We start from the raw sequence: 56,210 nt of genomic DNA on the forward strand, positions 1-56,210 counted from the left end.
CGCCGCGGATCGAGGCGCGGATCGATTCGGTGCGATCGCTGAGGATGGCCACATCCACACCGGCCGGCAGCGAGGCCTGCAGCTGCGGCAGCAGCGCACGCACCTGGTCGACCACGGCGATCACGTTCGCGCCGGGCTGGCGCTGGATGTTGATCAGCACGGCCGGGGTGGTGCCCGACCACGCGGCCAGCTGGCGGTTCTCGGCGCCGTCCTCGATGGTGGCGACGTCGCCCAGGCGCAGCGGTGCGCCGTCCTTCCAGGCCAGGATCAGGGCACGGTACTCGCCCACCGAGCGCATCTGGTCGTTGGCATCGAGCATGATCGCGCGGGTCGGACCGTCGAAGCTGCCCTTGGGCATGTTGACGTTGGCCGTGCCGATCGCGGTGCGGATGCTGGCCATGCTCAGGCCGTTGGCGGCCAGCGCGGACGGATTGACCTGGATGCGGACCGCCGGACGCTGACCGCCGGCCAGGCTGACCAGGCCGACGCCGGGCAGCTGCGAGAGGCGCTGCGCCATGCGCGTATCGACCAGATCGTGCACCTGCGGCAGCGAGAGCCCCTGCGAGGTCACCGCCAGGGTCAGGATCGGGGTGTCGGCGGGATTGACCTTGCGATACACCGGTGGCACTGGCAGATCGTCAGGCAGGAAGCTGTCGGCGGCGTTGATCGCGGCCTGCACTTCCTGTTCGGCCACGCCGAGCGCGACCTCCAGCGAGAACTGCAGGGTAATCACCGACGCCCCGCCGGAGCTGGTCGAGGACATCTGTTTCAGGCCGGGAATCTGCCCGAGCTGGCGTTCCAGCGGCGCAGTGACCGCGCTGGTGGTGACCTCCGGGCTGGCGCCGGGATACAGCGTGGTGATCTGGATGATCGGGTAATCGACCTGCGGCAGCGCCGCGACCGGCAGCAGGCGGTAGGCCATCACGCCGGACAGCAGCAGCGCCACCATCAGCAGCGTGGTCGCGACCGGGCGCTCGATGAAGGGGCGCGAGAGGTTCATGCGCCGGTCCGCGGCGGGTCCTGCTCCACCACCTCGACCTTGGCGCCGTCGCGCAGGCCGTCGATGCCTTCCACCACCACACGCTCGCCGGCTTTGAGTCCTTCGCGCACCGAGACACGCTCGCCATCGGCCGGGCCGAGCACGACGTTGCGCAGGTGCGAGGTGGCATCGGCGGCGATCACGTAGACGTAGCTGCCCTTGCTGCCGAACTGCACGGCCGCGTTCGGAATGACCACCGCATCGCTGCTGCTGACCTGCAGGCGCACGTTGACGAACTGGTTGGGGAACAGCGACTCATCGGCATTGGCGAACTGCGCGCGCAGCTTCAGCGTGCCGGTGGCGGTGTCGATGCGGTTGTCCAGGCTGGAGAGCACGCCGTCGCCGAGCGCGGTGCGCTCTTCGCGGTCCCAGGCTTCCACGGTCAGCTGCGGATTCGCGCGTGCCGCGGCGACCACCGCCGGCAGGTCCGGCTCGGGCACGGTGAACAGCACGCTGATCGGGATGGTCTGGGTGATGGTGGCCAGCGGTTCGGTATCGCCACTGCGTACCAGGTTGCCGACGTCCACGTTGCGCAGGCCCATGCGCCCGGCCACCGGCGCGGTGATGCGGGTGTACTGCAGTTGCAGGCGCGCTTCATCCACGGCCGCCTGGTCGGTCTGGCGACGGCCCTGCAACTGGCGCACCTTGCTCTGCTGATCACTCAGGTCCTGCGCGGAGACGAAGTGCTTGCTCTGCAGTTCCGTGAAGCGCTTGAGCTGGCTCTCGGCATTGTCGAGCTCGGCCAGGTTCTGCTGCTGGGTGCCCAGCGCACGCGACAGCTGTACCTGGAACGGGCGCGGATCGATCTCGGCCAGCAGCTCGCCGGCCTTGACGTGCTGGCCCTCGGAGAACGCCAGCCGCAGCAGCTCGCCATCCACGCGGCTGCGGATGCCCACCGTATGCAGCGGCGTCACCGTCCCGAGCGCCTTCAGGCGCACCACCAGATCTTGCTGCGTTGCGGTGGCCACGCGTACCGGGGTGGCGGTGCTCGCAGGCGCGGCCTCGGCGGTCGGCGCGGGCGACAACACCCGCCAGGCGATCACGGCAGCGGCCAGTACGGCCACGAGCAACAGCGGTTTGAACAGACGACGGGAACGCGAGGGGAGCGGGGCAGACATGGGGCATCCTGCGCGTACGCCACACGGCGAACGCGTCCATGGTTTACCGGCCCGTGTGGGCAGGCGGGGCGAAGTGGGGTTGTCTGGCGGGGCCGCTGGTCGAATGCCGCAGCGTGGCTGGATACCGACCCGGGAGGGGCGGGGGCGTCATGGTACCGCGTGTGGGAGCCTGCACTCACATGCCCTTGGTCATGGGGCAGGCCCGGGTGGGTGGGTGCATTGCGTCATCCGACCAAGGTGGTCACGGGAAGGCGCATGCATGCCGTCGGTAGGTACCGACCGTTGGTCGGTACATGCCGCCACCCGACCAACGGTCGGGTGCTACCGGTGCATTGAACGTGTGTCAGGCCACCCGACCAACGGTCGGGTGCTACCGGTGCATTGAACGTGTGTCAGGCCACTCGACCAACGGTCGGGTGCTACCGGTGCATTGAACGTTCCGTTCAATGCACCTCGTCGCGGTACACGAACTTCGGCATTTCCCATTTGAAGTGGATCGCCAGCAGGCGGAACAGGAAACCGCCGCCCAGGCACCACAGCGTCGCCGCGTTGAGCGACACGCCGAGTTCCAGCAGCGCCAGGTACGCCGCACCGGTGAGCAGTGTGATCACCGCATACAGTTCTTTCTGGAAGATCAGCGGCACCTCGTTGCACAGCACATCGCGCAGCACGCCGCCGAACGCACCGGTGAGCATGCCGGCGATCAGGATGATCGGCACGGTGTGCCCGCCCTCGCGTGCGACCGCGCAGCCGATCAGGGTGAAGGCGATCAGTCCCAGCCCATCGAGCACCAGGAAGGTCCGGCGGAAATGATGCATCCAGCGGGCGACCCAGGTGGCGATCAGTGCCGCGCAGATGGTGAAGCCCAGGTACTCCGGGTGTTTCACCCAGCCCAGCGGGTAATGGCCGAGCACGATGTCGCGCAGCGAGCCGCCACCGAGCGCGGTGACGCAGGCGATGATGACCACGCCGAACAGGTCCATGCGGCGGCGGCCGGCCGACAGGGCGCCGGTCATGGCTTCGGCCGAGATGGCGATGAGGTAGATCAGGGAGAGCAGCATGGGGGTGGCTCCGGGGACACGGCAGGCGGGGACGGAAACGCGCACGCGTCACGCCAGCGCTGCTGCACTGTCGTGGGTGGGATTCCGTTGCCGCTCCCGCTGTCCTTTTGCCTGAGAGTTCGGTGGCCAAGGCCACGTGCCCCTTCGGCGGGTCATTGAAGACCTCTCTCCAGATCGGCGTGTCGGATGCATGGTTGGTGGCTGTGCAGCCACCGGCCTGAGCGATTATGGGAGCCTGCGCCTTCGGCGGGCGCCAGCGCGGCGCCTCTCTCCTGCATCCGGGGCGGATTCTAGCAGCCGCCGGGCCTGCACCGGGCGATAATCCCGGTATGCCCGCTGAACCCGCCCTCTGGTACCTGTACCTGCTTGAATGTCGCAACGGCAGCTATTACGCCGGCATCAGCAACGACGTGGACGCGCGCTTCCAGGCCCATCTGGCCGGAAAAGGGGCGAAGTACACGCGGGCCAACCCGCCGGTGAAGGTGCTGGCGATGCGTGCCTACCCGGACCGCGCAGCGGCCTCGAAGGCCGAGTGGCAGCTCAAGCGGCAACCGCGGGAGCGCAAGCTGGCATGGCTGGCGCTGCCTGATTCCACGTAGCTCCGCGCGCGGGTTGTTCGGGGCTCCGCTGGGGGCATACCATCGAGCATCGTTCGTTGATCCGCTTGCCCAAGCCCTGGAGTGCCATGTCCCGCGATCTGTCGTTGTACCCGGAAGATGAGAATGGCGATGTGCTCTGGAACATGCTGCAGGACGGCGACGATCTGACGATTCCGCGCGAGGTGGATTTCGCGCTGATCTTCCCGACCCAGGACGTGGCGATCGCCTTCGCCGTGCACCTGCTCAAGAACGACCAGAAGGTGTCCTTCGCCGCGTACGAGGGCAACGACGAGTTCCCGTGGCAGGTGGTGGTGCATCCGCTGATGCTGCCGACGCACCAGAACATCTCGGGCTTCGAAGGTCTGCTGGCCAGCGAGGCGGTCTCCTACAGCGGCCAGGTCGACGGCTGGGGATGCCTGTCCCAAGGGTGAGCCACCGCAACGCTGCGTGATCCATTCGAAGGTCCGCCTGCCGGAGAGAATCGATGTCGACGTTGTCCCTGATGCTCGCGGTTGCCACGGCCGCCACACCGGCGGTCCATGGTCCTGATCCGGCCACGGTGGCCGCCATCGAAGCGACCTGTTTCGATTATGTGGATGGGCAGCTGGAAGGAAATCCCGAGCGCGTGGCGCGCTCGCTGCACCCGGACCTGGCCAAGCGCGCGATCCTGGGCGATACGCCGGACGAGCGGCTTGGCCTGCGCCGGATGTCGAAAGAGGAACTGGTCGGGTTGACCAGGGCCGGCGCGCTGAAGACGCCGAAGGCCGCGTGGAACCGGCAGTGCAAGGTGCTCGATGTCGTTGGCAACGCCGCTTCGGTGCGGCTGGAAACCCCGTGGTTCGTGGATTATTTCCACATGGGGCGGTTCGGCGAGCGCTGGGTGATCGTCAACGCGCTGTGGTACAGCAAGCCGAAGTGAGCGATGGCAGCCAGGCACGGCCGGCTGCCACTGTTGCGGCACGGACGATCAGGGCGTCGGCGGCCGTTTCGGCCGACGATCATCCTGTGCATCGCCGAAGATGATCCGCGCGCTGCGCTGGTAGCTCCAGTACGCCACCGCCCAGTTCAACAGCACCACGACGCGGTTGCGGAAGCCGATCAGGAAGAACACGTGCGCGGCCAGCCAGAACCACCAGGCCAGCACGCCGGAGAGCTGCAGGCGTCCGAGGTGGACGATTGCGGCCATGCGGCCGATGGTCGCCAGGTTGCCGAAGTCCTGGTATTTGAACGGGCCCGGTGCAGGCTTGCCAGCCAGCCGTGCCTGGATCGTGGTCGCCACGTGCTTGCCCATCTGTTTGGCCGCCGGCGCGACGCCGGGTACCGGCTTGCCATCGGCCTGGGTCAGTGCGGCGAGGTCGCCGGCGACGAAGATCTCCGGGTGGCCGTCCAGCGTGAGATCGGGCTGCACCGGCACGCGGCCGGCGCGGTCCAGCGGAACGTCCAGCGTACGCGCCAGCGGTGAGGCGGCGACACCCGCGGCCCAGACCACGGTACGGGCCTCGACGAAGCGGTCGCCGAGCTGGAAGCCTTCGGCATTGATGTCGCTGACGGGGGTGCCGGTGAGCACTTCCACGCCCAGCTTCTCCAGCTGCCGGCGCGCCTTGAGCGAGAGCACCTCGGGGAACGTCGACAGCACGCGCGGGCCGGCCTCGACCAGGCGGACCTTGGCCGAGGCGGGATCGATATGGCGGAACTCATTGCGCAGCGTGTGCCGTGCGATCTCGGCCAAGGTACCGGCCAGTTCCACGCCGGTGGGGCCACCGCCGACCACGGCGAAACTGAGCCACGCCGCCTTGCGCGCGGGATCGGGTTCGGCCTCGGCGCGCTCGAAGGCGAGCAGCAGCTTGCGGCGTAGGGCGATGGCATCGTCCAGCGTCTTCAGGCCCGGCGCATCGGCGGCCCATTCGTCGTGGCCGAAATACGCGTGGGTGGCGCCGGTGCACAGCATCAGGGTGTCGTAGGCGATCTGCGTGCCATCGGCCAAGGTCGCGGTGCGCGCCGCCTTGTCGATGTCGGTCACTTCGCCCAGCCGCACTTCAACGTTGCGCTGGTCGCCGAGGATGTGGCGCAGCGGCGCGGCGATATCCGGGGCCGACAGTCCCGCCGTGGCCACCTGGTAAAGCAGGGGCTGGAACAGATGGTGGTTGCGACGGTCCACCAGGGTGATGCGCACGTGCGCCGAGGCGAGGGCACGGGTGGCCCAGAGGCCGGCAAAACCACCACCGATGATGAGCAGGTGGGGCGTGGGATCGCGGGTCATGCTTCACTCCTTGGCGGGCGCCGGAGGGGGGCGGCGCAGGTCGTCTCGTGATGCGGCCCATGGTCGCACATGAAGCGCGATGTTCACGTCGATGGCCGATACTGGGTTCAGGGGCCATCGCGCTTGCCCGATGGCCGATCCGATCCCCCGCTGGAGACCGAGATGTCCGAACCGGAAAAGCGCATCGCCCTGCTGATCGATGCCGACAACGGGCCCTCATCCAAGATCGATGCGGTGCTGGCCGAAGTCGCCCGCTACGGCGTGGCCAATGTCCGCCGCGCCTACGGCAACTGGAAGAGCCCGCGCCTGAAAGGGTGGGAATCGGTGCTGCACGAATACGCGATCCGCCCGATCCAGCAGTTCGCCTACAGCCGCGGCAAGAACGCCTCGGACATGGCGATGGTGATCGACGCGATGGACATGCTGTACGCCCGCAATCTGGACGGCTTCGCGATCGTCTCCAGCGATGCGGATTTCACCCCGCTGGTGATGCGCCTGCTGACCGACGGGGTCAAGGTATATGGCTTCGGCGAGAAGAAAACGCCGGAGCCGTTCGTCAACGCCTGCTCGAAGTTCACCTACATCGAGGCCCTGGGTCAGCCGCATGCAGCCGATCAGGAGGTGGAGCAGGACAACGAGGAAACCCGCCCGCGCAAGAGCGGCCCGGAGCTGCGCAACGACACCCGGCTGGTGCAGATGCTGCGGCGCGCGGTGACCTCGGCCGAAGCCGAGGATGGCTGGTCGCATCTGGGACCGGTCGGCAGCCAGATCGGCAACCAGGCCTCCTTCGATTCGCGCAATTACGGGTACGGAAAACTCAGTGATCTGCTGGCCGCGACCGGCCTGTTCGAGATGAAGAAGGACGGCAAATCGACCTATGTGCCCGCGCTGCCCAAGAAGAGTGCGGCGAAGACGGCGAAGTAACGGCGTGCGGTTGGGCGTATCGTAGCGGCACCGCGCGACCCCGGTGCCGCGCATCGCCCGATACGAGAGTCCGACCATGCTGAAAATCTGGGGCCGTCGCAATTCCAGCAACGTGCGCAAAGTGCTGTGGTGTGCCGAGGAGATCGGGGCGCCGTACGAGTCGATCGAGGTCGGCGGCGCATTCGGTGGCACGCAGTCGCCGGAATACCGTGCGATGAATCCCAACGGACTGGTGCCGGTGATCGAGGACCATGGCTTGCCGCTGTGGGAATCCAACACGATCGTGCGCTATCTCTCCGCGCGCTACGCGCTGGGCACCTTGTACCCGGAGGACGTGGTGGCGCGCGCACAGTCGGAGAAGTGGATGGACTGGACGACCTCGACCTTCGCCGGGGTGTTCCGCGATCTGTTCTGGGGCACGCTGCGGACGGCCCCGGCCGACCGTGACGAGGCCCGTATCGCGGCGGCGCTGGTGCGCTCCGGCGAGCTGCTGGCGATGGCCGATGACGCGCTGTCGCGGCAGCCGTATCTGTCCGGCGAGCAGTTCGCGATGGGGGATATCCCGCTGGGCGCCTTCATCTACGCCTGGTTCGAGATGCCGATCCAGCGCCCGGACCTGCCGCATCTGGCGGCCTGGTACGAGCGGTTGAAGCAGCGGCCGGCGTACCAGCGTGGGGTCATGACGGCGTTGACCTGATCGGGTTGCCGGCCTAATACAGATCCATCGGATCCACATCCAGCGACCAGCGCACCTTGCGTGCCTGGGGCAGCGCGGAAATCTGCGGCGTCACCTGATCCAGCACGCCATGCAGTGGACGCCGGGCGGGTGAGGACAGCAGCAGCTGGGTGCGCTGGTAGCCGGCGCGGCGGGGCATCGGTGCCGGCATCGGGCCATAGCGTTCCACGGCGGCATCGTCGGGAATCAACGCGCGCACGGCACTGAGCATCGCGTTGGCATGCTCCACCTGCTGCGCTTCGGCACGCAGCAGCGCCAGGTGCGCGAACGGCGGGAAACCGGCCGCTTCGCGCTGTTGCAGTTCGGCCTCGGCGAAGGCGTGGTAGCCGCCGTTGACCAGCGTCTCCAGCAGGGGATGCCCGGGGTGATGCGTCTGCAGCCAGACCTCACCGGCATCGACCGCGCGCCCGGCGCGGCCGGCGACCTGGATCAGCTGCTGCGCGAGTTTTTCGCTGGCGCGGAAGTCGGCCGAGAACAGGCCTTCATCGATCCCCACCACCACCACCAGGGTCAGCTTCGGCAGGTCGTGGCCCTTGGCCAGGATCTGCGTGCCGACCAGGATGCCCGCGCGATCGCCGAGCGAGGCCAGCTGGGTTTCCAGCGCATCGCGCTTGCCGGTGGTGCCCCGGTCGATGCGGATTACCGGGAAGTCCGGGAAGGCCTCGACCAGGTGTTCTTCCAGCCGCTCGGTGCCGATGCCCTGCGGCTGCAGCGCGAGGCTGCCGCAGTCGGGGCACGCCAGCGGCGCGGACTGGCGTGCGCCACAGTGGTGGCATTGCAGGCGGCGGCCGCCGGCGTGCACGGTCATCGGCGCATCGCAGCGCTGGCACGGTGCGGTCCAGCCGCAGTCGTGGCAGAGCAGCACGGGGGCGTACCCGCGGCGGTTCTTGAAGACGAGCACCTGGTGCCCGGCCTGCAGGTGCTGGGTGATGCCGGCCAGTACTTCCGGCGAGAGCCCATCGCGCAGCGGCCGTTTGCGCACGTCGAGCACGCGGACCACCGGCGGTCGTGCGGCGCCCGCGCGCTGCTTCAGGCGCAGGTGGGCGTACCGCCCGGCCTGCGCGTTGTGCAGTGATTCCAGTGACGGCGTGGCGCTGCCGAGCACCACCGCCACGTCCAGCGCCTTGGCGCGTACCAGCGCGAAATCACGCGCGTGGTAGCGGATGCCGTCCTGCTGTTTGTAGCTGCCGTCGTGCTCCTCGTCGATCACGATCAGGCCCGCATTCGGCAGCGGGGTGAACACCGCCGAACGCGTGCCGACGATGACCTGTGCTTCGCCCCGCGAGGCGGCCGCCCAGACGCGGGCACGCTCGTTGTCGTTCAGGCCCGAGTGCAGCACATGCACCGGAATGCCCAGGCGGTTGCGGAAGCGCGACAGCGTCTGCGGGGTCAGCCCGATCTCCGGCACCAGCACCAGCGCCTGCTTGCCCCGCGCCAGGCAGGCGACGATGGCCTGCAGGTAGACCTCGGTCTTGCCGCTGCCGGTCACGCCATCGAGCAGGTAGGCGGCAAAACCGTCGGCGGCGGTGATCGCGGCGATCGCGTCGGCCTGTTCGGCATTGGGGGCGGGGCCGCTGGCCGACGATGCCACGGCCGGCGCGTGCGCCAGTGCGACCCGTTCAACGAGATCGCGCTTGGCGAGCGACCGGGCAGCGCTGCGCCAGTCGTCCATCAACGTATCCAGCCGGTCTTCGTTCACCACGCCCTCGGCCAGGCATTCGGCCAGGCGCTGCGGGCGGGTACCGCTGCGCAGCCTGGGCTGTGGGTCGCGGCCAGCGTCCGTCAACTGCCAGCCCCACTGATGGGTATCCGGCACGGCCTCCCCGCGCCGCAGCGGGCCGGGCAGGGCGGTGCTGATCACTTCGCCCAAGGGGGCATGGGTGTAGCGCGCCAGCCACTGCAGCGAGCGCCACAGCTCGCCGGTGACCAGCGGGGTAGTGTCGATCCACTCGATCGCCGCGCGCAGGCTGCCCGGGTCCTCCACCTGGCCGATCCCTGCCACGACCCCGACCAGTTCCCGGGAGCCGAACGGCACCCGGACCCGCTGCCCGGTCATCGCCGGATCCGGGGCCGGGCCGGGCGGCGGGGCGTAGTCGAACAAGTGCGGCAGCGGCACCGGGAGGGCGACGCGCAGGGTCGAAGACGAGGAGGTCATCGGGTCAGTGTAGCGGGCGGCGGCGGACCCGATCACGCCCATTCACCGTCTCAGCGGGGTGCGCGCCGAATCATAAATCCCACCTAAATATCCGACTTGATTGGAGATTCAGGCTTATCCACATCTTCTGTGGATAAGTCTGTGTGCCATTGCGTATGTGACCGCCCTGCGTCAGGAACTTCCGACGTTCTTCTCAGGTTGGTCAAAAAATAGCCAAGCGACAATGATCAATGAAAACAACAAGATAGCTGTGAAACAAAGTTGAAACAGACTTGACGCGGGGCTCACGTGTGGTTCTATCCCGGTTTTCCGTGGTGCTGTGCACAACCTTTTGCGCCGGAAGGCTTTGCAGACCGTGGCCGCTCACAGGGAATGAACATCCGCGCGCCGCTGGAGTGACGCAATCGCTATCATTTCCACACAATGATGGAGTTGCTATGACGGCTGCGCCCGCCCCTGTTTCCTCTACCGCAGCCGGCGCGCTGTCGGCGTTTCTCCGTGGCGTTGAACGCCGCGCCCTGGTCGTGGCCGAGCTGCAGTGCGGCGACCCGACCGTCGCCGAGCAGGCCCTGGTCGCGGTCATGCGCGCCTTTGCCGGAATCGCCAGCGACCTGCCCATGGCCCAGTGGCCGGAGCGCTTCTGGTCGCTGCTGGTGCACCGCGCGCCGCTGCGCGAACCGGCCGCGGGCCGTTGGCCGGCGCCGATGGAGCACCTGGCTGGCCTGACCCCGTCGGCGCGGCTCGCGTTCCTGTTGCGGATCGGCGGCGGTCTGGACGAAGCGGCGGCCGCACAGATCCTGGATCTGCCGATGGCCGACTACCAGCACGCCCTGGCCGATGCCTGCCCCCGCGATGCCCATGGCAACCCGGATGCCGCCGGCTGGCGCGCCCTGGCCGAGCAGGTCCAGCTGCGCATCCGCGATCTGCCCGCCAGCCGGCTGCAGCGCCTGCAGCAACCGGTCGCGGCGCCGGCCAGCCAGCAGCCGGATACCGCCTCGTGGCGCACCCCGGTCAAGTCCGACGCCCCCGCCCAGCGTCGACCGGTCAGGCGCCCGCGTGGCCGTCGCTTCCCGTGGAAGGGCGTGCTGATCGTGGCCGTCACCGCCGGCGTGCTGATTGGCGGCGCGGCGTGGTGGAAGCACGCCCGCCAGGCCGGCGGCCCCGTGGTGGCGACCCCCGAAGGCGCGGTCGCCGATGCGGGCCCGGTCACCGTGGAAGCGTTGCCTGCCGACGACCTGCCGACCGTGGCCCCGAGCGCGTCGCCCTACGCTGCCAGCGATGCGGCGATGCTGGCCGATCCGGACCTGCCGACCGCCCGCGATGCCGATCTGTATGCGTGGTTCGCCGCTGGCGGCCCCGTCCCGGTCGACGAATCGCAGGCTCAGCCGAGCCGCCCCGAACCCGCCACCGCCGGCCTGGAGACGGCTGCCGCCGATGAGTAAGCCTGCCTTCCTGCTGATCGCCCTGGGGCTGTCGAGTGCCGCCAGCGCCGCCCCCAACCGGGTCGAGGTTCCCCTCGCCGTGCCCGCACCGACCAGTGCCACTGCGCCGGCCATCCCGGCAACCCCGGCGGCGCTGGACCCGGCCCAGCTGCGCGAGCTGCGCAGCCGCTATGCCGCCTGGCAGGCCATGGGCGAAAGCGAGCGTGCCCGCGTCCGTGCGGCCGCAGCGCGGGTTGCGGCGCTGCCCCCGGCCCAGCAGCAGGCGCTGCGCCAGCGCTTCGCCGAGCAGGACCAGCGCTTCCGCGACGGCTGGCTGCTCGGCCCGCAGCTCGGCCATGAATTCACCAAGCTGCAGGGCCTGTTCGGGTATCTGCCGGCCGAGCAGCGCCCGACCGCGTTGGCGGTGCTGCGCCAGCTCACGCCGTCCCAGCTCACCCAGTTGACCCTGGTCGCCCAGCGCACCCCGCCGCAGGACCGCGACCGCGTGCGCGGCGAGTTCTTGGCCGTGGCCCCGGGCGCGCGTGATACCTGGCTGCGCGAGCACGTCGGCCACTGACGGCGTCACCCCGTTTACCTGAAAGCGCGGCTTTTCGCCGGCCGCGCGCGTAAGATGTCGGGCCGCAACCCGGTGCCTGTGCCCTCCGCGCGCGACCGTAGTTGCCGTCTGTGACGTCCATGTCTACCGCTTCCTCCACGCCGCGCCTCTCCCGGGAAGTGCGCGCCACCGGTCTGCTCGCGCTGCCGCTGGTTCTGGGCCATGTTTCCACCGGCCTGATCTCCTTCGTCGACAACGTGATCGCCGGTCACCACGGCACCGACACGCTCGCGGCCGTCACCATCGGCACGGCGCTGCTGTGGCTGCCGATGCTGATCCCGATCGGCACCCTGATCTCGCTGACCGCCTCGGTCTCGCAGCTGCACGGCGCGGGCCGCGAGCGCGAGATCGGTCCGTTGTTCCGGCAGGCGTTGTGGCTGGCGCTGGGCCTGGGCCTGATCATGTTCACCTTCCTCACGGTGGTGCCGCCGCTGCTGCCGGCGTTCGGCATCGCGCCCGACATCGTGCCCGGCGCGACCGCGTTCCTGCATGCGGTGCGCTGGGGTGGCCCGGCGCTGACGCTGTACTTCTGCATGCGCTACCTGAGCGAGGGCATGCACTGGACGCTGCCGACGATGCTGCTCGGCTTCGGCGGCCTGTTGGTGCTGGCCCCGCTGGGCTACGTGCTCTGCTACGGCAAGCTTGGCTTCCCCGAGCTGGGCGCCGAAGGCCTGGGAATGGCCTCGGCGATCATGATGTGGCTGCAGGCGCTGTGCTTCGCCGGGTACCTGTGGAAGACCAAGCGCTTCGCCCACCTGCAGCTGTTCTCGCATTTCGAGGCACCGCGCTGGAGTGCGATCTGGGACCTGCTGCGGACCGGCCTGCCGATCGGCATCACCGTGCTGATGGAAGGCGGGCTGTTCATCGTCACCGCACTGCTGATCGGTCGCCTCGGCGCCACCGAAGCGGCCTCGCACCAGATCGCGATCAACGTCGCCCAGCTGTGCTTCATGATCCCGATGGGCGTGGCCGAGGCCACCACGGTGCGGGTCGGCCATGCGGTCGGCAGCGGCAACGGGCTGGGCGTGCGCCGCGCCGCGATCGCCGGGCTGCTGATCATCCTGGGCACACAGACGCTGTCGGCGCTGGTGCTGCTGTTCGGCCATGACGCCATCGTCGGCGTCTACACGAACGACCTGGGCGTGGCCGCACTGGCCTCGACCCTGCTGCTGTACGCGGCGGCGTTCCAGTTCCCGGATGGCATCCAGGTGCTCTCGGCCGGCGCGCTGCGCGGGCTGAAAGACACCCGCGTGCCGATGTTCATCGCGATGTTCTCGTACTGGGGCCTGGGCATGCCGCTCGGCGCCGGGCTGGGACTGGGGCTGGGCATGGGCCCGCAGGGCATGTGGCTGGGCCTGATCCTGGGCCTGACCGCCGCCGCCATCCTGATGGCCTGGCGGCTGCGCGTGAGCAGCGCCCGCGCCGGGCTCCCTTCGACCCCCTGACTTGTGTCCGATGCCGGCGCGCCCGGCACCGGCTATTCTGGCACCACGGCAAGAAGCCACTCTGGAGTTACCCCCATGAACCAACCCGCGCGTCGCAATCCCGTCGCCAGCTTCTTCATCGGGCTGTGGGATGTGATGAACTTTACCCGCCGGCTCATCCTCAACCTGGTGTTCTTCGGCCTGCTGTTCCTGATCCTGATCCTGTTCATCGTCGCGATGGGCAAGAGCGCGACCTCGAAGGCATCGCTGCAGGACCGCACGACCCTGGTGATCGCACCGGAAGGTCGTCTGGTCGAGCAGTTCAGTGCCGATCCGGTCAGCCGCGCGCTGGGCAAGGCGGTCGGTGACAAGGGCGCCGAAGAAATCCAGCTGCGCGATCTGATCCGCGCGCTGGAGGCCGCCAAGACCGACAAGAAGATCGAGCGCGTGGTGCTCGAGCTGGACAAGCTGCAGCCCAGCGGTTTCGCTTCGATGCGCGAAGTGACCGTCGCGCTGCAGGAACTGCGTGCCGCCGGCAAGCAGGTGGTCGCCTTCAGCGAAAACATGAGCCAGTCGCAGTACCTGCTGGCCTCGCAGGCCAATGAGGTCTACCTGGACCCGATGGGCGGCGTGGTGCTCGAGGGCCTGGGCCGCTACCGCCAGTACTTCCGCACCGGCCTGCAGGACAAGCTCGGCGTGGACGTGCACCTGTTCAAGGTGGGCGAGTACAAGTCGGCTGCCGAACCGTACGTGCTGGATGCCGCTTCGCCGCAGGCCAAGGAAGCCGATCTGTTCTGGATGAACGATGTGTGGCAGCGCTACCTGGCCGACATCGCCAAGGCGCGCAAGCTCGACCCGGCACAGCTGGCCGCCGGCATCGACACCATGCCCGAAGGCATCGCCGCCGCCGGTGGCGACCTGGCCAAGTTCGCCCTGCAGCAGAAGCTGGTGGACGGCCTGAAGACGCGCGAGGAAGTGGACACCCTGCTGACCGAACGCGGCATCGCCGACGATGACGCCGATGGTGGCTACCGCAACGTCAACCTCGATGCGTACCTGAGCGTGCTCGACAGCCGTCGCTCGCCGGTGGACTCGCGTCCGCAGGTGGCGGTGATCGTGGCCTCCGGTGAAATCTCCGGCGGCGATCTGCCGGCCGGCCGCATCGGTGGCGAGTCGACCTCGGCACTGCTGCGCGAAGCGCGCGACGACAAGGACGTGAAGGCCGTGGTGCTGCGCGTCAGCTCGCCGGGCGGTGAAGTATTCGCCTCCGAGCAGATCCGCCGCGAAGTGGTCGCGCTGAAGGAAGCCGGCAAGCCGGTCGTGGTCTCGATGGGCGATCTGGCGGCCTCGGGCGGTTACTGGATCAGCATGAACGCCGATCGCATCTACGCCGACCCGTCCACGATCACCGGTTCGATCGGCATCTTCGGCATGATCCCGAACGTGGCCCGCTCGCTGGACAAGATCGGCGTGCATACCGATGGCGTGGGCACCACCCGCTTCGCCGGTGCGTTCGACATCACCCGTCCGATGGACCCGGCCGTAGGCCAGGTCATCCAGTCGGTGATCAACAAGGGTTACGCCGATTTCACCGGCAAGGTCGCCGCCGCGCGCAACAAGCCGGTGGAAGCGGTCGATGAAGTCGCCCGGGGTCGTGTGTGGAGCGGTGCGCAGGCCAAGGAACGCGGCCTGGTCGATGAGTTCGGTGGCCTGAAGACCGCCGTCGCCGATGCCGCCAGCCGCGCCAAGCTCGGCGAGGCCGGCAAGTTCCGCGTGCGCTACATCGAGAAGGCGGCCACCCCGTTCGCGCAGTTTCTCAGCGGCTTCGCCGGCAGCCATGCCGGTGCCTGGATGCTGGGCGAATCGGGCATGGCCCGTCTGATGCTGGCCCGTTCGATGCCGGAGCTGGACACCCAGCTGCGCTTCGTCGAAGACGCCGCGCGTGACCCGCGCAACAACGCCGCGCCGGTCAAGACGCTGGTGTACTGCTTCTGCGGTCTGTAAGCGGGCTCAGCGGCACCGTGTGACACCCGAACGCCCGGCCTGTGCCGGGCGTTCTGCTATCGGGTCGCTGGGCTCACGGCCGGGGCGGGGTGTCGCCGCCGGTGGCGCGGTCCACCTCGGCAGCTTGCGCGTCGGCGGTCTTCTGCAATGTATCGCCCACGGTCCTGGCGCGGTCGATCGGCTGCTGGATGGCCTCGCGCAGTTCGGTGGCCTGCGGTTCCGGCGGTGTATCCGGTGCCGGCGGCACCGGGCGGTTGCAGGCGCTCAGCGCGATCATCGCGAGCAGCGGCAGGGCAATACGGATCGTCATGGCAACCTCCCTCGTTGAGCCGGTAGCGGAGGACCAGTGTCCCACCGCCTCGCGCATCGCGCGTGATGGCCGCCGGTGCGTGGGCCATCGCGCGTTATCCTATCCGGGCAGCACCGTGGGTGCCGCATTCCATGGATCACCGCAGGAGAAGGGCGTGAGCGCGCAACGTTGGCGACTGGATGGACAGACCGCATTGATCACCGGCGCCAGCGCCGGCATCGGCTTGGCGATCGCGCGCGAACTGCTGGGCTTCGGTGCGGACCTGCTGATCGTCGGCCGCGGTGCCGATGCACTGGAAATGGCCCGCGACGAACTGGCCGACGCCTTCCCGGACCGTGAGATCCACGGATTGGCCGCTGATGTCTCCGATGACGAGGATCGTCGCGAGATCCTGGACTGGGTGGAAGACCACAGCGATGGCCTGCACATCCTGGTCAACAACGCCGGGGGCAACATCAGCAAGCCGGCCACCGAATACACCGAAGACGAGTGGCGCGGGATCTTCGAGACCAATCTGTTCTCGGCGTTCGAGCTGTCGCGCTACGCGCACCCGCTGCTGGCCCGGCACGCGGCCTCGGCGATCGTCAATGTGGGCAGCGTCTCCGGCCTGACCCATGTGCGCAGTGGTGCGGTGTACGGCATGACCAAGGCCGCGATGCACCAGATGACCCGCAACCTCGCCGTGGAATGGGCCGAGGACGGCATCCGCGTGAACGCCGTGGCGCCGTGGTACATCCGCACCCGGCGCACCTCCGGCCCGTTGTCCGATCCGGATTACTACGAGCAGGTGATCGATCGCACCCCCATGCGCCGCATCGGCGAACCGGAAGAGGTGGCTGCGGCCGTGGGCTTCCTCTGCCTGCCGGCGTCCAGCTACGTCACCGGCGAGTGCATCGCGGTGGATGGCGGGTTCCTGCGCTACGGGTTCTGAGCCGGCCAGCGGCCGGCACTACCGGTGACAGGGTGCGCGGCCGGAACGCGGTCATGGCATACGGTGTATCCAGTCACGGCACCGGGCAATCGCTCTCGACCAACACCGCTTCCAGGCGCGCGCGCTCGGCGGTCGCGGCGGCCTCCTTCTCCGGCGCGGCGAAACGCTCGCGGCCCCGCGCATCGCGGAAGCGCTGCTGCCAGCTGCTGCAGCGCTGGGCCTCCGCCACCGGCGCGCAGACATCGCGCACGACTTCGCAGCTGGCCGCATTGCTCGGCGCGCTGCTGCCGCCCAGGCCGGTGATGGCCAGCGACTCGCAGCGCGACGGCGCCGGTTCGTGTTCGTGCAGGTAGCGGCTGCCCTCGGCGGAGACGCACTGATAGATCTCTGGCAGCGGGGGCTTGGCCGGCGCGTCGTCGTCGGGCCCGGCCGTCGGCGCTTCCGGGCGCAGCGCCGCGCTGTCGAGCAGGCCGCTGTCCTCGTCACCTTCCTGCGGCAACGGCGGCATGATGTGACGGGAGGTGGGTGCGACCGGTGCGGACGGCACGTCGGCCGGTGCGCGGACCGGTGCGCTGATCCGCTGGATGCGCTGCTCGCTGCCGGCCGGGCAGGCCACGCTCTGGATGGTCAGGTTGCCGCCCGCATCGGTGCAGCGGAAGAACACCGCATCGTCGGCCGCCGCCGGCAGGGGCACGAGCAACAAGAGCAGCAGGAACCGTCGTTTCATCGCATCAGTGTAAAGCGCAGCGCGCTCAGTGGCCGCCGCAGTCCTGGTCCAGGCGCGCATCGATCCCGCGCTGCTCGCGGGTCAGCGCGTCGCGCTCGCCCTGCAGCGCGCTGTTGTAGCGGCGGATCAGGTCCCAGCGCCGGTCTTTCAGCCGCGAGCAGACTTCCTGCGCGGGCAGCGCATGGCATTCGTCGCGGACCAGCACGTTGCCGGCCGGTACCACCACGCTGTTCTCCACACCCGGGTACGGATAGCCACCGCCTTCCCACTGCGAGCTGCCACCACCGATGTTGATGCTGCCGCCGACCCGTGAGCCGCCGCCACTGACGGAGAGCGAGCCTCCACTGCTGCGCACCGAGCCGCTGCCCATCGGCATGATCGGTGGCAACGGCCGTGAGGGCGGGTAGCCACCGGGCGGTGGCCGCGGGCCGGGCCGGTAGGGCAGATAGGCATTCGTCCAGATCGGCACCCAACGCGGATTACCTTCGTTGCTGTCGCTCACATAGGTATCGCCATCGCTGGTGGTGCATTCGTACATCGGCTGCGGCGGCTGTACATGCACGTAGCGCACTTCGCGTTCGGGCGCGCGCGGGGCAGGCGCCGGGTCGGGCGTACGGTCGCTGCGCACCACCTGCGGTGCCGGGTCGCGCGGGCGCTGCAGGTCGCGGACTTCCTGCCGGCCCTCGCGACACGGTGCGTCCTGCAGCGAGACGGCGCCGTTGCTGCCCACGCAGCGGTAGACGCGCACATTGTCGGTCTGCGCCGCGGCGGGCACGACAGGGCTCAGCAGTGCGAACAGGAACAACCACAGGGCAGGGCGCAGGGTCATGCGCGCAGTGTGCGGGTTTGGTCGCCGCCGCGCAAAAGCCGGCTCAGCTGCGCAACACCTGGCCGCTGAGCGCATCGCGGATCGGCGTGGGTTGCGCCAGGCCACCGGTGTGGCCATCGATCAGCCCATCGAGCAACGCCAGCAGGCGCGGGTCCAGCTCGGCACGGGTGCGGGCCGGTGGCTCGCCGGCGAGGTTGGCGCTGGTGGAGACCAGTGGCCCGCCCCAGGCCCGGCACAGCGCCGCAACCAGCGGGTGTGCGCTGATCCGCACCGCGATGCCGCTGTGCTCGCCGGTGATCCAGCGTGGCGCACGTTTGCCGGCCGGCAGGATCCAGGTGTTGGCGCCGGGCCAGCTGGCCAGCACCACGTCCTGGCGGTCCGGCGGCAGGGCATCCATGCGCACCCAGCCGTCCAGCTGGGCCGGATCGGCGGCGACCAGGATCATGCCCTTCTCGACCGGGCGCTGTTTGAGCTGCAGCAGCTTCATCACCGCCGCCTCGTGCGCGGGATCGCAGCCCAGGCCCCAGACCGCTTCGGTCGGATAGGCGATCACCCCGCCGGCGCGCAGCGCAGGCAGGGCGGTGTCCACAGTGAGTTCGTTCATGACAGGCGGGCCGGATGCATGGCCCGCATTATCCTCCCGCCGTGGCGGGAGGGGTCAACCGGGCTCAGGGAGCCGCGACCTTCTTGACGGCTTTCTTCACGGCCTTCTTGGCCGCTTTCTTGGTGGCCTTCTTCGCCGTGGCCTTCTTCGCGACCTTCTTCACCGCGGCCTTCTTGGTGGCGGTCTTCTTGGTCGCCTCACCCGCGGCGGCTTTCTTGGCCGGTGCCTTCTTGGCCACGACCTTCTTCGCGGCCTTCTTGCCGAAGCCCTTGCGCACCGGCTTGCCGGTGTCTTCCATCAGCTTCTGCACTTCCGCCAGGGTCAGCGACGCGGGTTCGCGATCCTTCGGGATCTTGCCGTTCATCTTGCCGTCGCTGATGTACGGGCCGAAGCGGCCGTTGAGGACCTGGATCTCGCTGCCCTCGAACTCCTTGATGATCCGGTTGCGCGCGATCTCTTCCTTCTCTTCGATCAGGAACACGGCGCGGGCCAGGTCGATGGTGTACGGGTCGTCTTCCTTCTTCAGCGAGGCATAGGTGCTGCCGCGCTTGGCGAACGGGCCGAAGCGACCGATGCCGACGCTGACATCCTCCTCCTTGTCCTGGCCGAGCGCGCGCGGCATCAGGAACAGCTCCAGCGCGTCTTCCAGGGAGATGGTGTGCATCGACTGGCCCGGGCGCAGCGAGGCGAACTTGGGCTTGTCCTCGGCGTCCTCGGCGGTGCTGCCGATCGCCGCGTACGGCCCGAAACGGCCCAGTCGCACGCTGACCGGCTTGCCGGTCTTGGGGTCGGTACCGAGCTCGCGCGCGCCACTGGCTTCGGCGCGGTCGACCGATTCGTTCTTTTCGCCGACCAGCTTGTGGAACGGTTCCCAGAACCGTGCCATCAGCGGGATCCAGTCTTCCTCGCCACGCGACACCGCATCGAGCTCGTCTTCGAGCTTGGCGGTGAAGTCGTAATCCACGTACTGGGTGAAGTGGCTGGACAGGAACTTGGACACCGCACGGCCCACGTCGGACGGGCGGAAGCTGCGGCCTTCCATTTCCACGTACTTGCGGAACAGCAGGGTCTGGATGATCGAGGCGTAGGTCGAGGGACGGCCGATGCCGTATTCCTCGAGCGCCTTGACCAGCGCCGCTTCGGTGAAGCGCGGCGGCGGCTGGGTGAAGTGCTGTTCGGCCAGGATGCGCTCGAGCGGCACGCGGTCGCCGGGCTTCATCGCCGGCAGCTTGCGGCCTTCATCGTCGTCCTCGGCGCTCTTGTTGTCCTTGCCTTCCTCGTACACGGCGAGGAAGCCGGGCACGACCACGGTGGTGCCGCTGGCGCGGAACACGTGCTCGCTGCCGGCCGAGAGGTCCACGCTGACGGTGTTGAGCGTGGCCGGGATCATCTGGCAGGCGACGGCGCGCTTCCAGATCAGCTCGTACAGCTTGCGCTCGTCATCGGTGAGGAAACGCGCCACCTGGGCAGGCGTGCGCAGCGCCGAGGTCGGGCGCACGGCTTCGTGGGCTTCCTGGGCGTTCTTGGATTTGGTCTGGTAGGTGTTCGGCTGGTCCGGCAGCGAGCCGATGCCGTAGTCGCGCGCGATCACATCGCGGATCTCGGCCAGCGCGTCCTGCGAGAGGTTCACCGAGTCGGTACGCATGTACGAGATCAGGCCGACGGTGCCTTCTTCCTCACCGATCGCCATGCCTTCGTACAGCTTCTGCGCGACCTGCATGGTCTTGCGCGTGGTGAAACCGAGCTTGCGCGAGGCTTCCTGCTGCAGCGTGGAGGTGGTGAACGGCGGGGCCGGGCGGCGCTTGCGCTCCTTGCTGACCACGTCGGTGACATGCAGGGCGCCCTGGGCGGCCTGCTGGATGCGCATGCGCGCGGCCTCGGCGGTGTCGCCGTCGGTCACGGTGAACTGTTCGAACTTCTGGCCGTCCAGCTTGATCAGGCGCGCATTGAAGTGCTGCGAGGGATGCGCGCACAGCGCATCGATGCTCCAGTACTCGCGGGCGATGAAGGCTTCGATCTCTTCTTCGCGCTCGACGATCATGCGCAGCGCCGGGCTCTGCACGCGGCCGGCGGACAGGCCGCGCTGCACCTTGCGCCACAGCACCGGGGACAGGTTGAAACCGACCAGGTAGTCCAGCGCGCGGCGCGCCTGCTGGGCATCGACCAGGTCACCGGCGATCTCGCGCGGGTGGCCCATCGCTTCCTTGATGGCGCGCGGGGTGATCTCGGTGAAGACCACGCGCTGCATCGGCTTGTCCTTGACCAGCCCGCGTTCCTTCAGGATTTCGGCGATGTGCCAGCTGATCGCTTCACCCTCGCGATCCGGATCGGTCGCCAGGAAGATGTCGTCGGCGGTTTTGGCCGCCTTGACGATGGCATCGACATGCTTTTCGTTCTTCTCGATGAGGTCGTAGCGCATCGCGAAGTTGTTGTCGGGATCGACCGCGCCTTCCTTGGGCACCAGGTCACGCACATGCCCATACGAGGCCAGGACAGTGAAGTCCTTGCCGAGGTATTTGTTGATCGTCTTGGCCTTGGCGGGCGATTCGACGATGAGCAGGTGCTTGGGCATGGCGTCAGGATTCTATGGGCAGGGCCCCGGGGAGGGCCGCTAGGGTGGAGCAAATGGCCGCATTAGTGAAGCGGCGCGGGCGATATACATAAACCGAACGCCCGGGGGTGGGCCGGGCGTTCAGCTTTCTGCCTATTAGTGGAATCACGCCGGGACCGCTCATGTCAAGCGGCCCGATGTGAGGACGGCTCAGATCAGGACATCGAGGCGATGACGCCGATCATGGCGATCATCACGCCGAACAGGGCCACCACGGCCAGTGCGGCGATCACCAGGATCACGATGGTGACCGTGCCCAGGCCGCGCTGCTGCAGCTCGGGATGCTCGGTGAAGGCCCACTTGTCCACCACCAGGGTGTCGCACATCATGTCGTGCAGCGCCTGCTTGCGCTCGGTGAAGGCGGCCATGATGAAACCGATCATCAGGATCAGGCTGCTGACGATGGTCGCCAGGTAGCGGCAGAAGGCCCGCAGGAAGCTGATCCGCTCGCCGTTGCCGCGGACCACCTTGATGCCGACCGCCATCTTGCCCAGCGTGGCCCCGCCGCGCGAGGCGTGGAAGCCGGCGTAGTAGCCGATGCTGATGACCAGGCTGAGCAGCATCACCACCAGCGTCAGCGCGACCTGCACGCCTTCGTTGCCCGAGCTGGCGCCCATCACGTTGATGATCATGCTCAGCGGCAGGGTGACCACGGTGAGCAGGATGTAATCGATGAAGTAGGCGGCGTAGCGCTTCCAGAAACCGGCATACACCACGTCCTGGCCGTCGACCACGGCGGACCCGGCATAGCCGGTGGCCGCGGCAGGCGCGGTATACGGCGAGTAGGTGCCCCCACCGGTGCCCGGCAGCGGCGCGGTGCCGTTGTCGATCGCGGTGTAATCCCCGCGCAGATCGATGCCGTTGCCGAGGTTGCTGGCGGCCGAGGCCAGGTTCTGCAGCTGCAGCTCATCGACGGCCTCGGACAGCGGCGCCCACTGCGCGAACCCCTCGCGCCACACCAGCGTGGCCAGGGTGATGTCACCCCGCTGGAAGCGCTGGCGCATGTCCTCTGCGCTCAGCGGACCCTGACGTTCCTGGCCATCGGCGAAATACCACTCAGTCATTGCTTCAATCCCCTGTTGGGTGCATCCATGGACATGCGTCCGTTATCAGCCGTGGCATTCCAGCGGCAGGTACTTGTCATCGGGCTCGCCGCTGCATTCCCAGTGCCCGGCGCCGTTGTAGTCCAGCCACAGCAGCTTGCCGTCCAGCGAGGGGCTGCCCGGGACGGTCAGCTCGGCTTCCACGCCGCAGTGGCCGTTGTCGAAGCGACCGATGCGCACCGCACCGATGGCACCGTCGGCATAGCTTTCGGCCGGCAGGAAGCCTTCGTCATCGTTGACCGGGCAGCGGCCGTACTCGCCGTGGAATCCAGCGACCGCGAGCTTGATCGGGGCCAGCGTCACCAGCGCCTCGCTGGTCTTGGACCGCGCGACGTACTCCTGATAGACGGGAAGGGCGATCGCGGCGAGCACCGCACCGACGATCAGCACCAGCACCACGATCACGGCCGCGACGATGCCCACGATCGCGCAGCCGCTCAGTCCCTTGCGGGGCGGCGGAACGGCGACGGGCGGCGCGGGCGTGACGGGCGCGGCCGGCGTGGCGGGAAGTGCCGGCGGCACGGCGGGGCCGGGGGCCGGGGTTTCCACCGTGTCAGCGACAGGGGGGATGTCCAGGCCGATCTCGGCCGCCACCGTTTCCAGCGGCTGCCACTGGGCCATGCCGTCGCGCCAGACCAGCGTATCCAGCGCGATGCGGCTGGAGCGGTAAAGCGCAATCAGTTCGTCAGCAGGCAGCGGACCGCGCTGCTGACTGTTTCCTTCTGCAAAGAACCACTGGTCCACCGGCCCGCTCCTGAATGCGCAAGGCGCTCAGTGTACGGTCAGTGAAGCGGTTCCGGCTCGTCCACGAACATCTGGGTTTCCATCCAGGCGTACGCGGCCTCGGCCCCGGGCTGGTTGAACAGCACCATCAGCACGACCCACTTGAGGTCGTCCAGGTCCAGTTCGTCCTGGTCCAGCGCCATCGCCCGGTCCAGCACCAGCTCGCGCTGGCTGGCGTCGAGGATGCCGTGCTGCTCCAGGAACATCAGGAAGCCGCGGCCTTCCACGTCGAGCTTGTCCAACTCGGGACCATGGAAAATCCGCACCGGGCCATTGACGCGGCCCAGCACGACGGCCGGCCGCTGCTCGGCGAGCGCGTCCAGCCAATCGAAGGCTTTGTTGATCTCGGTGGGGCTGAAGCCAGCCTGGATCAGGCCGTTCTGGAGGGAGTCGCGGTCGCGGATGAGGTCCGCGTCTTCGCTGAAATAGTGTTCGAACAGGTACAGCAGGACATCCAGAATGCTCTCTTTCATTGCCCCTCGGCCTGCGTCAACGACGCTGTGGAGGTGAAGAAACTAGGGTTTTCGACAGTAGCGACCATGGGCGGCCATTACCTTTCCATCCAGTTCCATGACCAGCAGCATGGCCGACAGCTGGGCCGCCGTCAATCCGCTGCGCTGGATCAATGAATCCATACCCGTTGGGTCGTGATCCAGGGCTTTCCACAAGCACTGGTAGTCCGGGTCGGTGTAGGAAGGGGCGCGCTCGGGCGCCGGTCGTGCCTGTTCAGTGGGGGCGTCCAACCGGGTTCGCAAGGCCCCGGCCAGGGTCTGGGCCAGGGCAGCCAGGCCGGCAGTCACCTCGGCCGGTTCCTCGACCAGCGCCGCGCCCTGCCGGATCAGCCGGTGGCAGCCGCGGGCCCGCGGGTTGCGGATCGAGCCGGGCAGGGCGAACACCTCGCGGCCCGCTTCGGCGGCGCAGCGGGCGGTGATCAGCGCGCCCGAGCGCTGGGCGGCCTCGATCACTACGGTGCCGAGGCTGAGCCCGGCGATGATCCGGTTGCGCGCGGGAAAGTGCGCCTGGGTCGCCGGCATGCCCGGCGCGTATTCGCTGACCACGGCCCCGATAGCGGCGATCCGTTCATGCAGGGCGGCATGCCGGGGCGGATAGGTCTGGTCCAGTCCAGTGGCGACGACGGCCACGGTCATGCCGCCGGTCACCTGCAGCGCGCCGTCATGGGCCTGGGCGTCGACCCCGGTCGCCAGTCCGCTGATGACCGACCAGCCGTCCGCCGCCAGCGCGGTGGCGAAGGCGTGCGCGTGCTCGCGGCCGCCGGGGGAGGGCGAGCGGCTGCCGACCACCGCCACGGCCGGATGCCAGAGCCGCGCCGGGTCGCCGTCGACGAACAGCGCCACCGGCGGTTCCTCGATCTGGGCCAGCAGGGCCGGGTAGTCCGGATCGGTCAGCCCGAGCAGGTGATGGCGGTCATCGACCAGCCACGCCAGGGCATGCGCCAGATAGCGCTCGTCCGGCAGGGCCAGCCGGGCGCGTTGCGCGGGCGTGCAGCCGGCGGCCCGCCAGGCGGTCGGGCCGGCCCGCAGCGCCGCTGCGGCATCCGGAAACTGGCGCAGCAGGCGCAGGCGGGACGGCAGGGCACCGCCGGCGAGGGCCAGGGTGAGCAGGGCGGTGGACGAGGCCAGGCAGGGAATAGACATCCCTGCAGCGTGCGGCGCAGACGACGACGGCGCCCTAGGGCGCCGTCGAATGGAAGCGTAGGACTCTGCCGCGCTTACTGCTTATCGGGATGCAGTGCCGAATAGCCGACCTTGACCGGCTTGATCCCTTCCATCACCAGCGCGTAGCTGACGTTCTCGAAGGTGCGGAACACCATCGCGTGAGCGGCGTACTCGTCCGGCAGGGTGACCCGGCCGGCGCCGCTGGTCAGCGCATCGTCCATCCGCGACGCGTTCGGGTAGTCCATGCGGTGGGCGACATGGCGGCCCTGGCGCCACAGCGAGAACACCGTGCCGTTGTCGACGCCGTTGGCGCTGCCGGCGGAGATCGCGATCACGTCGCGCGGGCCGCCTGAGGTGAAGGTGTCGGCCACCGCGAGCACGCGGACATCCAGATCGGCGGTCTGCGGTGCGGGCACGTGCGGCACGAACTGCAGGTCGTAGGGGCGGGCCTCGACCGGGACCAGGCGGTCGCCGGCGCGGACTTCACGGCCGTCGACCTGGCCCTGCAGCACCAGCGAGGTCACCTCGACGTTGCCGCTCTGCACACGGCTCACCGTACCGACGTTGATCTGGGCCAGTTCGTAGCCCAGCGTCTGGTGGCGCTTGCTCGGCACGATGAAGGCCTTCCAGACGTTGCCGCTGCCGGGCGTGGTATCGCCGCGGGCGTTCAGGTCTTCGGTCGGCTTGGGCAGGGCGTACTGCACGGTCGGGCGGACCACGGCGTAGCGCTGGCCGACCTGGGCATTCTCCAGGCCCCGCACGTAGGCGGTCTGGCCGGTGGTCGCGCGCAGGCGGTTGTCTTCCAGATTGACCACGTAGGGCAGCGACTTGACCTCGTCGACCACGCTCAGCTGCTTCAGGAAGGGCTCGACCTGTTCCAGCGGGACGCCGTTGATCGGGGCCTCCTGGCGCGGGCCGGGCTGGGCCACGACGCGGTCCAGATAGGCCAGGCTCAGCACGTCACCCGGGTAGATCAGGTGCGGATTCTTGACCTGCGGGTTGGCCTGCCAGATCTCCGGCCACAGCCAGGGCTTCTGCAGGAAACGCGCCGAGATGTCCCACAGCGTGTCCCCTTTGCGCACGACATAGGTATCCGGGTGCCCGCCATTCATTTCCACGGCGGTAGCATAGGTAGCGACGGTCAGCATCGCCACGGCGACGACCGTACGAGTTCGTTCAAACATAGATGTGGTGCCTGATTCCCCAACAGGTTCGCGCACTATAGTCCAGAAACCGGGGCGCGGGGCAAGCGTTGGCGATAGAATCGCCCTGTACGCCGCTTCGACCGGCGCCCCCTACCGGTATTTGCCATGGCTCTCCTGCCCATTCTCGAATTTCCCGATCCGCGCCTGCGCACCAAGGCCGCGTTGATGGATGCCGCCGACGTGACCACGCCGGCGTTCCAGACCCTGATCGATGACATGTTCCACACCATGTACGACGCCCCGGGCATCGGCCTGGCCGCCAGCCAGGTCGACGTGCACAAGCGTTTCATGGTGATCGACGTCAGTGAGGAGAAGGACACCCCGATGGTGTTCATCAACCCGGAGATCGTCGCCAACGAAGGCGGCCAGGTCTACCAGGAAGGCTGCCTGTCGGTGCCGGGCATCTTTGCCGACGTCACCCGCGCCAACCAGATCACCGTGCGCTACCTGGACCGCCACGGCGTGGCCCAGGAGCTGACCACCGATGGCGTGCTCGCCGTGTGCGTGCAGCACGAGATGGACCACCTGGACGGCAAGCTGTTCATTGATTACCTCTCGCCGCTCAAGCGCGAGATGGTGCGCAAGAAGCTGGCCAAGCAGCGCAAGCACGTTGCCTGAGGTGTCTGCAGAGACCGCCGCGCGGGTTGACCGCGCGACGGTGCCTGTCGCGCGGCGCCGGACATCGGCGCCGTTTTACGTTCTGTTAGTGGGGTCGCCATGAAGATTGTCTTTGCCGGTACGCCGGCGTTCGCCGTGTCCTCGCTGCGTGCCGCAGCCCGCCACCATGAAGTGGTCGCGGTGTATACGCAGCCTGATCGCCCTGCGGGCCGTGGCCGAGGCCTGGCGCCGTCACCGGTCAAGCTGGACGCGATCGCACGCGGCATCCCGGTGTTCCAGCCGGACAGCCTGAAGACCCCTGAAGCCCAGCAGCAGCTGCGTGACCTGGCCCCGGACCTGATGGTGGTGGTGGCCTATGGCCTGATCCTGCCCAAGGCCGTACTGACCATCCCGACCCACGGCTGCTGGAACGTGCATGCCTCGTTGCTGCCGCGCTGGCGCGGTGCCGCGCCGATCCAGCGTGCGATCCAGGCCGGCGACGCCGAGACCGGCGTGTGCCTGATGCAGATGGAAGCGGGGCTGGATACCGGCCCGGTACTGCTGAAGCAGCACATCGCGATCGGCCCCAACGATACCGGCGGCCAGCTGCACGACCGCCTGGCCGCGCTGGGCGAGCAGGTGCTGTCCGATGGCCTGGGCCTGCTGCGTGCCGGCATCAAGCCGATCGCGCAGCCGCAGCCCGAGGCCGGCGTCACTTACGCACACAAGCTGGACAAGGCCGAAGCGCGCCTGGACTGGGCGCAGGACGCCCACGCGCTGGCGCGGACTGTACGTGCCTTCAATCCCTGGCCGATCGCCGAGGCGATGCTGGCCGGCGAACGCGTGCGCATCCACGGCGCGATCGCGCTGGATGACAACCAGGGCAAGGCCCCGGGCACGCTGCTGGGCGCGTCGCGCGACGGCATCGACATCGCCTGCGGCCAGGGCGCGCTGCGCCTGCGCGTGCTGCAGCGCGAGGGCGGCAAGGCGATCACCGCCGCCGACTACCTCAATGCCCGTCGCGACCTCGGCGTGGGTGCCTGAGATGACCAACGCGCGCTCCGGCAAGCCTGCAGGCCCCTACACCGCCCATACCGCCCCCGGCGTGCCCACCCGCGTGCTGGCTGCGCGCGTGCTGGCCCAGGTGATCGGCCGCGGCCGTTCGCTCAAGGCCGAACTGGCCACCGCCCTGCCGACCCTGGATGACAGCCGCGACCGCGCGCTGCTCGAAGCGCTGTGCTTTGCGGTACTGCGTCGTCGCGCCGCCTATGACGCCGCGCTGGCGCAGTGGATGCCGCGACCGCTGAGCGTGCGTGAGGACGAACTGCGCGCGCTGCTGCTGGTCGGCTTTGCCCAGCTGGATGCGCTGGAACTGCCGGCGCATGCCGCGCTTTCGGCCACGGTCGACGCTGCGCGTGCGATGGGCCGTGATCGCCAGGCCGGCATGGTCAATGCCCTGCTGCGCCGCGCCCAGCGCGAAGGCATTCCGCCGCTGCCCGCGCGCGATGCGTTCCCGCTGTGGATGGCCGAGAAGATCGAACAGGATTGGCCGGAGGAGGCCGATGCCGTGTTCACCGCCAGCCTGCAGGCCGCGCCGCTGTGGCTGCGGGTCAACCGCCAGCACAGCAGCCGCGAGGCGATGCTGCAGCAGCTGGAGGCGGCAGGCATCGCGGCCGAGCCATCGAGCGTGGGGGCTGATGCGATCCGTCTGCCGGTGCCCGTCGCCGTGTCCGCGCTGCCCGGCTTCGCCGATGGCGCGCTGTCGGTGCAGGATCTGTCCGCCCAGCAGGTCGCCGACGCGCTGGCGCCGCGCCCGGGTTCGCGGGTGCTGGATGCCTGCGCCGCACCGGGCGGCAAGGCCGCGCATCTGCTGGAGCGCGATCCGACCCTGCAGCTGCTGGCGTTGGACATCGATGCGCGCCGGCTCAAACGCATCAGCGAAACGTTCGTGCGTACCGGCGTCGGCCAGAACGCGAAGGTGCTCGCGGGTGATGCGACCGATCCGGCCAGCTGGTGGGACGGGCAGTTGTTCGACACCATCCTGCTCGATGCGCCCTGTTCGGCCACCGGCATCATCCGCCGGCAGCCGGATGTGCTGGCGCATCGCCGCGCGACCGACATCGAGGCGTTGATGGCCTTGCAGGCCCGCCTGCTGGATGCCTGCTGGACGATGCTTACCCCGGGCGGAACCCTGCTGTATGCGACATGCTCGATCCTGCGCGATGAAAATCAATTCCAGGTCGAAGCCTTCCTGCAGCGCACCCGGGACGCGGGCTTCCTGCCGCTGGGAGAGGCGTATGGCCACGATTCCTGGGCCGGGCGCCAGCGCCTGCCCGGTGAGGACGGTGCTGACGGCTTCTTCTATGCGCGTCTGCTAAAGAAGGGTTGAACCGAACCCGGCTAGAATCCCGCCCCATGCTTAAAACCCGCGCATCCCGAGAGTTCTGGCTGCTTGCCCTGATGGCCCTGCTCGTTCTGGGGGCCGGCCTGGGCATGCGTGACCCGTGGCCGTCCGACGAGCCCCGCTTCGCGCTGGTCGCCAAGCAGATGGTGGAGAGCGGCGACTGGCTGTTCCCGCATCGCGGTACCGAGCTGTACTCGGACAAGCCGCCGATGCTGATGTGGTCGCAGGCCGCGCTGTACTCGCTGATCGGCGACTGGCGCGTGGCCTTCCTGCTGCCTTCGCTGCTGGCCGCGCTGGGCACCCTGGCCTGCGTCCATGACCTGGGCCGGCGCCTGTGGACGCGGCGGGTCGGGCTGTATGCCGCCTGGGCGCTGCTGTTCGCGCTGCACTTCACGTTCCAGTCCAAGAAAGCGCAGATCGATCCACTGGTGGTGTTCTTCATCACCCTGGCCAACTACGGGTTGCTGCGCCACCTGCTGCTTGGGCCGGCCTGGCGCTGGTGGTGGCTGGGCTGGTTCGCCGCCGGGCTGGGCGTGATCACCAAGGGCGTCGGCGTGATCGCGCTGCTGATGATCCTGCCCGCGGCGGTGGCCTCCGTGCTGGGCTGGCCGCGGGTGAAACTGCATATCCGCGATTGGCGCTTCTGGGTCGGGCCGCTGGCCTTCGTGCTGGCGATCGCGCTGTGGCTGGTGCCGATGGTGGTGACCGCACTGGGCAGCGGTTCGGCCGAGTACCGCGCCTATCTGGACGACATCCTGTTCCGGCAGACCGCCAAGCGTTACGCGCAGTCCTGGGATCACCACCAGCCGTGGTGGTATTTCCTGGGCACGATGCCGTCGATGTGGATCCCGGCCTTCCTGGCGATTCCCTGGGCCATCCCCGCCTGGCGCCGACGCCTGCAGCGCCGCGATGCGCGCTACCTGCTGCCGTTGGTGTGGTGGCTGCTGATCGTGCTGTTCTTCTCGATCCCCAACGGCAAGCGCGACGTCTACATCCTGCCGGCGCTGCCCATGTTCTGCCTGGCGCTGGCACCGCTGCTGCCCGGGCTGCTGCGCAAGCGCGCCTTCCAGTGGCTGCTCGGGGGCTTCGTGGCCCTGCTGGCCTCGGGCCTGCTCGGCATCGGCATCTCGATGCTGCTCGGTCAGCCGGGTTTCGAGCGCAAGCTGATCCTCGACCGCGGCATCGACACCGCGGTGACCTCCGGCCTGGGCTGGGTGGCGGTGGCGCTCGGCTGCTGGGCCGTGCTCACCCTGTGCATCGCCGGCGTCCGCCGCTTCCATCTGGCGGTGGTGGCGACCCTCACCATGTCTTGGGTGGCATTCGGCCTGATCGGCTATCCACTGTTCAACGACTCCAGCTCGGCACGTGGCCTGATGCAGCAGGTCGGCCAGCGCATCGGCCCGGAGGCGGAACTGGGCCTGGTCGCGTGGAAGGAGCAGAACCTGCTGATGGCCGACCGCGATGCCGCGACGTTCGGCTTCAATCGGCGCTGGGACCGGCAGCTGGTCGATGGCGTTGCCTGGCAGGCGGCCCAGCCGCAGCAGCGCTGGCTGCTGGTGCAGGAAGACGCGCTGCTGGCCTGCGTGGACCGCACCAGTGCCGAACTGGCCGGCGTCGCCAACCGTCGCCGTTGGTGGTTGGTGAGGCCGGGCGATATCCATGGGCCCTGCGTGGCGAGCGCCGAAGAGCAGGCACGCGAACGCGCACTGCACCGGATCGACGGCGATGAATGAATTCTGCAATGCTGGCCGCCTCCCCGGGCACCTGCCGCAGGTCCGTGGGCGCCGGTCGCGTCCAATGCAATCACGGGCGTGCGTGCCTGGGTGTGGCAATCGAGGTTGGCAATGACGTTCTCCCCTGCATCCGAGCCGGCCCTGCCTGCCTCCCTGCCGCCACTGCAGGGGCGTGCCGGCGTGGCCCATTGGATCGCTACCGTGGGCCTGTTCTGCATGCCCGCCCTGGTGCTGACCCTGCCGCAGAACCTGCTGCCGTACGGCATCCTGTTGCTGCTGAGTACGCTGCTGGCGCCGGACTACCTGTGGCGCGCGCGTGGCCTGGCGGGGCGGCCGGTGAAGGTGCTGGCCTGGCTGGTGGTGGCCGCGATCGCCTTCGCGCTGCTCTCGATCTATCTGTTCGAGCAGGGACTGCGCGATATCGACAACCGCTCGCGGTTCGTGGTGATTCCGTGGATCGCGCTGTGGGTCTGCGCCCTGCGACCGGACATCCGCTGGTTGTGGGCGGGCGCCCTGGCCGGCCTGCTTGGCACGATGGTGCTGTCGATCCTGCAGGTGGCCGGCGGCGCCCCGCGTGCCGACCTGAGCACCAATGCCATCGTGCTGGCCGACATCGTGCTGGTGCTGATGGTGCTGCTGGTGTTCTGCCGGCCGCACCAGCGCTGGACCTGGGTGATCGTCGGCATGGTCGCCGGCTGCGTGACGATCGTGCTGAGCGGCAGCCGCGGGGTCTGGCTGGCCCTGCTGGCGCTGCTCGTGGTGATGGCGATGAGCCTGCGCTGGCGCACCGGCCGCGCGCGCCTGGGCGTGCTGCTGGCACTGGTGGCGATCGCCGGCACCCTGACCCTGACCATTCCGAGCCTGCGTGAACAGGTCCGGCTGACCGAGCTCAAGCACGACGTGGTGCGGATGGAGCGCGGTGACAGCGATTCCTCCGCCGGCGCGCGCGTGGAGCGCCTGCAGGTGGCCTATGAGACCTTCCTCGACCATCCGCTGACCGGGGTGGGCATCGGCCATTTCGACAGTGCCATGCAGCGCCTGCCGGTGTGCCGGGACGATCCGGGCGAGCAGCGCTGCCACCTGGGCCACGCGCACAACGATCTGGCCGAGTGGGCCGCGACCCAGGGCGCCCCCGGCCTGCTGTTGCTGCTGGCCATCTATGGCGTGCCGCTGTGGGTGTTCACCGGCCTGCACCGGCGCAGCGGCGAGCAGACCTTCCGTGGCCCGGCCGCGGCGGGGATCATGGTGGTGGTGACCTACGTGTTGTGCGGGATCACCCAGTCGATGTTCGCGCACCAGATCACGGCCAGCTTCTACGTCACCATCGTCGGCCTGCTGGCCGGCCTGTCGATCGTCCAGGGCCACACGCGCCGCCTGGCGCTGGCCCGGGCTCAGGCCCCGGGCTGATCCCGCGGCGGGTCGGTGACCGGCTGCCCGTTCTGCAGCATCCACAGCATGATGGTCTTCTGGCGCACGTAGTTGGCGCGCACGTAGGCGTAGACCAGCCCGTGCCAGCCATCGCGGAAGCCGCCACGCAGCAGCAGCCCGCGCCAGAACCGCCACGCCGGGGCCAGGATCAGCTTGGGTAGGGTGGCGCGCTTGCCGCGCGCGAACTCGTGCTCGGCCATCATCCGCGCATAGCGCTGGGTTTTGAGCAGCTGCTGCTCCAGCGAGCGGTAGGGGTAGTGGATCAGGTCGCCGCGCAGAGTGCCCACCGCGCCATCGACACTGGCCGCCTCATGGATCTCACGCTTGCCACGCCAGCCGCCGTGGCGGCGGTCGAACAGGCGCAGGACCCGGTCCGGGTAGGCATTGCCGTGCTTCAGGAATTTACCGAAGTACTCGGAGAGCCGTGCGAACCGGTAGCCGTGGTGGCCGGCGAACCCGCTTGCCTGGGCGGCCAGGATCGCCTCGCGCAGGGCGTCGCTGATGCGCTCGTCGGCGTCCAGGCACAGCACCCAGTCATGCGAGGCCTGCTCGACGCAGAACGCCTTCTGGCTGCGGAAGCCATCGAACGGCCGCTGCAGCACCCGCGCCCCGGCGGCCGTCGCGATCGCCACCGTGGCATCGGTGGACTGCGAGTCCACGACGACGATCTCGTCGCAGAAGGCCAGCGAGGCCAGGCAGTCGCCGATGCGGTCGGCTTCATTGAACGCGATAATGCAGGCCGAAATGCGAGGCCGTTCAGTGGGAGCGGTCGAGGAGGACATGATGGCCGAGTACCTGCTGTTTGCGACGGAGCGTTATGCGCTGCCCATTCTCGCCCCTCTGGCGCAGGCGTTGCACGCATCCGGTCAATCGGTGTCGGCCTGGTTCGCCGATGGCGCCGCTGGCGCGTCGCTGCCCGGCGTGCCCAATGTCGGGCTGAAAGAGGCCCTGGCCCTGCGCCCGCGCGCGGTGTTCAGCGCGGCCAACTGGGTGCCGCCGTTCATTGCCGGGGCCAAGGTGCAGGTGTTCCATGGCTTCAACGTGCAGAAGCGCGACAGCGCCCGTGGCCACTTCCGGGTGCGCGGCCTGTTCGATCTGTACTGCACCCAGGGCCCGGCCACGACCACCCCGTTCCGCGAGCTGGCCGCGCGCGAGGGTCACTTCGCCGTGGCCGAAACCGGCTGGCCCAAGCTGGATCCGCTGTTCCGCGACGACGGCGGCCTGAGCGCAGGAATGCGCGTGCCTGCACAGGGCCGCCCGGTGATCCTGTTCGGCTCGACCTTCACCGAGCGGCTGAGCGCGGCGCCGCATCTGTATGACGCGATCGCCGCCGACATCGCCCGCGGCGACCACTACTGGCTGCTGACCCTGCACCCCAAGTGCGCCCCCGAGCTGTTCGAGCGCTACCGCGCGCTGGCCGGCGCGCATGCGCGCTTCATCGAGCCGGAGCAGGTGATGGCCGCGCAGCGTGCGGCCGATGTGCTGGTCTCGGACACCTCCTCGATCGTGTCCGAGTTCATCGTGCAGCACAAACCGGTGGTGACCTTCCGCAACCGGGTTCCGCAGCCGCACATGCTCGATTTCGACGATGCCACGCAGCTGCCGGTGATGCTGGCCCAGGCGCTGAATCCCGCCCCGGCGTTGATGGCCGAGATCCGGCGCTATGCCGACACCATCCATCCATTCCGCGATGGGTATTCCTCCGAGCGGGTGATCGCGGCGACCGAGGATTTCCTGTCCGGCGAACTCGGCACGCTCAAGCGCAAGCCCTTCGGCGCGTGGACGCGCGGCCTGCAGATCCGCAGGGATCTCGGCTATTGGGGACCGGCAAGGCGGTAAGGCAGCGGTTGCGATGCCTGCCGGGATGGCGAGGAGCCGGGCAGCGGCCGGCACTACCGGGCAGATCGACGTGGATGCACGTCACCCGGTAGATCCACGCCATGCGTGGATGCTCTCCTACCAGCGCAGGCGGCGCTTCGCCAACGCGCGGCCCAACTGCTCATACACCGCACGCGCCTCCGCTTCCGGCAGATACTGCAGCACCAGCGGCGTGCCCAGCCCCGCGCCGGCGGTATCCAGCCACACGCTGGCGGTGCCCAGCCGGCGGTCCAGTGGCGATCGGGTCAATCGCAGCGCCTGCAGCTTGTCCAGCTCGGCAAAACGCCACCAGCGCTGCCACCAGCCGCCACGGATGGCCACGTAGCGCTCATCCAGGTAATAGCCGATACGCGCCATCTGCCGGTGCGCGCGGAACGCCGACCACGGCAGCCACGCGAGCACTGCAGCGCCCCACGGGCCGAGTTCCCATACCGCAGCGGCGGCCAGCAGCGGCACGATCAGCAGCGCCGGCAGGCACAGCCGCCACCACTGGCGCTGCTGCACCGGCTGCCACTGTGTGGGCGGCCAGGCCAGGGCGGGCAGCAGATGCTGGATCAGCGCGTCGCAGGCGGGCACGGTGGCCAGCGGCGCCAGTTCGCGCAGGTCGCGGCGTTCGTTCTCGCCGGGGTTGCCGGCGGCGATGTCGATGCGCAGCTGGCGGCGGCCAACCCAGCGCTGCAATGTGCTTTCGCGCAGGGTCCAGGCCTGGATGCGACGCCGTGCCACGCTGGTACGCATGCGCGTGAGCAGGCCGGTGGCCACGGTCAGCCGGCGCTCGCGCTCGCTCAGGGTGAAGCCGTGGTAGCGCAGCAGGGCCAGCACCACCGACAACACCCGCAGCAGCAGCCAGAACACCACCACCATCAGCAGCGCGGCCAGCGCCCAGCCCAGCGTGCTCACATGCAGGTCGCTGGCGTAGCCGAACAGCTGGCGGCCACCGGCTTCGATCGCGTCGGACATGCGTGCGCGCGGAAAGATCTGCAGCACCGCGCCTAGCGCGGCCAGCACTACCACCCAGCCGCGGTTGGAGAGCAGGCCGATGCGCACCACGTCGCCGGTACCCAGCGCCAGCAGCACGTCCGCGGCCGGTTCGGCCGGGGCGGCGGTTTCCGCGCTGCCAGCGGTGTCGGCGGCCTGCACGGTGCCGCGCTGGCGCACCAGCTGTTCCAGTGCCAGGGCCTGCTCCAGCTTGAGCACGCGCATTTCGGCCTCGGGGCGGTGGCCGCCGGCCGATTCGAGCTTGAGCTCGGCCACGCCGAACAAACGGTGCAGCGGGTTCTGGTGGACCACCACGTTGTGGATGCGCGCGAACGGAATCTCGCGCCGGTTGCGCGAGAGCACGCCACTGCGCACGGTGATCGCAGCCGTGCCGATCTGGTAGTGGTAGGTGAGGTACTGCAGGATCGACACCGCCACCAGCACCGCGATCACGATCACCGCGCCGACGTAGGACCACATCTCATCGCGGTCACCGCGCTGTCCGAACACCACCAGCGCGATCAGCGGCACCAGGAACTGGCGCAGCTGCATCAGCAGCACGAACAGCCATGACCAGGCATGCAGCCGCTGTTGCGGGGCGTCGTCGGCCGGCGCCACGGTACTCACAGCGCGTCGTCGTCCTGGTCCAGCTGGTAGGCCAGGGTGTCGCGCAGGCGCTCGGCGTCGTCGCTGTCCAGGCCGCCGATGGTCACCGCACTGAAGCGGCTGCCGGCGGTATGCACCACCAGCGTGCTGAGCCGCGCGTTGCGCTCGATCGGGCCGCGACGCAGGTCCAGGTGCTGCACGCGCGAGAGCGGCACGCGCGTTTCCTGCTGCCACAGCAGGTCACGGCGCAGGCCCAGGCCGTGAGCGTCCAGCCGCCAGCGGGTGCGGCGCTGGCGGCGGAAGCCGATCATCCCGCCGGCCAGCGTGCCCACCACCACCAGCGCAGCCACGCTCCACCAGCGCGCCGGCAGCTCGAACAGCACCCACAGCGCGCCAGGCACGATGCCGAACAGCAGCGCACCGCTGATCGCCCCGCTGACCGCAGCCAGCCAGGCCGAGCGCAGTGGCAACGGCTGCCAGTCCGGCGCCGCGGGAGCAGCGGGCAGGGGTGGTGGCAGGGGCGTGTCGAGGAAATCGGACAAGGCAGGCGCTCGGCAGGGAAACAGGCCGGGCGCATGCGTGCAGGTGCAACCGCCCGTGGCGCAGACGGTAGCAGTTGCCGCGGGCTATTGCGCGGCCTGGATCAGCGCGTCGACATCGAGCAGATGGCCGGCGCGTTCGGCCTTGGTGCGCAGGTACTGCTCGTTCTCGGCGGTGATGTCGCCGGTGACCGGCACGCAGTCCACCACGTCGATGCCGGCATTGCGCAGGCGCTGGGCCTTGGTCGGATTGTTGCTGAGCAGCTGCACGCGCGTCACGCCCAGGCCCTGCAGCATCGCCACGGCGCTGCCGTAGCGGCGCTCATCCGCGCCGAAGCCGAGCTGGGCATCGGCATCGATCGTGTCCAGGCCATCGTGCTGATACCCGTAGGCGCGCATCTTCGCGGCGATGCCGGTGCCGCGGCCTTCCTGGTCCAGATACAGCAGCACGCCGCCACCGAGTTCCTTGAGCTTGCGCAGGCCACGCCGCAGCTGGTCGCCGCAGTCGCACTTGAGCGAACCGAACAGGTCGCCGGTGAGGCAGGAGGAATGCACGCGTACCGGCACCACCGCGGACAGGTCCGGGTTGCCGACAATGATCGCGACCTGGTCGCGCTGGGCCACGCCGCCGCGGAACACCGCGAATTCGGTCATGCCGACCTCGCGCAGCGGCACCGGCGAGCGGGCCACCAGCTCATAGGCGTGCGCGGCCTGTTCGGCACCCTGGCTCAGGTCGCACAGGGAGACCTGCGCACAGGCGTCGAAGCGGCGGTCATCGGGGTTCAACAGCACGCCGACCATCGCCGGCAGCAGCAGGCCGAGGCGGGCGATCTCCACCGCGCCATCGTCCAGCGCGTCACCGCCGGTCCAGCCCGGCGGCATCGCACCGGGATCGCGCAGGTAGCTGAGCGAGGGCAGGGCATCGAAGTCGATCCCGGCCAGCGGCACGCGGGCGCCACGTTCGGCGCTGACCCCGAGCACGCGGGCACGGGTCGCGGTGAGGAACAGGTAGTGGCGGTCTTCCGCGGCGGTGGCGAAGGCGGTGAAGCTGGTGCGGGTGCTGCTGTCCAGCGCGATGAAGGCCAGGCGCTGGCCATGGCCATCGTCGATCACCACCGGGCGACCGGCACGCAGCTCGGCCACCGCGCGCTCGCAGCGGATCGCGGCCGGATCGCCGAACGGGGAAGAAACAGCAGAGGACATGGCAGGGGCCGTGGGGGACATCGTGGTTTCCACAGTGGGGACGGATCGCGCCGATTCAATCGCGCCAGGGGCGCGACGCTGCGTCGCAGTCAGTGCGGATGGTCCTCGGTGGCATAGGGATCGTCCTCGCCGCTCTCCGGTGGGCGCAGCGTATAGCGCTTGTAGGTCCACTGATACTGCGCCGGATCGCGCCGGGCGATGCGCTCGATCCCGGCATTGAGGGCGCTGGCGGCGGTGCGCGGGTCCGGATCGGCCACGGCGGGCAGGGTGGGTTCGATGTGCAGGGCGAACTCCATGTCCGGCCCGACCCGCTCGCACCAGCCGTACAGCACGGTCGCGCCGGTGCGCTCGGCCAGCCGGTTGACCAGGGTCATCGTCAGCGCCTCCACGCCGAAGAACGGCGCGAACACCCCGTCGCCGGCCTTGGGCTGCTGGTCGGGGAGGATGCCGGTGGCGCCGCCGTCCTTGAGCACCTTGAACAACTGGCGCACGGCGGGGCCCTCGGCGCGCACCTGCTGCACGTTGTCGCCCCCGCGGACCAGCTGCAGGAAGGCATCGCCCACGGCCTCATCCGGGGCCTTGTAGACGATCGCGATCGGCCCGCGCGAGGCCAGCCACTGGTTGAGCAGCTCCCAGTTGCCGTAATGCGGGGCGGCCACGATCACGCCCTTGCCGGCAGCCAGGGCCGCGTCGTACAGCGCCTCGCCGTGGCGCTCGGTCAGCCGGGCGAGGTTGCGGTCGCGGGGCTGGGTCCACAGGCGCAGGGTCTCGATCGCCTGCAGCGCGGTCGAGCGCAGCACGTTGCGGTGCAGGACGGCGCGCTCGGCCTCGCCCATCCCGGGGTAGGCCAGCTCCAGGTTGCGGCGGGTGACGCGGCTCTCACGGGCATTGAGACGGATCCACAGCCAGGCCAGCAGGGAGGCGAAGGCACGCAGCCAGGACCAGGGCAGGCGGGTGAACAGGGCAGCGGCGCGGTAGGCCAGGCGGGCAGTGGTGTGCGGTTTCATCACCGCAAAGTCTAGCCGCTGGCGGCCAGCCTGTCGGCGCGAAGGGGCGTTAAGGTAGTCCGCCTTCAGTTGCGGAGCCCCGTCCATGCTTGTCCTGATCCAGCGCGTCAGCGAAGCCAGCGTCCGTGTCGAGGGGGCCGTCATCGGCCAGATCGGGCCCGGCCTGCTGGCCCTGGCCGGCATGGAGCCGGGCGATACCGAGGCCCAGATCGCCCGGATGGCCGATCGGCTGCTTGGTTATCGTGTCTTTGGCGATGAGACCGGGAAAATGAACCGGTCCCTGCGCGATACCGGCGGCGGATTGCTGCTGGTCAGCCAATTCACCCTGGCGGCCGATACATCCAGCGGGATGCGGCCGGGCTTCAGTACCGCCGCACCGCCGGCGGAGGCTGAACGCGGATTCAACCGGCTGGTCGACATCTGCAGACAAAAACATGCTCCGGGGGTGGAAACCGGCCAGTTTGGTGCCCATATGGTTGTCAGCCTGGTCAACGATGGTCCCGTGACCTTCCTGCTCAGACCCTAGCCCCCGGGACCACCGCCCGGGAACGCGGGGCGCCGGGCTGGTATAATGCTAGGTTCTATTCCCTCTCCCAGCCGGTGGCGCGAGCACTACATGGCCAACGAACGTCCTGCCCAGCAAAACGACATCAAGCTTCTGATCAGCAAGGGCCTGGAACAGGGCTACCTGACCTACGCCGAAGTCAATGACCATCTGCCCGACGACATCGTCGACCCGGAGCAGATCGAAGATATCATCGGCATGATCAACGGCATGGGCATTGATGTCCATGAAGTTGCGCCCGATGCAGAAACCCTGTTGCTCAACGATGGCAACACCGGCAACCGCGAAGTCGATGACACCGCGGCCGAAGAAGCCGCCGCCGCGCTGAGCGCGCTCGACACCGAAGGTGGCCGCACCACCGACCCGGTGCGCATGTACATGCGCGAAATGGGTACGGTCGAGCTGCTGACCCGCGAAGGCGAAATCGCCATCGCCAAGCGCATCGAAGAAGGTCTGGGCCAGGTCCAGGCCGCACTCGGTACCTTCCCGGTATCGGTGGAATCGCTGCTGGCCGACTACGACGCGCACAAGGAAGGCAAGAAGCGCCTGGCCGAAGTGATCGTCGGCTTCAACGACCTGGTCGAAGAAGTGCCGGCCCCGGTCGTCGCTGAAGACACCAGCGACGATGCCGAGGACGACGCCGACGAGGAAGAAGACGGCGACGACGTCGAGGAAGAAGCCGGCCCGACCGGTCCGGATCCGGAAGAAGTCGCACGCCGCATGCAGGCCCTGAGCGACGCGTATACCGCGTTCAAGAAGGCCGCTGCCAAGGGCGACCGCAAGCCGCTGGCCAAGCTGCGCGACGACATGGCCGCCGTGTTCGTGACCCTGAAGCTGCCGTTGCCGCTGACCGATGTGCTCGTCAAGCAGCTGCGCGACGTCATGGCCTCGATCAAGTCCCACGAACGCCGCGTGCTGAACCTGGCGACCGTGACCGCGCGCATGCCGCGCAAGGACTTCATCCGCTCGTGGGAAGGCAACCAGACCAACCTGGAGTGGGTGGAAGACGCACTGAAGCGCAAGCAGAAGTGGTCCTCGGCCCTGCGTGACGTGAAGGACCAGATCATCTCCGAACAGCAGGCGACGATCGACATCGAGAAGACCACCTGGCTGGAACTGGACGAGCTGAAGGAAATCAGCCGTGCCATGGCCTACGGTGAAGCGCGCGCGCGCAAGGCCAAGAAGGAAATGGTCGAAGCCAACCTGCGCCTGGTCATCTCGATCGCCAAGAAGTACACCAACCGCGGCCTGCAGTTCCTCGATCTGATCCAGGAAGGCAACATCGGCCTGATGAAGGCCGTGGACAAGTTCGAATACCGCCGTGGTTACAAGTTCTCCACGTATGCGACCTGGTGGATCCGCCAGGCCATCACCCGTTCGATCGCCGATCAGGCGCGCACCATCCGTATCCCGGTGCACATGATCGAAACGATCAACAAGTTGAACCGCATTTCCCGCCAGATGCTCCAGCAGTACGGCCGCGAGGCTACGCCGGAGGAGCTGGCCAAGGAAATGGACATGCCGGAAGACAAGATCCGCAAGGTGATGAAGATCGCCAAGGAGCCGATCTCGATGGAAACCCCGATCGGCGACGACGAGGATTCCCATCTGGGCGACTTCATCGAGGACACCAACGTGGAGTCCCCGATCGAGAACACCACCAACATCAACTTGTCTGAAACCGTGCGTGACGTGCTGGCCGGCCTCACCCCGAGGGAAGCAAAGGTGCTGCGCATGCGCTTCGGCATCGACATGAACACCGACCACACCCTCGAGGAAGTCGGCAAGCAGTTCGATGTCACCCGCGAGCGCATCCGCCAGATCGAAGCGAAGGCGCTGCGCAAGCTGCGTCACCCGAGCCGGTCCGAGCAGCTGCGCAGCTTCCTGGATATCGATTGATCGATACCGGCGCATCGCGTTGAAACCCGACAGACCCCGCGCAAGCGGGGTTTGTTTTTTGGGGCGGCAGGTGCCCGCCGCGTGTGCAGCGGGCAGCAATGCGGATGCGGTAGGATGCGCGTCGCTTTATACCTGTGGATCGATGGAATGACGATGAAAAAAGGCTTGCTTGTCCTTGCCCTGTGCCCCTTCGCCGCGCTGGCTGCCGAGCCTCAGCAGCCTGCCTGCAACGCAGCGGATTTCTTCCAGACCCAGCCCGACCTCGCAATCGGCCGGGTCGTGGATGCCGGCAATGTGGCGCTGGTGGGTGAGCGGCCCGGCTGCCTGGACAATCCGCAGGACAGCTGCCACAGCGGCGATGAGGTCGAACCGGGCAGCAGCCTGGTGATCGGCAGCCGCTGGAACGACTACTACTGCGTGCAGGTCCTGCCACCCGGCAAAGAGGTGGTGGGCTGGGCGCCGGAACAGCGCGTCATGAAGACCGGTCACATGGCCGACACCGACTTCAGCAGCTGGCTGGGGCAGTGGGACGGCAGTGCCGGGCGCGTGCTGGAAATCCAGGCCGAGGGCGACACGCTGCATCTGCGCATGCTGCCATCGGGTGGGAAAGGCGAGGGCACGCTGATCGGCAGCGCCGAGCCGGTGGGCGATGAGCTGTTCCTGGGCGAGGAGCCGTGCTCAGTGCGGGCCTCGCTGCAGGGGACGAAGCTGGTGCTCACCGACAACGGGGAGTGCGCGATCGGCGGCGCCAGCCCGGGGGGTGTGTACTCGAGCCGGGCGGCGGCGCAGCGGATGCAGCGGATGTTCGAGGGGTTGGGGGACCGCTAGGCTAATTGGGTGATTTCGTTGCTTGTTTCGTAACTTAATTGCTGCTGTGTTTGTGTTGATGGCCGGGATCATGTGGCCATTAATCAGTGACTTAGAAGGGAAATGAGGTTTCGGATCGCCGAAAACTGGCGTATGGATTCGTAACATAATTCGTCTCGACATCCAGAGCATGGGCCGTCCCCGCACCGTCCAGCTCCAGACGCTGTTCGACAGCCTGCCGGCGGGCGCGCCGCAGCGGCACTGGAAGGCGAAGACGTCGGATCGTCGCCCGGTGGCGAGCAACCGAAGTTCACTGCCACGGTGGAGCATGAGGGAGGGCGCTATGCGGCGCTGGTGAAGTTCGCGCAGCCCACCGCAGGCGAGGCCGCCGAACGCTGGGCGGACCTGCTGGTCTGCGAGCACCTCGCCCTGCAGTGTCTGCGCGACGCGGGCGTGCCCGCAGCGGCGTCCGAGATCCTCCAGACCGACACGCATACGTTCCTGGAGGTGCAGCGCTTCGATCGCACCGTCGACGTGCTCGGTCGGCGTGGCTTCGTCTCGCTGCTGGCGCTGTCCTCGGCCTTCGCTGGTGACGTGACCGTGGACTGGGGGACCGCGGCCGACGCGCTGCTGACGCAGGGCTGGGTCGATCGCGACGCGCAGGCCGCCATGGGCAGGCTGCACGCGTTCGGCCGGCTGATCGGCAACAGCGACATGCATCAGGGCAATCTGGGTTTCCACCTGGTCGATCGAGGCCCGCTGCCGTTGGCGCCCGCGTATGACATGTTGCCGATGTCACTGGCACCCTCGCGCACAGGGGTGCTGCGTGCAGCTACGCCGCTTGCTCCCATCGCGCCGGAGCGCAGCGGCCAGCTCGCGCATCTGCACTGGGCAGCGCCGCTGGCGGTGGACTACTGGCAGCGTGTGGCGGGTTCGGCGCTGCTGCGCTCGGGCGTGCTGCGTGAGCTGGCTGCAGAGAATGCGCGTCGGGTGCAGGCGATGGGGCAGCGTTTCGGCTGATGTGAGGGTTGCAGTGGAAAGCGCGCACGGGCCTCCACTACACTGTGCGACCGCGAGGGCCTATAGCTCAACGGTTAGAGCAGAGGACTCATAATCCTTTGGTTCCAGGTTCGAATCCTGGTGGGCCCACCAAAGAAGTCAGGTGCTTGGGGTGTCCCCGAAGCGTCTCGTAAGAGCTTGCGGAACAATGGCCGGAGTGACTAGCGGCGTCGCCGACGTTTCACGACGGGCAAGGCGTGGCCGTGGCGCCGTCTTGTCTGCGGCGCTCATGGGGGCTATTAGCGTCGCCATGAGGGCCCCCGCTAGCATCAGCTAACGGGGACCACTTCCTGAGTCAGGGACTTTTCCAACTCACTTTGATCAACCAATCAGTTTGAGCTGGAGCACTGAGTCTCGTCCCGTGATTCCTGACCTTCGGTCGACTTGATGATCGAAGTGCACACGACGCCGCCTCCGCCGCCCGGCGAGCCAATCGGGCCAACGAACACCGCGCCGAGGTTGCCTACGTGCTGAACGAAGCGCCTGAAGTCGTTGTCGTTGCCGAAGTTGTACTGCCTATAGCTTCCAACTCCACCCGTAATTTCAACTTTATTCGACGGGATGATATTTCCGCTTGAGTCGCGTGTTTCATCCGCCTGTCGGCGCCAAGTCTTGGTGTTTGGATCAAACACCAGGATGGCATTTGAATTGTCACTGGCAACCAACTTGATAGTGATTGTTACTTTCCCGAAGTCGAAGGGGCTGACTCTGAGGGCTGAAAGAAAATTGAGCAGAGTATTTGTCTGCGCCTCAGGGGTGTTCCTCGCGTACTCGGCGAGTGCATGATCAGCAGACGGGTTGTTTACCACGTCGTACATCGAGCCGGGAAGGCCTTGCGCGAGTGCGACGATTTGGCCGTTCACCATGATTGCTACGGAAAAATACTGTAGTTCGGGGGCGGGAACAGGCACCTCAGTCGCGGTCCCGTAGCCTGTGCTCCCGTCAGGAATTTGGTCCGGGATATCGCCGCCCCCGGCGGCTACCGTCACGATGAACTTTTTCATGAAGTTATCGGTCTGGTTGATGACGAAAACTTCGTCATAGGTGTAACCCTTCTGGGCTGCCTCCATGATCGCCCATTCCTGCATTTCGGCTGACGAGCAGCCGTCGCATCTGATCGTAGTGGCTTTTGCGTCTACCGATGCCAGGCTAGCGCCAGCCATGCCCAAGACCACCAACATTGTTGCAGCTTTCATTCACTAGCCTCCTTAGTTGATTCCCGCCTTCCATAACAGCTTTGAAGCTTGGCGGACCATGAATCTTCCATGAATCTTGCTGAGTGTCAAAGTGTGCGTTGGTGCCATCAATGCAGTCATTTCGAAAAATAAGAACTAGTTCTAAGCGCTCAGCGACATCTGCACAATTTGCTACCTAGCCGGCGACTGCACGTGGCGTTGCGGAATTTGAGAGCCCAACACGAATTCTGCTGCGAGTCTTCCGCCATGCAGCTATTCCCCATTTCATGACTGCAATTCGGCCCACGTGCTGGGTACAGGGTGGTGGGTGCTGAGGTTGGTCGCCCATGGGTCATTTCATGCATTGGGTTGGCTTCAGAATGATCGGCGAGGCCAGGATGAACACATCGCCTACTATGCCGGGCTATGCGCGCAGCTGAAGGTTCTCGGTTCAATTCCTGAATCTGCCTTACCGGGTTCACCACTGACGGATGGGGTGAACACCCCCACCAAGGTTTCTTCGGCAGCGGCCTATGACGTAAGGCGCGAGGTTTATCCTCTGTTGCGCGATGGTTTCATCACTGCAAATAGTGATGGCGGACGCGAGCTGGCTCAACGTTGCGAAGCACGGCGCCACCGGCTGCACAACTCCCGCGAGTAGCTCGGCGTTTACCGGCATGTGCAGGTACCTCCCATCCCATGACTTCTGCCACTCCACCCTGACTACAGCTGTAGTTAAGCTGTCTCCGTCTCCGGAGGAATGCGCATGCGCTTGAAATCGTGGTGGATGGCACTGAGCTGCCTGGTGTGCTGCAACGCGTTTGCTGCCAGCGGTGGGATGGAGGATGCCCTGGCCAATCTGAAGGTCAAGGCGGAGATGTCGCGCTCCGATGCGATGCTGATACAGCGCGATGGAAAGACGCTGCTCGAGACCCGCAGCACCGCTGCAGCGCAGCCGATCGAACTGATGTCGGCGACCAAGTCCGTGGTGGCACTGTCCATCGGGCTGTTGCTGCACAGTGGCGCGCTGGAATCGCTGGATCAACCAGTGAGCGCGATCTATCCAGAGTGGGCACAGGGGCGCAAGCGGGACATCACGGTGCGGATGCTGCTCAATCACACCTCCGGCCTGCAGAATGTTCCCAACGCAGGCATCGAGCTGGAAGGTGCACCGGATCTGGTCAAGCTGGCATTGGCGGCTGAACTCTCAACGGATCCCGGGTCGACGTTCTCCTACAACAACAAGGCGACCAACCTCCTCGCCGGAATCGTCGAGCGCGTCTCGGGGAAGACGATGGATCGCGTCGTCGAGAGTGGCCTGTTCCAGCCACTGGGCATCACGGACTACACGTGGCGCAGGGATGATGCAGGCACGCCGATCGGCATGGCCGGCCTGGCATTGTCCGCTGCCGACCTGGCCAAACTGGGCCGGTTGATCCTGGACAAGGGTGTCGCGCCGGATGGGCGTCGGCTGCTGGGAGAAGCGTTCGTCGCTGAACTCGTCGCCGAAAGCGCCCGCTCGAAGGAGGTGGGGCTGCTGTGGTGGAGAATTCCTGCCTGGGAGCGGTTTACGCTGAAGCCGGACGCGGCGTCGGTTCTATCGCGCAACGGCGTCGATACGGGCGTGGCAGCCGGGCTGTTGAAGGCGGGCAGTCGCGGATTTGCCGGCAAGGGCGAGCTGTTCGCGTTCTTCGGGGAAAGCCTCGGGCCTGCGTGGGCTGACATGTACGGCCGGGAGATCACCAGCCGGGGCATCAAGCTCACGGACCTGTTCGATCAGGTGCGCGGCCCGGTCGCCGCTTACGCTGCGATGGGTTACATGGGCCAGTACCTGGTCGTGGTGCCAGAGACCTCCCTGGTCGGCGTCCGCCAGATCGCGCGCAAGGAGGGCCACGATTTCGCCGTGGACGACTACGCAACGTTTGCCGCCGACCTCCTGACCTTGTCCAAGGCCCTGTAAAACGTTCTAACGCTTCTCCCCTGCAGGCGCGGCGCCCGCTTACAGCAACAGCAGCGCGGCGATCAGGGCGGGCGGCATCACCAGGATGCCGAGGCGCAGGAAGCTCAGCGGGCTGACGTGCTCGCCTTCGCGCCGAAGGGCGACAAGCCAGAGCATGGTCGCGAGCGAACCGGTCACCGACAGGTTCGGACCCAGGTCGACACCAATCAACAGCGCGGCTCTGACCTGGGCCGGCACGTCCGCCATCTGGCCCACCGAGCCGGCCACCAGGCCGATCGGCAGGTTGTTGGCCAGGTTGCTCAGCACCGCCGCCGCAACGCCCGCCGCCCAGCCCGCCTCGGTGGGCGATCGCCGCGCCAGATCCTCGAGTGCCTGGGCCGCCATCTGGATCACGCCCGTCTGTGCCACGGCTTCCACCAGGACGAACAACCCGGCGACCAGCGGCAGCACACCCCAGGACACATGCCGCAGCATCGGCAGCGGGCTGCGGCGCTGACGCAGGCAGATGAGGGCCAGCGTGGCCGCGCCGGCGCATAACGTGGTGAGCCCAAGCGGTCCCTTCATGGCCGAGGTGACCAGCAGGACGCTGCCGGTAACGCCGACCCCGATCGCGCATAGGCGTCCCCCCTCGGACAAGGCCGGCTGCTGCGCCAGTGCGGCCAGCGGTCGGGCGATCTGGCGCCGATGGGCCAGGCGCAGCACCAGGTACGTCGTGCCGATCGCGGCCAGCGAGGGCAGCGTGAACTGCCGCAGCCATTCCGGCAGGGAGGGCATGTGGCTGCCGAAGACGACCAGGTTGGCCGGATTGGAAATGGGCAGCACGAAGCTGGCTGCATTGGCGACGAACGCGCAGACGAACAGGTACGGCAGCGGATCGGCGCGGGCTGCCTTGCAGGCGGCATACACCGCCGGCGTCAGCACGACCGCCGTGGCGTCATTGGAGAGGAAGATCGTCACCACCGTGCCGACCAGGAACACCAGGTCGAACAGGCGGCGCCCCGAGCCCTTGGCGTGACCGACCGCATACGCGGCCAGCCAGTCGAACAGTCCTTCCTGCCGCGCCAGTTCGGCCAGGACCATCATGCCGATCAGGAACAGGTAGACATCGGTTCCCTCCGCCACCGCGGCGGTGGCGGTGCCGAACGGCAACAGGCCGGCGACCGTCAGCAGCGCGGCCGTGCCCAGTGCCCACGCATACTCCGGCACCCGCCAGGGACGAAACAGGATGCCGCAGGTGGCAACGGCGGTTGCCATCCAGATGATCATGGACGTGGTGGAAATCTGCATCGATTGCTCAGCGGGTGCTCAAGGGCCGGCGTCGGAGGGCATTGTCGTTGAACGAGTGGCCACGGCGCGAGGCGGATGGGGATGGTGGGTCTCCGGCACGGCCATCACCACCAGGAAGGCGATGGCTGCTATGCCTGCCAGGGTCAGGAACGCCGCATCATAACCAGCGAACTGGACGATCACCCCGGCCAGTCCCGGGCTGAACGCAGCGCCCAGCCCGAACACCGCGGACACCGCACCCAGCGTCACATTGAAGCGGCCGGTTCCCTGGGTCAGGTCGCTGATGATGACGGGAAGCAGTGCACCGAAGATTCCCGCGCCGACGCCATCCAGCAGCTGCACGCCGAGCAGCCACGCGGGCGCATCGGACAGCGGGTAGAGCACGCCCCGGATCGGCAGGATGAGGAAGGCTGCCAGCAGCAGTGGCTTTCGCCCCCAGGCGTCGGCGCGGGCACCGACCAGCATGGCGGCCGGCACCATGATCAGCTGGGCCGCGACAATGCAGGCCGCAGTCAGGGTCGTCGCCAGTGCAGGACTGGTCTGGGAGAGCTTCTGCCCGACCAGCGGAAGCATCGCCGCATTGGCCAGGTGGAAGAGCGCACAGCACGCCGCCAGCATCATCAGCGTCCGGTTGTGCAGCAGCAGGCGTGCCGAGGCCGGGGCGTGGGCCTCCTGGTCGGCGGAGCGCAATCCGCGCGCCCGCGCGTGGTCGATGGCACCGGAAGGAATCATCAGGACCGCCCCGATGCTGGCCAAGGTCATCGCCGCCATCAGGTAGAACACCACCACCGGCCCGCCCAGATAGGCCAACCCGCCCGCCAGCAACGCCGCCACGGCGTTGCCTGCGTGATTGAACGTTTCATTGCGGCCCATGCGCCGTGCGAACGCCCGTGGGCCACAGATCCCCAGCGATATCGCAGCGATGGCGGGCGCGAAAACGGTCCCTGCCACCGCGCCGATCGCCTGGGTCACCGCAACGACGGTGAAGAAGGTGATCCAGGGCAGCGCCAGGCAGCTGGCCGTGACCAGGACCGCGGCCGCGACGACCACTGCCCGCTTGGCCGTGATCCTGTCCATCAACGCCCCGGCCGGGGTCTGGGCGAGCAGGGCGGCGAGGCCTGCAACGGTCATGACCAGTCCGATGCTGGCCGGCTCCCAGTGATGCACGGCCAGCAGGTAGATCGCCAGGTAAGGCCCCAGTCCATCCCGGACATCGGCCAGGAAGAAGTTCACCCCATCCAGCGCACGGTCAGGCGACTGCGATGACGGCGGCAAAGGAGGCGAGGGAGTCACTGGCGCTGGCTCGAGGGGCGGGATGATCCGCCCCGGTGCGTGGCGTTGGCACGTTATGCGCGTGCGCCCGTGACGGCCGTGTTGCGTCGCCGACCCAACCGCGGGCGCCAGCCGTCAGTGAGGGCGCGCGCTGGTGCACTCAGGCGCGGCACGCGGCAAATAGGTCCAGCTCACGCTGGTAGGCCTGGCTGCGGATATCGAACAGCCCCAGCAGGGAGTGGTAAACGTTGTCGTGACTGTACGCCGTGCCCTCGGCACGGTTTCGCAGGCAGGCCAGGTTGAGGTTTGCATGGTGCGCGAACGCGGGCGAGAACCACATCACCATCGGGACGCGGGTCTGCTCCTGAGGCGCAATGAGGTACGGCGTGCCGTGCAGGTAGATGCCGCGCTCGCCAAGCGACTCGCCATGATCGGAGACGTAGATCATGGCCACGTCCCGCTGCTCCGCATAGCCCTGCAGCAGGTCAATGGTCCTGCCCAGCATGCGGTCGGTGTAGACCAACGTGTTGTCGTACGTATTGGTCAGCGCCGCGTTGGTGCACTTCTGGATCTGGTTGCTGTCGCAGGTTGGCGTGAAGACGTTGCCGTCGGCTGGGTAACGCTCGAAGTAGGTTGGGCCGTGGCTGCCCAGCTGGTGGAGCACGATCAGGCCGTCCCCCTGCATGGCGTCGATGCGCGCGTCCAGTTGATGCAGCAGCACTTCGTCGTAGCAGGTGCCGTCCTTGTTGACACACTGCCCGGCCACCTTGAAGGCCGGCATGTCATCGGTGGGCACGCGCGCGCACACGCCTTTGCAGCCACCGTTGTTGTTGTTGCGCCAGAGGATGTTCACACCGGTACGCTTCAGGATATCCAGGAGATTTTCTTCCGTCGCCGCGCGTACGTCATCGTACTGGGTGCGTGTCATTCTGGAGAACATGCACGGCAGGGAGATGGCCGTGGCCGTGCCGCACGACGAGACGTTCTTGAAGGCAATGATGTCGCTTCGCTTTGACAGCACGGGATTGGTGGCGCGCGGGTAGCCGTTGAGCTGGAAGCTCTGCGCACGCGCGGTTTCGCCCACCACGGCAATCACCAGCCTGGGACGCCTGTCCGTGCTCGTCGGCGGACGGGTGGCATCCTCGGCGACGGGCTGCAGCGGCCGTGACACCGCGATGTACTTCCGCTTGAGATAGCCGTTGGCATGGCGCACGAAGTTGACCGGCAGTACCTGGTCCCTGAGCTCGCGGTTGTTGCGCAGCAGGGAGGCATAGTCCTTGTAGAACAGCATGGAGATCACGGCCAGGATCGCCAGGGTCGCGAGCACGTTGACCAGCATCCAGGAAGTGGTCTGCAGCACGCACCCGCTGCGGATGCGCAGCGACATCATCGCGGCGGCTGGGAGCGCGCCCAGGAGTACGATGGTGAGCAGCAAGGGGACCGAGAAGTAAGAGCCGAGCTCGGCCTGGTTGGTCTCGAACACGTTCTGCACCATGCTGCGGTCGATCAGGACGTTGTAGTGCAGCATGAAGTAGGTGCTGGCGGCGCTGATGATCACCAGCAGCGCCAGCAATGGCTTGCGCAGGTAAGGCAGCGCAAGCACCGGCATGAGCAGCAGGTTGAACAGGCAGAAGAAGAAGACCGGCAGGCTCAGGAAGAACAGCACGCCGCGCACGCTGTCGAACTCCGCGTGCCTCCACAGCGCCTGCCACAGGGCAACGTTGCCGACGGTGGTGAAGAACAGTGCGACTATCCATGTCAGCTGCACCGGGTTGAGTCGCACGAACATAAGACGCTGAAACACGCGCATTCTTCCAATGAATGAAAAGTGCGCGCAGTATCAGAATGTGTTTATCAGGAAGTTGTCAGGTGCACTGCCGGGTGCTTTTCCGGGCTCTATCCGAGCAGGATGACCGCCCATACGGCGCCCACCATCAACAGCGCCGTGGCTTGAGCGGTACTGCCCATGTCCTTGGCATTCTTTGACAGCGGGTGAAGGTCGAGCGAGATGCGATCAACAACGGCTTCGATGGCGGAGTTGAGCAGTTCCACGATCAGGCTGATGAAGCTGACGGCCAGCATCAACGCCCGTTCCACCGGGCTGACGTCGAGGACAAACGTGCCTCCCATCAGAACGCCATGCAGAACCAGCAGCTGTCGAAAGGCGGCTTCGCCCCGCACGGTCGCGAGGAACCCGTCCCGCGAGTGGATCACGGTATGGACAATCCGGTTGAATCCGGTTCTTCCGTGGCGATACTTGCCGGCTCCCTCCGGGTCTGACCAGTGCATCTGCATCTCCTGCATGGATTGATGGGTGCACAGGATGGGAGAGGCGGCGTCAGGAAGCTGTCAGGAGGGGGCGCGAAAGCGCTTGGTTGCCGCAATGCGGTCGAGCCTATTGTTGCTGACCCTGCGTGCCGGACATGTCCAGCGTAAAGCGGCAACCGTTCTCCGAACTCTCCACGGCCATGCGCCAGCCCAGGTGGTCCACGATCCGTTGCACGATCGACAGGCCAAGCCCTTCCCCGCTCTCGCGCAGGCTTGGTGCGAAGCGCTGGAACTGCTGGGGATCCATGCTGGGTGGCAGGCCTGGACCGGTGTCGATAATGGACAGCGTGGCGTCCCGCACGGTGATGCGGATTTCGCCCTTGTCGGTGTACTGGCAGGCATTGCGCAGCAGGTTCCAGACCACGCTGCGCGCCAGCTCGGCGTTGGTGTGGATGCTGGGGTCCTGCGGCGTATCCAGCAGCAGGACGACCGGCTTGCCCGCCAGCCAGGGCTGGCAGCGCGTCATGCATTCCTCGATCAACGGACGCAGCGGGACGTTCTCCTTGGCAAGACGCTGTGGGTCACGCGAGAGCAGCAACAGGCAGGACAGCTGGCGCTGCATTTCCTGCGTGGTCCGAACGATACGCTCGCCGCTCGCTCGCAGGTGGCTGTCCTCGGGCAGCTGGTGAACGATGGTCTCAGCCGCGCCGGAAATGATGGCCAGAGGCGTGCGCAGTTCATGACTGGCATCCCCCACGAAGCATCGTTCACGCTGCAGGTACTGCTCCGCCTCGTCGCTGTGCTGTGCGAAGGCGCGCGCCAACACCCCGATCTCGTCGCGTGCCTCCTGGAAGGGAAACGGTGTCTGCCCGCGCTGCACGGCATCGGCCAGCTGGGTGATGGGGGCGATGACGCGTGCTGCCGTCAGTCGCCCGATCCAGAATGCGCAGAGGATGCACAACAGCATGACCACGAGCGCATAGCCATCGATCACGTGCTCCAGATACTGGTACCGCTCGGCATCCTGGCGGAGGTAGTAACGTTGGTCGCCGAGGTCGAACACCAGCAGATGCCAGACGTCGGGCGGGTCGGCGCTGTAATAGCCCGGTGTATACGGGCGCAGTGCATCGGGCACGTTTCGCCCATCATAGAGCTCACTGCCCGCAGACAGCGCCGGCGGCGTGCCATCGGCAAGGTCGGCCTGCAGGCGATCCATCTCGTCGTGCAGGCTTCTCGAAATGACGTAGGCCCTGAGCTCGTCATAATCCAACTGCTCGGCGGCGACCACGAAGCCCATGACGGCCACCATCAGCAGGACGAACGACACGGTGATACGCGTTCTGAGCGTCATCTGGCGGTAGATCGCTTTCATGACGGCAACTGCCCTCCTCGGGTCGTCATTCCGGAACAGACCTCGTTGGCGCACTCAAGCGCCATCCGATGCCGTGCACCGTCTCGATGAGCGGATACGTGAAGCTCTTGTCCGCATGCTGCCGAAGCTCGTGGATATGCGTCCGCAACGCACCGCTTTCCGGCGGATGGTCGCCCCACAGCAGGTATTCCATTTCCTGCTTCCTGACCACGCCGGGCGCGGCCCGCATCAGGCACAGCAACAGCTTATGGGTGCTGGGGGTCAGCGTAATGGTCTGGCCCTGCCGCCACGCCTGCGGTGCACGGGTGTCCACCCGCAGGTCCTGCCAGGTCAGCGTGCCTTGGACGCTGCGGCCCTGGGCACGGCGCACCAGCGCCTGGATGCGTGCATCGAGCTCTATCAACGAGAAAGGTTTGACCAGGTAATCGTCCGCGCCCAGTGCAAAGCCCTGCACGCGGTCATCCACCGGATCGCGCGCGGTCAGCATGATCACCGGTACGGGATTCTGGAATTCCTGACGAAGTTTGTGGCAGAGCGTCATGCCGTCCAGCCGCGGCAGCATCAGATCCAGCAGGATCGCGTCGTAGTCATTCCCGGTCGCCAGGCGCAGGCCCGCAGCGCCATCGCGTGCATCGTCGAGCACATAGCCCAGCGGCTCCAGGAATGCGTACAGGTTGGCCACCAACTCGGGGTTGTCCTCGATGATGAGCAGGCGTGTCATGGTGCAGTCGGATCTGGGGGCATGGGGGAACTGTGCGGGATCGCCGTAGTGTTGCCAAGCACCCCGCTCAGGCAGGGGCGCCCGGACCACAGCGGGCGCGCCTTACCTCAGCAGTGACGGCGCCTGGTCGATCCGCCACGCGCCATTCAACGCCAGCACCACCGCGAACTTTCCGCAGAGCACTACCTCGGCTTCATTGATGTCGCGGATGTGGCGGTCAGCACCCGGCAGCATGACCACCTCCACCTCGCCGATGAAGTCATGCCGCTCGTGATGCCTCGCGCGCACCATCACGCGGTACGGTCCACGCACCGTGCGCACTACCGGGCGGGTGCCTGCGGCCTGTGCCGCCTTGACCAGATCGATCACGTTCCCGCGTGGCATGCGCCAGACGATCCGCTCGGGTTGGCCGAACCACACCAGCGCCTTCACCTCGCGGGTGTGCAGGGCGCGCGTGGGGGGCGTGCGAGCCAACGCCAGCGCTGCCCGGCGGCCGCGCAAGGCGATCCAGGCGATGCTGCCCACGATGAACAGCCCGGTGCCCATCAGGTACACGAATACCAATCCGAACCACGGTGAACTGTTGGGGATGCCGAACAGCATGGCGAAGAAGATGAGCAGCATCACCCACCTGATCCACTCGTCTTTGCTGCTTTCGTCCGACATGCCTGGGTTCCTCAAGGTGTGCCCGCAGCAGGTGCCGGGCGCGCAATTCTGCCACCGTGTGGACAGCAACGGGTATCGCGATCGCCCCGATCGGCCCCCTGCCATCCGGCACGCGGCCGATGCCCTGCGGGCTGATAGAAAGGCGCCAACGGAATTCACTGGTGGTGATGCATGAAGCAGCTCCTGATGTCGACCAGCATGATGCTGATGGTGCCGATCTGCGCCCACGCACAGACCGCGCTGGCGGATCTGGACAAGGACATGGTCGGCCCTCGTACCGGGATTCTCGTGCTGGGCAGTGTGCACCTGAGCGAGTACAAGGATTTCGACCGGACATCGCTCGACCCCGTATTGGACAGGCTGGCCGCGTTCAAACCGGAGTTCATCACGATCGAGGCGCTCAGCGGAGAGCAGTGCGATCTGGCAGCGCGTCACCCGGGGGTATACGGCGAGGATTTCTGCGCGAGCACGGACGCGGCGAAGACGGCCACCGGGCTCGATGTGCCTTCCGCAATCGTTGAGGTCAATAACCAATTGAAGGTCTGGCCAGCTGCGCCCACGCACGCGCAGCGCCGCAGGCTGGCTGCCGTGTTCCTGGCGGCGGGTGAGCGGGCGTCGGCCTATGTGCAATGGTTGCAGCTGCCCCGTGCCGAGCAGCACCCAGGCGACGGATTGGACGACTCCCTGGTCGAGATGTTGCAGCAGCTCGACGCGCGCAACAACGAGGATTATCAGGTTGCCGCCCGCCTGGCGGCGCGACTCGGGCATCAGCGCGTGTATCCGGTCGATGACCACACCGGCGGCACCCATCAGATTCCGGATCGCGCGGCCTTTGGCAAGGCGGTGCAGGATGCATGGAGCGCGGATCGATCGCGCCTGCAGCCGGTCATTGACGAGCAGAAGCGCGTCGTCACCGCCAAGGACATGCTATCGCTGTATAGGCTCACCAATGCGCCACGGACACAGGCGCTGATGGCCGAGTCCAACGTGCGGCCGGCGCTGGCCGCCGTGTCCGTGCAGCACTATCCGCAGATGTGGGTGCAAGGGTGGGAGATCCGCAATCTCCGGATGGTCGCCAACGTGCTGGATGTGGTTCGCCTCCACCCGGGCTCCCGCGTCCTCTCCATTGTCGGCGCGTCTCACAAGCCGTGGTTCGATGGCTGGCTGGGGCAGGTCTCGGGGGTGGATATCGTGGATGTACAGGAAGTGCTCAAGGAGTAGGAGGGCACCGCCCGCAGCACCCTCCACGCTGCCTCAGAACCGATAGTCGACTTCCGCACCGACGATGCGCGGGCGGTCGATGGGGCCGTAGTAGTTGCCGTCTCGTCCGAACGCCAGGTTGTCGAAGATCAGCCCATTGATGCGCCGCTTGTCGGTCAGGTTGTCCACGAACAGACGCGCACTCCATGGCCCGGTCTCATAGCCGATCTGCAGGCCGATGATCGTCACTACAGATTGGTAGGCGCGATTGCGTTCGTCCAGCGCCATGCGGCCATTGAACGACGACTCCACGCGCGCGAACAGCCCGGAGCGGTGCTGGTAGCGGGCGGCAAGATACGCGGTGTACTGCGGGGTGAGCTTCACATCGTTGCCGGCCAGGCTTTCATTGGCGCCGACGAACAGCTTGCGGTACTCGGCGTCGACGTAACCCGCATTTGCCATCAGCGTCAGCCCGGGCAGGACCTCCAGCGCACCCTCCAGTTCGACGCCACGCGAGCGGATCGAGGCATCCGAGCCGACGTAGTCCGAGGAGATCGGTCGTCCGTTGGCGTCGGTGGCCAGCTGGATTTCCTGCCAGTTGTCGGAGGTGATGTGGAACACCGCGCCACCGATATGCCCGCGCCCGTTGAGCACGTTCATCTTGAAGCCGAGCTCGTGGCTCCACATCATTTCAGATTCGTAGCGCAGCACCTTGTCGTTGACGACGTCACTCTGCGCGGCCGCCAGATTGAAGCCGCCCGGGATGTAGCCCTTGGCCGATGCGGCGTAGAACGAGAGCGTGTCGCTGGCGTCGTAGCGCAGTGACACGCGTGGCAGTGTGGCAGTGAAGGTGTGTGCGAGTTCGGCGTCGCGATAGAACACCAGACCGCCCGGGCCCAGATCGAGCGTGCCTTCGCGCTGGCGGGTGGAGCGCTTGGCCTGCTCATGGCGCAGGCCAAGGCTGGCGGTCAGTTTCGGCAGCGAGGGTGGCGTGTAGCTGGCCGTGCCGAACACGCTGTAGTCCTGGCCATCCGAGCCCTGCAGCGGGGCGAGGTCATAGCTGCCGAGGCCGCGAAGCGGCGGGCCGACCAGGGTGCCGAGGATGGAATCCTTGTGATGCCGGTAGGTGGAGACGCCGGCGATGTAGGTCAGCGCCTGGTCGCTGGGCGAGCTGAAACGCAGCTCGCCGTTCCAGCTGTGCTGCTTGTCGTAGATGCGGCCGGCCAGCGCGGGTGTGGCGGTCATGTCGAAGTCGTAGCCGGCGGAGGTGTCTTCCTCCTGCCGGTAGGACAGCGCGGCATCCAGGGTGCCGCCGGAGAGCTGCCATTGCGCGCTGGTGCCGGCGACGGTTTCATTCCTGGTGGTGCGCTTGGGCGCATCGTTGATGTAGGTGAAGTCACCCGCACGGCGGCCGCCGTTGTAGAGATCGCCATAGGTGCGGTTGTACAGC

Annotated in this window: 52 protein-coding genes, 1 tRNA gene, 1 pseudogene and 2 riboswitches (2 of these 56 cut by a window edge); of the genes and pseudogenes, 24 read left to right on the forward strand and 30 right to left on the reverse strand. The window is 67.4% G+C overall.

From position 1 onward, the window contains the following. The 3 genes from HH110_RS01760 to HH110_RS01770 form a co-directional block, all read right to left on the reverse strand. Positions 1-1,000: the 5' end (the start) of an MdtB/MuxB family multidrug efflux RND transporter permease subunit gene (locus HH110_RS01760; protein WP_176988049.1), read on the reverse strand. Its footprint begins 2,108 nt before the window's first position; only the first 1,000 of its 3,108 coding nucleotides appear in the window; it begins with the start codon at positions 998-1,000; the stop codon falls past the left edge of the window. After that, complete coding sequence (locus tag HH110_RS01765; protein ID WP_176988050.1) at positions 997-2,157, reverse strand: MdtA/MuxA family multidrug efflux RND transporter periplasmic adaptor subunit; 1,161 nt, start codon at positions 2,155-2,157, stop codon at positions 997-999. The genes HH110_RS01760 and HH110_RS01765 overlap by 4 nt, the downstream gene beginning before the upstream one ends. A gap of 443 nt (positions 2,158-2,600) precedes the next feature. Beyond that, complete coding sequence (locus tag HH110_RS01770; protein WP_121040317.1) at positions 2,601-3,218, reverse strand: trimeric intracellular cation channel family protein; 618 nt, start codon at positions 3,216-3,218, stop codon at positions 2,601-2,603. A gap of 91 nt (positions 3,219-3,309) precedes the next feature. Beyond that, positions 3,310-3,401: riboswitch (glycine riboswitch) on the reverse strand. A gap of 8 nt (positions 3,402-3,409) precedes the next feature. Next, positions 3,410-3,503, reverse strand: a riboswitch (glycine riboswitch). 44 nt (positions 3,504-3,547) lie between these two features. Between HH110_RS01770 and HH110_RS01775 the strand changes: the two genes are divergently transcribed. The 3 genes from HH110_RS01775 (at position 3,548) to HH110_RS01785 (ending at position 4,736) form a co-directional block, all read left to right on the forward strand. Then, positions 3,548-3,817, forward strand: a complete 270-nt coding sequence (locus HH110_RS01775) for a GIY-YIG nuclease family protein (RefSeq protein ID WP_176988051.1) — start codon at positions 3,548-3,550, stop codon at positions 3,815-3,817. A gap of 86 nt (positions 3,818-3,903) precedes the next feature. After that, complete coding sequence (locus HH110_RS01780) at positions 3,904-4,248, forward strand: ribonuclease E inhibitor RraB (protein ID WP_176988052.1); 345 nt, start codon at positions 3,904-3,906, stop codon at positions 4,246-4,248. A gap of 53 nt (positions 4,249-4,301) precedes the next feature. Continuing rightward, on the forward strand, positions 4,302-4,736 hold the full coding sequence (locus tag HH110_RS01785) for a nuclear transport factor 2 family protein (protein WP_176988053.1): 435 nt from the start codon (positions 4,302-4,304) through the stop codon (positions 4,734-4,736). A 48-nt stretch (positions 4,737-4,784) separates the two neighbouring features. On the opposite strand, the gene HH110_RS01790 is transcribed toward HH110_RS01785, so the two are convergent. Next, positions 4,785-6,077 (reverse strand): NAD(P)/FAD-dependent oxidoreductase, encoded by a 1,293-nt coding sequence (locus tag HH110_RS01790; protein WP_176988054.1) that lies wholly within the window; start codon positions 6,075-6,077, stop codon positions 4,785-4,787. Between the two features lie 162 nt (positions 6,078-6,239). On the opposite strand from HH110_RS01790, the gene HH110_RS01795 reads away from it, so the two are divergent. After that, the gene (locus HH110_RS01795; RefSeq protein ID WP_176988055.1) at positions 6,240-7,001 is read left to right on the forward strand and encodes an NYN domain-containing protein; all 762 of its coding nucleotides are present in this window, start codon (positions 6,240-6,242) and stop codon (positions 6,999-7,001) included. A gap of 76 nt (positions 7,002-7,077) precedes the next feature. Next, positions 7,078-7,698 (forward strand): glutathione S-transferase family protein, encoded by a 621-nt coding sequence (locus HH110_RS01800; protein WP_176988056.1) that lies wholly within the window; start codon positions 7,078-7,080, stop codon positions 7,696-7,698. 13 nt (positions 7,699-7,711) lie between these two features. Here the strand turns inward: HH110_RS01800 and HH110_RS01805 are convergent, their stop codons facing one another. Beyond that, the gene (locus HH110_RS01805) at positions 7,712-9,892 is read right to left on the reverse strand and encodes a primosomal protein N' (RefSeq protein ID WP_176988470.1); all 2,181 of its coding nucleotides are present in this window, start codon (positions 9,890-9,892) and stop codon (positions 7,712-7,714) included. A 437-nt stretch (positions 9,893-10,329) separates the two neighbouring features. Between HH110_RS01805 and HH110_RS01810 the strand changes: the two genes are divergently transcribed. From HH110_RS01810 to sppA, 4 genes are all read left to right on the forward strand, one after another. Next, the gene (locus HH110_RS01810) at positions 10,330-11,334 is read left to right on the forward strand and encodes a hypothetical protein (RefSeq protein WP_176988057.1); all 1,005 of its coding nucleotides are present in this window, start codon (positions 10,330-10,332) and stop codon (positions 11,332-11,334) included. Next, positions 11,327-11,890, forward strand: coding sequence for a DUF3106 domain-containing protein (locus tag HH110_RS01815; protein ID WP_176988058.1), 564 nt, complete (start codon positions 11,327-11,329; stop codon positions 11,888-11,890). The genes HH110_RS01810 and HH110_RS01815 overlap by 8 nt, the downstream gene beginning before the upstream one ends. Before the next feature lie 119 nt (positions 11,891-12,009). Beyond that, positions 12,010-13,374 carry an MATE family efflux transporter gene (locus HH110_RS01820; protein ID WP_176988059.1) on the forward strand — a complete coding sequence of 455 codons (1,365 nt, stop codon included), beginning with the start codon at positions 12,010-12,012 and terminating at the stop codon, positions 13,372-13,374. A gap of 75 nt (positions 13,375-13,449) precedes the next feature. Further along, complete coding sequence (gene sppA / locus HH110_RS01825; RefSeq protein WP_176988060.1) at positions 13,450-15,357, forward strand: signal peptide peptidase SppA; 1,908 nt, start codon at positions 13,450-13,452, stop codon at positions 15,355-15,357. A gap of 73 nt (positions 15,358-15,430) precedes the next feature. Here the strand turns inward: sppA and HH110_RS01830 are convergent, their stop codons facing one another. After that, the gene (locus tag HH110_RS01830) at positions 15,431-15,667 is read right to left on the reverse strand and encodes a hypothetical protein (protein ID WP_194243558.1); all 237 of its coding nucleotides are present in this window, start codon (positions 15,665-15,667) and stop codon (positions 15,431-15,433) included. 154 nt (positions 15,668-15,821) lie between these two features. Here HH110_RS01830 and HH110_RS01835 point away from each other — a divergent pair, with 154 nt between their 5' ends. Next, on the forward strand, positions 15,822-16,598 hold the full coding sequence (locus HH110_RS01835) for an SDR family oxidoreductase (protein ID WP_176988061.1): 777 nt from the start codon (positions 15,822-15,824) through the stop codon (positions 16,596-16,598). A gap of 73 nt (positions 16,599-16,671) precedes the next feature. On the opposite strand, the gene HH110_RS01840 is transcribed toward HH110_RS01835, so the two are convergent. From HH110_RS01840 to HH110_RS01880, 9 genes are all read right to left on the reverse strand, one after another. After that, a complete protein-coding gene (locus HH110_RS01840) occupies positions 16,672-17,325 on the reverse strand; it encodes a DUF4124 domain-containing protein (RefSeq protein WP_176988062.1) in 654 nt (217 codons plus the stop codon). 25 nt (positions 17,326-17,350) lie between these two features. Further along, on the reverse strand, positions 17,351-18,154 hold the full coding sequence (locus HH110_RS01845) for a DUF4124 domain-containing protein (RefSeq protein WP_176988063.1): 804 nt from the start codon (positions 18,152-18,154) through the stop codon (positions 17,351-17,353). Between the two features lie 43 nt (positions 18,155-18,197). Then, complete coding sequence (locus HH110_RS01850; RefSeq protein ID WP_176988064.1) at positions 18,198-18,758, reverse strand: Sua5/YciO/YrdC/YwlC family protein; 561 nt, start codon at positions 18,756-18,758, stop codon at positions 18,198-18,200. Between the two features lie 64 nt (positions 18,759-18,822). Beyond that, positions 18,823-21,330: a DNA topoisomerase I gene (locus HH110_RS01855; protein ID WP_176988065.1), complete on the reverse strand. Its 2,508-nt coding sequence runs from the start codon at positions 21,328-21,330 to the stop codon at positions 18,823-18,825. A gap of 194 nt (positions 21,331-21,524) precedes the next feature. Beyond that, positions 21,525-22,433, reverse strand: coding sequence for an RDD family protein (locus tag HH110_RS01860; RefSeq protein ID WP_176988066.1), 909 nt, complete (start codon positions 22,431-22,433; stop codon positions 21,525-21,527). 45 nt (positions 22,434-22,478) lie between these two features. Then, positions 22,479-23,216 carry a GYF domain-containing protein gene (locus HH110_RS01865; protein ID WP_176988067.1) on the reverse strand — a complete coding sequence of 246 codons (738 nt, stop codon included), beginning with the start codon at positions 23,214-23,216 and terminating at the stop codon, positions 22,479-22,481. A gap of 38 nt (positions 23,217-23,254) precedes the next feature. Beyond that, on the reverse strand, positions 23,255-23,728 hold the full coding sequence (locus HH110_RS01870; protein WP_088433666.1) for a DUF494 family protein: 474 nt from the start codon (positions 23,726-23,728) through the stop codon (positions 23,255-23,257). A 42-nt stretch (positions 23,729-23,770) separates the two neighbouring features. Beyond that, positions 23,771-24,910: a DNA-processing protein DprA gene (gene dprA, locus HH110_RS01875; RefSeq protein WP_176988068.1), complete on the reverse strand. Its 1,140-nt coding sequence runs from the start codon at positions 24,908-24,910 to the stop codon at positions 23,771-23,773. A 74-nt stretch (positions 24,911-24,984) separates the two neighbouring features. Beyond that, positions 24,985-26,115 carry a LysM peptidoglycan-binding domain-containing protein gene (locus HH110_RS01880; protein WP_176988069.1) on the reverse strand — a complete coding sequence of 377 codons (1,131 nt, stop codon included), beginning with the start codon at positions 26,113-26,115 and terminating at the stop codon, positions 24,985-24,987. Between the two features lie 126 nt (positions 26,116-26,241). On the opposite strand from HH110_RS01880, the gene def reads away from it, so the two are divergent. From def to HH110_RS01905, 5 genes are all read left to right on the forward strand, one after another. Further along, a complete protein-coding gene (gene def, locus HH110_RS01885; RefSeq protein WP_176988070.1) occupies positions 26,242-26,754 on the forward strand; it encodes a peptide deformylase in 513 nt (170 codons plus the stop codon). A 99-nt stretch (positions 26,755-26,853) separates the two neighbouring features. Continuing rightward, positions 26,854-27,777, forward strand: coding sequence for a methionyl-tRNA formyltransferase (gene fmt / locus HH110_RS01890; RefSeq protein WP_176988071.1), 924 nt, complete (start codon positions 26,854-26,856; stop codon positions 27,775-27,777). Position 27,778: 1 nt separating this feature from the next. Further along, on the forward strand, positions 27,779-29,122 hold the full coding sequence (gene rsmB / locus HH110_RS01895; protein WP_176988072.1) for a 16S rRNA (cytosine(967)-C(5))-methyltransferase RsmB: 1,344 nt from the start codon (positions 27,779-27,781) through the stop codon (positions 29,120-29,122). A gap of 26 nt (positions 29,123-29,148) precedes the next feature. After that, positions 29,149-30,870 carry a glycosyltransferase family 39 protein gene (locus HH110_RS01900; protein WP_176988073.1) on the forward strand — a complete coding sequence of 574 codons (1,722 nt, stop codon included), beginning with the start codon at positions 29,149-29,151 and terminating at the stop codon, positions 30,868-30,870. A gap of 111 nt (positions 30,871-30,981) precedes the next feature. After that, complete coding sequence (locus tag HH110_RS01905; RefSeq protein ID WP_176988074.1) at positions 30,982-32,277, forward strand: O-antigen ligase; 1,296 nt, start codon at positions 30,982-30,984, stop codon at positions 32,275-32,277. Here the strand turns inward: HH110_RS01905 and HH110_RS01910 are convergent. Continuing rightward, positions 32,262-33,080 carry a glycosyltransferase family 2 protein gene (locus HH110_RS01910; protein WP_176988075.1) on the reverse strand — a complete coding sequence of 273 codons (819 nt, stop codon included), beginning with the start codon at positions 33,078-33,080 and terminating at the stop codon, positions 32,262-32,264. The two genes, HH110_RS01905 and HH110_RS01910, sit on opposite strands and share 16 nt — an antisense overlap. On the opposite strand from HH110_RS01910, the gene HH110_RS01915 reads away from it, so the two are divergent. Further along, a complete protein-coding gene (locus tag HH110_RS01915; protein ID WP_176988472.1) occupies positions 33,079-34,137 on the forward strand; it encodes a CDP-glycerol glycerophosphotransferase family protein in 1,059 nt (352 codons plus the stop codon). The two genes, HH110_RS01910 and HH110_RS01915, sit on opposite strands and share 2 nt — an antisense overlap. 117 nt (positions 34,138-34,254) lie before the next feature. Here the strand turns inward: HH110_RS01915 and HH110_RS01920 are convergent, their stop codons facing one another. The 5 genes and pseudogenes from HH110_RS01920 to HH110_RS01935 all read right to left on the reverse strand — a co-directional run bounded on the left by HH110_RS01920 (position 34,255) and on the right by HH110_RS01935 (position 38,509). After that, complete coding sequence (locus HH110_RS01920; RefSeq protein ID WP_342589205.1) at positions 34,255-35,781, reverse strand: PH domain-containing protein; 1,527 nt, start codon at positions 35,779-35,781, stop codon at positions 34,255-34,257. Then, positions 35,778-36,278, reverse strand: coding sequence for a PH domain-containing protein (locus HH110_RS01925; protein WP_241696396.1), 501 nt, complete (start codon positions 36,276-36,278; stop codon positions 35,778-35,780). Before HH110_RS01925 ends, HH110_RS01920 begins: the two co-directional genes overlap by 4 nt. After that, a pseudogene (locus HH110_RS19580) lies at positions 36,211-36,351 on the reverse strand (hypothetical protein); the annotation flags it as partial. The pseudogene HH110_RS19580 and the gene HH110_RS01925, both read right to left, overlap by 68 nt. A 35-nt stretch (positions 36,352-36,386) precedes the next feature. Continuing rightward, positions 36,387-37,502, reverse strand: a complete 1,116-nt coding sequence (gene ribA / locus HH110_RS01930; protein WP_176988077.1) for a GTP cyclohydrolase II RibA — start codon at positions 37,500-37,502, stop codon at positions 36,387-36,389. An 89-nt stretch (positions 37,503-37,591) separates the two neighbouring features. Beyond that, positions 37,592-38,509, reverse strand: coding sequence for a lauroyl acyltransferase (locus tag HH110_RS01935; protein WP_176988078.1), 918 nt, complete (start codon positions 38,507-38,509; stop codon positions 37,592-37,594). 85 nt (positions 38,510-38,594) lie between these two features. Between HH110_RS01935 and dtd the strand changes: the two genes are divergently transcribed. From dtd to HH110_RS01960, 5 genes are all read left to right on the forward strand, one after another. Then, positions 38,595-39,035, forward strand: coding sequence for a D-aminoacyl-tRNA deacylase (dtd, locus tag HH110_RS01940; protein ID WP_176988079.1), 441 nt, complete (start codon positions 38,595-38,597; stop codon positions 39,033-39,035). A 90-nt stretch (positions 39,036-39,125) separates the two neighbouring features. Further along, positions 39,126-40,973: an RNA polymerase sigma factor RpoD gene (rpoD, locus tag HH110_RS01945; RefSeq protein ID WP_176988080.1), complete on the forward strand. Its 1,848-nt coding sequence runs from the start codon at positions 39,126-39,128 to the stop codon at positions 40,971-40,973. Between the two features lie 153 nt (positions 40,974-41,126). Next, positions 41,127-41,801 carry a hypothetical protein gene (locus HH110_RS01950; protein ID WP_176988081.1) on the forward strand — a complete coding sequence of 225 codons (675 nt, stop codon included), beginning with the start codon at positions 41,127-41,129 and terminating at the stop codon, positions 41,799-41,801. 240 nt (positions 41,802-42,041) lie between these two features. Beyond that, positions 42,042-42,800, forward strand: a complete 759-nt coding sequence (locus HH110_RS01955; protein WP_241696397.1) for a HipA domain-containing protein — start codon at positions 42,042-42,044, stop codon at positions 42,798-42,800. 56 nt (positions 42,801-42,856) lie between these two features. Further along, a tRNA-Ile gene (locus HH110_RS01960) sits at positions 42,857-42,932 on the forward strand. A gap of 236 nt (positions 42,933-43,168) precedes the next feature. Here the strand turns inward: HH110_RS01960 and HH110_RS01965 are convergent. Then, a complete protein-coding gene (locus HH110_RS01965) occupies positions 43,169-44,035 on the reverse strand; it encodes a hypothetical protein (RefSeq protein ID WP_176988082.1) in 867 nt (288 codons plus the stop codon). 745 nt (positions 44,036-44,780) lie between these two features. On the opposite strand from HH110_RS01965, the gene HH110_RS01970 reads away from it, so the two are divergent. Next, a complete protein-coding gene (locus HH110_RS01970) occupies positions 44,781-45,974 on the forward strand; it encodes a serine hydrolase (protein WP_241696365.1) in 1,194 nt (397 codons plus the stop codon). 39 nt (positions 45,975-46,013) lie between these two features. On the opposite strand, the gene HH110_RS01975 is transcribed toward HH110_RS01970, so the two are convergent. From HH110_RS01975 to HH110_RS02005, 7 genes are all read right to left on the reverse strand, one after another. Further along, positions 46,014-47,261 carry an arsenic transporter gene (locus HH110_RS01975; protein ID WP_176988083.1) on the reverse strand — a complete coding sequence of 416 codons (1,248 nt, stop codon included), beginning with the start codon at positions 47,259-47,261 and terminating at the stop codon, positions 46,014-46,016. Between the two features lie 18 nt (positions 47,262-47,279). Next, a complete protein-coding gene (locus HH110_RS01980) occupies positions 47,280-48,494 on the reverse strand; it encodes an MFS transporter (protein ID WP_206677527.1) in 1,215 nt (404 codons plus the stop codon). A 199-nt stretch (positions 48,495-48,693) separates the two neighbouring features. Further along, entirely contained in the window at positions 48,694-50,343 is a 1,650-nt protein-coding gene (locus HH110_RS01985) for a phosphoethanolamine transferase (protein ID WP_194243559.1), read from the reverse strand. 86 nt (positions 50,344-50,429) lie between these two features. Further along, positions 50,430-50,828 carry a diacylglycerol kinase gene (locus tag HH110_RS01990; protein WP_342589209.1) on the reverse strand — a complete coding sequence of 133 codons (399 nt, stop codon included), beginning with the start codon at positions 50,826-50,828 and terminating at the stop codon, positions 50,430-50,432. A 100-nt stretch (positions 50,829-50,928) separates the two neighbouring features. Then, positions 50,929-52,173 carry a HAMP domain-containing sensor histidine kinase gene (locus HH110_RS01995; protein WP_176988085.1) on the reverse strand — a complete coding sequence of 415 codons (1,245 nt, stop codon included), beginning with the start codon at positions 52,171-52,173 and terminating at the stop codon, positions 50,929-50,931. Positions 52,174-52,198: 25 nt separating this feature from the next. Further along, a complete protein-coding gene (locus HH110_RS02000; protein WP_176988086.1) occupies positions 52,199-52,894 on the reverse strand; it encodes a response regulator transcription factor in 696 nt (231 codons plus the stop codon). 102 nt (positions 52,895-52,996) lie between these two features. Further along, a complete protein-coding gene (locus tag HH110_RS02005; RefSeq protein WP_176988087.1) occupies positions 52,997-53,518 on the reverse strand; it encodes a hypothetical protein in 522 nt (173 codons plus the stop codon). Here HH110_RS02005 and HH110_RS02010 point away from each other — a divergent pair. Together HH110_RS02010 and HH110_RS02015 are read left to right on the forward strand one after the other, a co-directional pair. Continuing rightward, a complete protein-coding gene (locus HH110_RS02010; RefSeq protein WP_176988088.1) occupies positions 53,508-53,735 on the forward strand; it encodes a hypothetical protein in 228 nt (75 codons plus the stop codon). The genes HH110_RS02005 and HH110_RS02010 overlap by 11 nt on opposite strands. Continuing rightward, entirely contained in the window at positions 53,732-54,781 is a 1,050-nt protein-coding gene (locus HH110_RS02015) for a DUF5694 domain-containing protein (RefSeq protein ID WP_241696367.1), read from the forward strand. Before HH110_RS02010 ends, HH110_RS02015 begins: the two co-directional genes overlap by 4 nt. 33 nt (positions 54,782-54,814) lie before the next feature. Here the strand turns inward: HH110_RS02015 and HH110_RS02020 are convergent, their stop codons facing one another. Then, positions 54,815-56,210 carry the 3' portion of a TonB-dependent receptor gene (locus HH110_RS02020; RefSeq protein WP_176988089.1) on the reverse strand. 806 nt of this gene lie beyond the right edge of the window, so 1,396 of the gene's 2,202 nt are visible here — the last part of the coding sequence; its start codon lies off the right edge, out of view — the gene reads right to left on this strand; it ends in the stop codon at positions 54,815-54,817.

Source organism: Stenotrophomonas sp. SAM-B (assembly GCF_013387485.1).
GTDB lineage: Bacteria > Pseudomonadota > Gammaproteobacteria > Xanthomonadales > Xanthomonadaceae > Stenotrophomonas > Stenotrophomonas maltophilia_AA.

Excerpts from the sequence above, each read along its gene's own strand:
- HH110_RS01775 (WP_176988051.1), top strand. The coding sequence starts at position 3,548 with ATGCCCGCTGAACCCGCCCTCTGGTACCTGTACCTGCTTGAATGTCGC.
- rsmB (WP_176988072.1), top strand. The coding sequence starts at position 27,779 with ATGACCAACGCGCGCTCCGGCAAGCCTGCAGGCCCCTACACCGCCCAT.
- HH110_RS01995 (WP_176988085.1), bottom strand. The coding sequence starts at position 52,173 with ATGAAAGCGATCTACCGCCAGATGACGCTCAGAACGCGTATCACCGTG.
- HH110_RS01780 (WP_176988052.1), top strand. The coding sequence starts at position 3,904 with ATGTCCCGCGATCTGTCGTTGTACCCGGAAGATGAGAATGGCGATGTG.
- HH110_RS01900 (WP_176988073.1), top strand. The coding sequence starts at position 29,149 with ATGCTTAAAACCCGCGCATCCCGAGAGTTCTGGCTGCTTGCCCTGATG.
- HH110_RS02005 (WP_176988087.1), bottom strand. The coding sequence starts at position 53,518 with ATGCTGCTCATCTTCTTCGCCATGCTGTTCGGCATCCCCAACAGTTCA.
- HH110_RS01830 (WP_194243558.1), bottom strand. The coding sequence starts at position 15,667 with ATGACGATCCGTATTGCCCTGCCGCTGCTCGCGATGATCGCGCTGAGC.
- HH110_RS01815 (WP_176988058.1), top strand. The coding sequence starts at position 11,327 with ATGAGTAAGCCTGCCTTCCTGCTGATCGCCCTGGGGCTGTCGAGTGCC.
- HH110_RS02010 (WP_176988088.1), top strand. The coding sequence starts at position 53,508 with ATGAGCAGCATCACCCACCTGATCCACTCGTCTTTGCTGCTTTCGTCC.
- HH110_RS01820 (WP_176988059.1), top strand. The coding sequence starts at position 12,010 with ATGTCTACCGCTTCCTCCACGCCGCGCCTCTCCCGGGAAGTGCGCGCC.
- HH110_RS02015 (WP_241696367.1), top strand. The coding sequence starts at position 53,732 with ATGAAGCAGCTCCTGATGTCGACCAGCATGATGCTGATGGTGCCGATC.
- HH110_RS01790 (WP_176988054.1), bottom strand. The coding sequence starts at position 6,077 with ATGACCCGCGATCCCACGCCCCACCTGCTCATCATCGGTGGTGGTTTT.
- HH110_RS01800 (WP_176988056.1), top strand. The coding sequence starts at position 7,078 with ATGCTGAAAATCTGGGGCCGTCGCAATTCCAGCAACGTGCGCAAAGTG.
- HH110_RS01965 (WP_176988082.1), bottom strand. The coding sequence starts at position 44,035 with ATGAAAGCTGCAACAATGTTGGTGGTCTTGGGCATGGCTGGCGCTAGC.
- HH110_RS01970 (WP_241696365.1), top strand. The coding sequence starts at position 44,781 with ATGCGCTTGAAATCGTGGTGGATGGCACTGAGCTGCCTGGTGTGCTGC.
- HH110_RS01915 (WP_176988472.1), top strand. The coding sequence starts at position 33,079 with ATGATGGCCGAGTACCTGCTGTTTGCGACGGAGCGTTATGCGCTGCCC.
- HH110_RS01870 (WP_088433666.1), bottom strand. The coding sequence starts at position 23,728 with ATGAAAGAGAGCATTCTGGATGTCCTGCTGTACCTGTTCGAACACTAT.
- HH110_RS01845 (WP_176988063.1), bottom strand. The coding sequence starts at position 18,154 with ATGACCCTGCGCCCTGCCCTGTGGTTGTTCCTGTTCGCACTGCTGAGC.
- dprA (WP_176988068.1), bottom strand. The coding sequence starts at position 24,910 with ATGTCTATTCCCTGCCTGGCCTCGTCCACCGCCCTGCTCACCCTGGCC.
- HH110_RS01855 (WP_176988065.1), bottom strand. The coding sequence starts at position 21,330 with ATGCCCAAGCACCTGCTCATCGTCGAATCGCCCGCCAAGGCCAAGACG.
- HH110_RS01975 (WP_176988083.1), bottom strand. The coding sequence starts at position 47,261 with ATGCAGATTTCCACCACGTCCATGATCATCTGGATGGCAACCGCCGTT.
- HH110_RS01795 (WP_176988055.1), top strand. The coding sequence starts at position 6,240 with ATGTCCGAACCGGAAAAGCGCATCGCCCTGCTGATCGATGCCGACAAC.
- HH110_RS01905 (WP_176988074.1), top strand. The coding sequence starts at position 30,982 with ATGACGTTCTCCCCTGCATCCGAGCCGGCCCTGCCTGCCTCCCTGCCG.
- HH110_RS01770 (WP_121040317.1), bottom strand. The coding sequence starts at position 3,218 with ATGCTGCTCTCCCTGATCTACCTCATCGCCATCTCGGCCGAAGCCATG.
- HH110_RS01985 (WP_194243559.1), bottom strand. The coding sequence starts at position 50,343 with ATGCGCGTGTTTCAGCGTCTTATGTTCGTGCGACTCAACCCGGTGCAG.
- HH110_RS01935 (WP_176988078.1), bottom strand. The coding sequence starts at position 38,509 with ATGAAACCGCACACCACTGCCCGCCTGGCCTACCGCGCCGCTGCCCTG.
- HH110_RS01840 (WP_176988062.1), bottom strand. The coding sequence starts at position 17,325 with ATGAAACGACGGTTCCTGCTGCTCTTGTTGCTCGTGCCCCTGCCGGCG.
- HH110_RS01880 (WP_176988069.1), bottom strand. The coding sequence starts at position 26,115 with ATGTTTGAACGAACTCGTACGGTCGTCGCCGTGGCGATGCTGACCGTC.
- rpoD (WP_176988080.1), top strand. The coding sequence starts at position 39,126 with ATGGCCAACGAACGTCCTGCCCAGCAAAACGACATCAAGCTTCTGATC.
- HH110_RS01910 (WP_176988075.1), bottom strand. The coding sequence starts at position 33,080 with ATGTCCTCCTCGACCGCTCCCACTGAACGGCCTCGCATTTCGGCCTGC.
- HH110_RS01765 (WP_176988050.1), bottom strand. The coding sequence starts at position 2,157 with ATGTCTGCCCCGCTCCCCTCGCGTTCCCGTCGTCTGTTCAAACCGCTG.
- sppA (WP_176988060.1), top strand. The coding sequence starts at position 13,450 with ATGAACCAACCCGCGCGTCGCAATCCCGTCGCCAGCTTCTTCATCGGG.
- ribA (WP_176988077.1), bottom strand. The coding sequence starts at position 37,502 with ATGTCCTCTGCTGTTTCTTCCCCGTTCGGCGATCCGGCCGCGATCCGC.
- HH110_RS01810 (WP_176988057.1), top strand. The coding sequence starts at position 10,330 with ATGACGGCTGCGCCCGCCCCTGTTTCCTCTACCGCAGCCGGCGCGCTG.
- HH110_RS01785 (WP_176988053.1), top strand. The coding sequence starts at position 4,302 with ATGTCGACGTTGTCCCTGATGCTCGCGGTTGCCACGGCCGCCACACCG.
- HH110_RS01990 (WP_342589209.1), bottom strand. The coding sequence starts at position 50,828 with ATGCAGATGCACTGGTCAGACCCGGAGGGAGCCGGCAAGTATCGCCAC.
- dtd (WP_176988079.1), top strand. The coding sequence starts at position 38,595 with ATGCTTGTCCTGATCCAGCGCGTCAGCGAAGCCAGCGTCCGTGTCGAG.
- HH110_RS01805 (WP_176988470.1), bottom strand. The coding sequence starts at position 9,892 with ATGACCTCCTCGTCTTCGACCCTGCGCGTCGCCCTCCCGGTGCCGCTG.
- HH110_RS02000 (WP_176988086.1), bottom strand. The coding sequence starts at position 52,894 with ATGACACGCCTGCTCATCATCGAGGACAACCCCGAGTTGGTGGCCAAC.
- def (WP_176988070.1), top strand. The coding sequence starts at position 26,242 with ATGGCTCTCCTGCCCATTCTCGAATTTCCCGATCCGCGCCTGCGCACC.
- HH110_RS01850 (WP_176988064.1), bottom strand. The coding sequence starts at position 18,758 with ATGAACGAACTCACTGTGGACACCGCCCTGCCTGCGCTGCGCGCCGGC.
- fmt (WP_176988071.1), top strand. The coding sequence starts at position 26,854 with ATGAAGATTGTCTTTGCCGGTACGCCGGCGTTCGCCGTGTCCTCGCTG.
- HH110_RS01860 (WP_176988066.1), bottom strand. The coding sequence starts at position 22,433 with ATGACTGAGTGGTATTTCGCCGATGGCCAGGAACGTCAGGGTCCGCTG.
- HH110_RS01950 (WP_176988081.1), top strand. The coding sequence starts at position 41,127 with ATGAAAAAAGGCTTGCTTGTCCTTGCCCTGTGCCCCTTCGCCGCGCTG.